This is a genomic window from Nocardia sp. CC227C (assembly GCF_030767025.1).
Taxonomy (GTDB): domain Bacteria; phylum Actinomycetota; class Actinomycetes; order Mycobacteriales; family Mycobacteriaceae; genus Nocardia.
The window spans coordinates 287,406-345,076 of sequence record NZ_JASITE010000001.1 but is presented as its reverse complement, the minus strand read 5'-3'; the positions used below and the strand labels follow the sequence as shown (position 1 = coordinate 345,076).

At 70.3% G+C, this 57,671-nt stretch carries 48 protein-coding genes (2 of these 48 cut by a window edge); 23 read left to right on the top strand and 25 right to left on the bottom strand.

The genetic code is table 11. From position 1 onward, the window contains the following. On the top strand, positions 1–131 hold the 3' end of the coding sequence (locus QMO76_RS01485; protein WP_306359303.1) for an aldehyde dehydrogenase. It extends 1,228 nt beyond the left edge of the window; the window shows 131 of its 1,359 coding nt (coding positions 1,229–1,359); its start codon lies off the left edge, out of view; the stop codon is at positions 129–131. A gap of 31 nt (positions 132–162) precedes the next feature. Then, positions 163–927 carry a 3-oxoacyl-ACP reductase gene (locus tag QMO76_RS01480; RefSeq protein ID WP_306359302.1) on the top strand — a complete coding sequence of 255 codons (765 nt, stop codon included), beginning with the start codon at positions 163–165 and terminating at the stop codon, positions 925–927. Here the strand turns inward: QMO76_RS01480 and QMO76_RS01475 are convergent, their stop codons facing one another. Beyond that, positions 928–1,776 carry a phytanoyl-CoA dioxygenase family protein gene (locus QMO76_RS01475; protein WP_306359301.1) on the bottom strand — a complete coding sequence of 283 codons (849 nt, stop codon included), beginning with the start codon at positions 1,774–1,776 and terminating at the stop codon, positions 928–930. A gap of 75 nt (positions 1,777–1,851) precedes the next feature. Between QMO76_RS01475 and QMO76_RS01470 the strand changes: the two genes are divergently transcribed. The 3 genes from QMO76_RS01470 to QMO76_RS01460 all read left to right on the top strand — a co-directional run bounded on the left by QMO76_RS01470 (position 1,852) and on the right by QMO76_RS01460 (position 4,324). After that, positions 1,852–2,430 carry a TetR/AcrR family transcriptional regulator gene (locus QMO76_RS01470; RefSeq protein WP_306359300.1) on the top strand — a complete coding sequence of 193 codons (579 nt, stop codon included), beginning with the start codon at positions 1,852–1,854 and terminating at the stop codon, positions 2,428–2,430. A gap of 172 nt (positions 2,431–2,602) precedes the next feature. Then, entirely contained in the window at positions 2,603–3,982 is a 1,380-nt protein-coding gene (locus QMO76_RS01465; RefSeq protein ID WP_306359299.1) for an FAD-dependent oxidoreductase, read from the top strand. A gap of 102 nt (positions 3,983–4,084) precedes the next feature. Then, positions 4,085–4,324: a hypothetical protein gene (locus tag QMO76_RS01460; RefSeq protein ID WP_306359298.1), complete on the top strand. Its 240-nt coding sequence runs from the start codon at positions 4,085–4,087 to the stop codon at positions 4,322–4,324. 221 nt (positions 4,325–4,545) lie between these two features. Here the strand turns inward: QMO76_RS01460 and soxR are convergent, their stop codons facing one another. Beyond that, the gene (soxR, locus tag QMO76_RS01455; protein ID WP_306359297.1) at positions 4,546–5,028 is read right to left on the bottom strand and encodes a redox-sensitive transcriptional activator SoxR; all 483 of its coding nucleotides are present in this window, start codon (positions 5,026–5,028) and stop codon (positions 4,546–4,548) included. Positions 5,029–5,077: 49 nt separating this feature from the next. Between soxR and QMO76_RS01450 the strand changes: the two genes are divergently transcribed. Further along, positions 5,078–6,508, top strand: coding sequence for an MFS transporter (locus QMO76_RS01450; protein ID WP_306359296.1), 1,431 nt, complete (start codon positions 5,078–5,080; stop codon positions 6,506–6,508). Positions 6,509–6,527: 19 nt separating this feature from the next. Here QMO76_RS01450 and QMO76_RS01445 read toward each other — a convergent pair whose 3' ends face one another. Together QMO76_RS01445 and QMO76_RS01440 are read right to left on the bottom strand one after the other, a co-directional pair. After that, positions 6,528–7,001, bottom strand: a complete 474-nt coding sequence (locus QMO76_RS01445) for a L,D-transpeptidase (protein ID WP_306359295.1) — start codon at positions 6,999–7,001, stop codon at positions 6,528–6,530. Between the two features lie 179 nt (positions 7,002–7,180). Next, on the bottom strand, positions 7,181–7,873 hold the full coding sequence (locus tag QMO76_RS01440; protein WP_306359294.1) for a TetR/AcrR family transcriptional regulator: 693 nt from the start codon (positions 7,871–7,873) through the stop codon (positions 7,181–7,183). 103 nt (positions 7,874–7,976) lie between these two features. Here QMO76_RS01440 and QMO76_RS01435 point away from each other — a divergent pair, with 103 nt between their 5' ends. Continuing rightward, positions 7,977–9,773: an ABC transporter ATP-binding protein gene (locus QMO76_RS01435; protein WP_306359293.1), complete on the top strand. Its 1,797-nt coding sequence runs from the start codon at positions 7,977–7,979 to the stop codon at positions 9,771–9,773. Next, the gene (locus QMO76_RS01430) at positions 9,770–11,485 is read left to right on the top strand and encodes an ABC transporter ATP-binding protein (RefSeq protein WP_306359292.1); all 1,716 of its coding nucleotides are present in this window, start codon (positions 9,770–9,772) and stop codon (positions 11,483–11,485) included. The genes QMO76_RS01435 and QMO76_RS01430 overlap by 4 nt, the downstream gene beginning before the upstream one ends. 10 nt (positions 11,486–11,495) lie before the next feature. On the opposite strand, the gene QMO76_RS01425 is transcribed toward QMO76_RS01430, so the two are convergent. Together QMO76_RS01425 and QMO76_RS01420 are read right to left on the bottom strand one after the other, a co-directional pair. After that, a complete protein-coding gene (locus QMO76_RS01425; RefSeq protein ID WP_306359291.1) occupies positions 11,496–11,984 on the bottom strand; it encodes a GbsR/MarR family transcriptional regulator in 489 nt (162 codons plus the stop codon). A 16-nt stretch (positions 11,985–12,000) separates the two neighbouring features. Further along, a complete protein-coding gene (locus QMO76_RS01420; RefSeq protein WP_306359290.1) occupies positions 12,001–12,522 on the bottom strand; it encodes a GbsR/MarR family transcriptional regulator in 522 nt (173 codons plus the stop codon). A 92-nt stretch (positions 12,523–12,614) separates the two neighbouring features. Here QMO76_RS01420 and QMO76_RS01415 point away from each other — a divergent pair, with 92 nt between their 5' ends. The 6 genes from QMO76_RS01415 to QMO76_RS01390 all read left to right on the top strand — a co-directional run bounded on the left by QMO76_RS01415 (position 12,615) and on the right by QMO76_RS01390 (position 20,051). Further along, a complete protein-coding gene (locus tag QMO76_RS01415; protein ID WP_306359289.1) occupies positions 12,615–13,538 on the top strand; it encodes an ABC transporter ATP-binding protein in 924 nt (307 codons plus the stop codon). Next, positions 13,535–15,187 carry an ABC transporter permease gene (locus QMO76_RS01410; protein WP_306359288.1) on the top strand — a complete coding sequence of 551 codons (1,653 nt, stop codon included), beginning with the start codon at positions 13,535–13,537 and terminating at the stop codon, positions 15,185–15,187. Before QMO76_RS01415 ends, QMO76_RS01410 begins: the two co-directional genes overlap by 4 nt. A 106-nt stretch (positions 15,188–15,293) precedes the next feature. Then, complete coding sequence (locus tag QMO76_RS01405) at positions 15,294–16,592, top strand: nodulation protein NfeD (RefSeq protein WP_306359287.1); 1,299 nt, start codon at positions 15,294–15,296, stop codon at positions 16,590–16,592. Further along, positions 16,589–17,389 (top strand): slipin family protein, encoded by an 801-nt coding sequence (locus QMO76_RS01400; protein WP_306359286.1) that lies wholly within the window; start codon positions 16,589–16,591, stop codon positions 17,387–17,389. Before QMO76_RS01405 ends, QMO76_RS01400 begins: the two co-directional genes overlap by 4 nt. Before the next feature lie 28 nt (positions 17,390–17,417). Further along, a complete protein-coding gene (locus tag QMO76_RS01395) occupies positions 17,418–18,392 on the top strand; it encodes a hypothetical protein (protein WP_306359285.1) in 975 nt (324 codons plus the stop codon). A gap of 114 nt (positions 18,393–18,506) precedes the next feature. Continuing rightward, a complete protein-coding gene (locus tag QMO76_RS01390; RefSeq protein WP_306359284.1) occupies positions 18,507–20,051 on the top strand; it encodes a sodium:alanine symporter family protein in 1,545 nt (514 codons plus the stop codon). A gap of 156 nt (positions 20,052–20,207) precedes the next feature. On the opposite strand, the gene nhaA is transcribed toward QMO76_RS01390, so the two are convergent. Next, positions 20,208–21,494 (bottom strand): Na+/H+ antiporter NhaA, encoded by a 1,287-nt coding sequence (nhaA, locus tag QMO76_RS01385; RefSeq protein ID WP_306359283.1) that lies wholly within the window; start codon positions 21,492–21,494, stop codon positions 20,208–20,210. A gap of 403 nt (positions 21,495–21,897) precedes the next feature. Between nhaA and QMO76_RS01380 the strand changes: the two genes are divergently transcribed. The 5 genes from QMO76_RS01380 (at position 21,898) to QMO76_RS01360 (ending at position 32,711) form a co-directional block, all read left to right on the top strand. Further along, positions 21,898–22,518, top strand: a complete 621-nt coding sequence (locus QMO76_RS01380; RefSeq protein WP_306359282.1) for a hypothetical protein — start codon at positions 21,898–21,900, stop codon at positions 22,516–22,518. Further along, positions 22,518–24,371 carry an SPFH domain-containing protein gene (locus tag QMO76_RS01375; RefSeq protein ID WP_306359281.1) on the top strand — a complete coding sequence of 618 codons (1,854 nt, stop codon included), beginning with the start codon at positions 22,518–22,520 and terminating at the stop codon, positions 24,369–24,371. The genes QMO76_RS01380 and QMO76_RS01375 overlap by 1 nt, the downstream gene beginning before the upstream one ends. Then, on the top strand, positions 24,368–29,848 hold the full coding sequence (locus QMO76_RS01370) for a DNA repair ATPase (RefSeq protein ID WP_306359280.1): 5,481 nt from the start codon (positions 24,368–24,370) through the stop codon (positions 29,846–29,848). The genes QMO76_RS01375 and QMO76_RS01370 overlap by 4 nt, the downstream gene beginning before the upstream one ends. Then, positions 29,845–30,378, top strand: a complete 534-nt coding sequence (locus tag QMO76_RS01365; RefSeq protein ID WP_306359279.1) for a hypothetical protein — start codon at positions 29,845–29,847, stop codon at positions 30,376–30,378. The genes QMO76_RS01370 and QMO76_RS01365 overlap by 4 nt, the downstream gene beginning before the upstream one ends. 227 nt (positions 30,379–30,605) lie before the next feature. Continuing rightward, positions 30,606–32,711 (top strand): acyltransferase family protein, encoded by a 2,106-nt coding sequence (locus tag QMO76_RS01360; protein ID WP_306359278.1) that lies wholly within the window; start codon positions 30,606–30,608, stop codon positions 32,709–32,711. Between the two features lie 232 nt (positions 32,712–32,943). On the opposite strand, the gene QMO76_RS01355 is transcribed toward QMO76_RS01360, so the two are convergent. Next, entirely contained in the window at positions 32,944–34,356 is a 1,413-nt protein-coding gene (locus QMO76_RS01355; protein WP_306359277.1) for a HAMP domain-containing sensor histidine kinase, read from the bottom strand. Further along, positions 34,353–35,081: a response regulator transcription factor gene (locus QMO76_RS01350; protein ID WP_306359276.1), complete on the bottom strand. Its 729-nt coding sequence runs from the start codon at positions 35,079–35,081 to the stop codon at positions 34,353–34,355. Before QMO76_RS01350 ends, QMO76_RS01355 begins: the two co-directional genes overlap by 4 nt. Before the next feature lie 468 nt (positions 35,082–35,549). On the opposite strand from QMO76_RS01350, the gene QMO76_RS01345 reads away from it, so the two are divergent. Further along, on the top strand, positions 35,550–35,750 hold the full coding sequence (locus QMO76_RS01345; protein ID WP_306359275.1) for a hypothetical protein: 201 nt from the start codon (positions 35,550–35,552) through the stop codon (positions 35,748–35,750). Between the two features lie 15 nt (positions 35,751–35,765). On the opposite strand, the gene QMO76_RS01340 is transcribed toward QMO76_RS01345, so the two are convergent. The 5 genes from QMO76_RS01340 to QMO76_RS01320 form a co-directional block, all read right to left on the bottom strand. Continuing rightward, complete coding sequence (locus QMO76_RS01340; protein ID WP_306359274.1) at positions 35,766–36,419, bottom strand: response regulator transcription factor; 654 nt, start codon at positions 36,417–36,419, stop codon at positions 35,766–35,768. After that, a complete protein-coding gene (locus QMO76_RS01335; protein WP_306359273.1) occupies positions 36,416–37,561 on the bottom strand; it encodes a sensor histidine kinase in 1,146 nt (381 codons plus the stop codon). The genes QMO76_RS01340 and QMO76_RS01335 overlap by 4 nt, the downstream gene beginning before the upstream one ends. 12 nt (positions 37,562–37,573) lie before the next feature. Further along, on the bottom strand, positions 37,574–38,347 hold the full coding sequence (locus QMO76_RS01330; RefSeq protein ID WP_306359272.1) for an ABC transporter permease: 774 nt from the start codon (positions 38,345–38,347) through the stop codon (positions 37,574–37,576). Between the two features lie 97 nt (positions 38,348–38,444). Next, the gene (locus tag QMO76_RS01325) at positions 38,445–39,353 is read right to left on the bottom strand and encodes an ATP-binding cassette domain-containing protein (protein ID WP_306359271.1); all 909 of its coding nucleotides are present in this window, start codon (positions 39,351–39,353) and stop codon (positions 38,445–38,447) included. 88 nt (positions 39,354–39,441) lie between these two features. Further along, the gene (locus tag QMO76_RS01320; RefSeq protein WP_372341866.1) at positions 39,442–40,422 is read right to left on the bottom strand and encodes a phosphatase PAP2 family protein; all 981 of its coding nucleotides are present in this window, start codon (positions 40,420–40,422) and stop codon (positions 39,442–39,444) included. Between the two features lie 551 nt (positions 40,423–40,973). Here QMO76_RS01320 and QMO76_RS01315 point away from each other — a divergent pair. Beyond that, positions 40,974–41,258 carry a hypothetical protein gene (locus tag QMO76_RS01315; RefSeq protein ID WP_306359270.1) on the top strand — a complete coding sequence of 95 codons (285 nt, stop codon included), beginning with the start codon at positions 40,974–40,976 and terminating at the stop codon, positions 41,256–41,258. 133 nt (positions 41,259–41,391) lie between these two features. Here QMO76_RS01315 and QMO76_RS01310 read toward each other — a convergent pair whose 3' ends face one another. The 10 genes from QMO76_RS01310 to QMO76_RS01265 form a co-directional block, all read right to left on the bottom strand. Then, the gene (locus QMO76_RS01310) at positions 41,392–41,526 is read right to left on the bottom strand and encodes a hypothetical protein (protein ID WP_306359269.1); all 135 of its coding nucleotides are present in this window, start codon (positions 41,524–41,526) and stop codon (positions 41,392–41,394) included. Between the two features lie 143 nt (positions 41,527–41,669). After that, positions 41,670–42,500 (bottom strand): xanthine dehydrogenase accessory protein XdhC, encoded by an 831-nt coding sequence (xdhC, locus tag QMO76_RS01305; RefSeq protein ID WP_306359268.1) that lies wholly within the window; start codon positions 42,498–42,500, stop codon positions 41,670–41,672. A gap of 1 nt (position 42,501) precedes the next feature. After that, positions 42,502–45,090, bottom strand: a complete 2,589-nt coding sequence (xdhB, locus tag QMO76_RS01300) for a xanthine dehydrogenase molybdopterin binding subunit (protein WP_306359267.1) — start codon at positions 45,088–45,090, stop codon at positions 42,502–42,504. Continuing rightward, the gene (locus QMO76_RS01295; protein WP_306359266.1) at positions 45,087–46,604 is read right to left on the bottom strand and encodes a xanthine dehydrogenase small subunit; all 1,518 of its coding nucleotides are present in this window, start codon (positions 46,602–46,604) and stop codon (positions 45,087–45,089) included. The genes xdhB and QMO76_RS01295 overlap by 4 nt, the downstream gene beginning before the upstream one ends. Positions 46,605–47,070: 466 nt before the next feature. After that, positions 47,071–47,706 (bottom strand): histidine phosphatase family protein, encoded by a 636-nt coding sequence (locus QMO76_RS01290; protein ID WP_306359265.1) that lies wholly within the window; start codon positions 47,704–47,706, stop codon positions 47,071–47,073. Next, positions 47,703–49,487, bottom strand: coding sequence for a carbamoyltransferase C-terminal domain-containing protein (locus QMO76_RS01285; RefSeq protein WP_306359264.1), 1,785 nt, complete (start codon positions 49,485–49,487; stop codon positions 47,703–47,705). The genes QMO76_RS01290 and QMO76_RS01285 overlap by 4 nt, the downstream gene beginning before the upstream one ends. A gap of 91 nt (positions 49,488–49,578) precedes the next feature. Further along, positions 49,579–50,691: an FAD-binding oxidoreductase gene (locus QMO76_RS01280; RefSeq protein WP_306359263.1), complete on the bottom strand. Its 1,113-nt coding sequence runs from the start codon at positions 50,689–50,691 to the stop codon at positions 49,579–49,581. Continuing rightward, positions 50,688–51,656 (bottom strand): hypothetical protein, encoded by a 969-nt coding sequence (locus tag QMO76_RS01275; RefSeq protein WP_306359262.1) that lies wholly within the window; start codon positions 51,654–51,656, stop codon positions 50,688–50,690. Before QMO76_RS01275 ends, QMO76_RS01280 begins: the two co-directional genes overlap by 4 nt. Positions 51,657–51,692: 36 nt before the next feature. After that, positions 51,693–52,193 (bottom strand): SRPBCC family protein, encoded by a 501-nt coding sequence (locus QMO76_RS01270; RefSeq protein WP_306359261.1) that lies wholly within the window; start codon positions 52,191–52,193, stop codon positions 51,693–51,695. A 279-nt stretch (positions 52,194–52,472) separates the two neighbouring features. After that, positions 52,473–52,976 carry a nucleoside deaminase gene (locus tag QMO76_RS01265; protein WP_306359260.1) on the bottom strand — a complete coding sequence of 168 codons (504 nt, stop codon included), beginning with the start codon at positions 52,974–52,976 and terminating at the stop codon, positions 52,473–52,475. A 476-nt stretch (positions 52,977–53,452) separates the two neighbouring features. Here QMO76_RS01265 and QMO76_RS01260 point away from each other — a divergent pair, with 476 nt between their 5' ends. Continuing rightward, complete coding sequence (locus tag QMO76_RS01260) at positions 53,453–54,661, top strand: AbrB family transcriptional regulator (protein WP_306359259.1); 1,209 nt, start codon at positions 53,453–53,455, stop codon at positions 54,659–54,661. A 165-nt stretch (positions 54,662–54,826) separates the two neighbouring features. Beyond that, positions 54,827–56,713, top strand: a complete 1,887-nt coding sequence (gene zomB, locus QMO76_RS01255; RefSeq protein ID WP_306359258.1) for a flagellar motor control protein ZomB — start codon at positions 54,827–54,829, stop codon at positions 56,711–56,713. A gap of 17 nt (positions 56,714–56,730) precedes the next feature. On the opposite strand, the gene QMO76_RS01250 is transcribed toward zomB, so the two are convergent. After that, positions 56,731–57,671, bottom strand: partial view of a LysR family transcriptional regulator gene (locus QMO76_RS01250; protein ID WP_306359257.1) — the 3' portion only. The gene runs 43 nt beyond the window's last position; only the last 941 of its 984 coding nucleotides appear in the window; its start codon lies off the right edge, out of view — the gene reads right to left on this strand; its stop codon occupies positions 56,731–56,733.

Below are 57,671 nucleotides of genomic sequence, written 5' to 3'. Positions count from 1 at the left end.
ACTCGCACTCCTCCGTGCGGTATTCGACGCCGTTCGGCGGATTCAAGCAGTCCGGGCTGGGCCGCGAACTCGGTCCGGACGCCGCCCGCGCCTTCACCGAGACCAAGAACGTCTTCATCGCCACCGAGTGACACCCCGTCACCCCATCCCAGAGGAGATGCGTTGCAGCGCTTACAGGATCGAGTAGCGGTCGTCACCGGCGGCGGCAGCGGAATCGGCCTCGCCACGGTCCGCCGCTTCGCACGCGAGGGCGCCAAGGTCGTCGTCGCCGATGTCGACCCCACCACCGGCGCGGCCGCGGCCGCCGAGGTGGACGGGCTGTACGTGAAGGTCGACGTCACCGACGAAGCCCAGGTCCGCGCCCTGTTCCAGACCGCGGTGGACACCTACGGCGGACTCGATATCGCCTTCAACAACGCGGGAATCTCACCGCCGGAGGACGATTCGATCCTCACCACGGATATGGACGCGTGGCGGCGGGTGCAGGAGGTCAATCTGACCTCGGTCTACCTGTGCAGCAAGTACGCCATCGAGCACATGCTCGAACGCGGGAAGGGGTCGGTCGTCAATACCGCCTCCTTCGTCGCGGTCATGGGCGCGGCCACCTCCCAGATCTCCTACACCGCCTCCAAGGGCGGCGTGCTGGCGATGAGCCGGGAACTCGGGGTGCAGTTCGCCCGCCGGGGCATTCGCGTCAACGCCCTGTGCCCCGGACCGGTCGACACGCCGCTGCTCCGGGAACTGTTCGCGAAGGATCCGGAGCGCGCCGCGCGCCGCCTGGTGCACATTCCGCTCGGCCGCTTCGCCGAACCGGAGGAGATCGCCGCCGCCGTGGCCTTTCTGGCCAGTGACGACTCCTCGTTCATCACGGCCTCGCAGTTCCTGGTCGACGGCGGCATCTCCGGGGCGTACGTGACCCCGCTGTAGCTAATCCGCCTGTTCCAGCAGGCGTTTGGGGTGCATGCCGTCCACCTGGCCGATGAAGGGCGGGTGGATGCTGTAGCCCAGCATGCGCCGGATGTCCTCGCTCACGGCGCGCACGATGTCGTGCGGCGTGGAGAGCGTGAACGCCTCCTGTGGACGCAGCCAGGGTTCGCAGTACTGGGCGGTGAGCGCGAGCCGCGGATCCGCCGCGGTGTTCGCGCCGCCGCCGTGCCACAGCGTGCCGAGGAAGAACACGCACGACCCGGCGGGCATGACCACCGGCACCCGGACATCGGTCTCGTCCGGCAGCCGGTCGCCCCAGCGGTGGCTGCCCGCGATGATGTCGGTCGCGCCGTTCACGGGTGTGAAATCGTCCACGGCCCAGATGGTCGCGGCGCTCAGCGCCGGGCGCGGGCGCGGCAGCGGGTAGAACCCGTCGTCGGTGTGCAGCATCTGGGCCGCCTCACCCGGGAGGATATTGATCGCCTGGAGCATGGACAGCAGATAGTTCGGCATGAGCAGCCGGTCCAGCAGGGCCAGCACGCGCGGGTGGGCGACCACGCGGTCGCAGCTGCGCGTCTTGTTCAGCAGGCTGTAGACCCGTTGGGTCGCATGCCCTTCGAAGTTGTTGCGGCCGGTGCGGGACAGCAGCGGGTCCACCGCACGCCGGATCTCGTCGAGTTCGTCCGGCGTGAGCAGATTCTCCAGGATCACGTAGCCGTCACGCTCCACGGCGGCCAGATCGGCCGCCACGATATCCGGATCGACCGCGCTGCCGCCGCTTTCGGTGCGGCGGTACTTTCCGGCCAGATCCCCGGCCAGGTCGACGACCGATGTCACTTCGGCGCTCACGACGCCCTCCGATCCCTAGCAAAACCGATACCGGGCGAAGCCGATAACATAACTGAATTCTGTTATTGTCCGACTGTGGCACGCGCACCCCTGGGACGTCAACAGCTCCTCGACGCCGCCCGCGCCGAACTGCTCGACGGCAACGGCACGGTCGACCTGCACGCCCTCAAACGCCGCTCCGGCCTCAGCACCGGCGCGCTCTACCACCACTTCGGCTCCAAAGCCGGTCTGCTGGTCGCCGTCTACGAGCGATTCCACGCCGGACTGGTGGCGGCCATCGCCGACGACACCCTCCCCACCGGCGTGCACTGGACCGACCGGGAACGCGCCCGCACCCGCAACTTCGTCGCCTACCACTTCGGCGACCCCCTGGCGGAACTGCTGCTCACCCGCATCGTGATGGAACCCGAGGTGGCCGAGCTGGAAGCGGGCGCGCTCACCCGCCTCACCGCCGCCGCGGGCCGCAATATCCGCCAGGGCCAGCACGACGGCGACATCGACCCCCGCATCGACCCCGAACTCGCCGGAGCCTGCATCATCGGCGCCCTGCGCTACGGCATCGCCGACCTGCTCCGCCGCGACCCCCGCCCCACCGTCGACGACGCCGCCGAACGGCTCTGGGGCGTCATCGCGGGTGCGGTCACCGTCCGCTGACCCGGCGGGCACGGAATTCCCATGGCGGTCCCGGCCGTTCCGCCGCGACCGCGGGAGGCCGGTCGCCCGGGGACCCCGGGTGGACCGCTCCCCCGGGTCGCGGGCGAGCCGGAGTGACACCGGCACCGTGGCGGGCGGTCGGGGTGCGGGGACATCTCGTACCGTGGGCCGTATGAGCGAGCGCGTGGTGATCATCGGCGGGGATGCGGCGGGGATGTCGGCGGCATCGCAGGCGCGCCGGTTGCGGCGGGTCGAGGAGCTCGAGGTCGTGGTGTTCGAACGGGGGCATTTCACCTCGTATTCGGCGTGCGGCATTCCCTACTGGGTGGGCGGCGACGTGACCGACCGCGACGAACTCATCGCGCGGACGCCCGCGGAGCATCGGGCGCGGGGTATCGATCTGCGGCTGCGCACCGAGGTGGTCGAACTCGACGTGCCGGGACGCCGGGTGCGGGCGCGCGAGCTGGACACCAGGGCCGAGAGCTGGTGGGACTACGACAAACTCGTGCTCGCCACCGGCGCGACGCCGATTCGGCCGCCGCTGCCCGGTATCGACGCGGCCGGGGTGCACGGTGTGCAGACCCTCGACGACGGGCAGGCGCTCATCGACACCCTGGAGGCCGTCGAGGGCAGGCGCGCGGTGGTGGTCGGCGCGGGCTATATCGGCGTCGAGATGGCGGAGGCGCTGATCAATCGCGGATTCGACGTCACCCTGGTGAACCGCGGCACGGAGCCGATGTCCACCCTCGACCCGGATATGGGCGTTCTCATCCGGAAAGCCATGGAGGGCATGGGCATTCGGGTCGTCGGCAATGCCGAGGTGACCGGAATCCGCACCGACGACGCGGGCCGGGCGCGCGCGGTCACCACCGCGGACGCCGAGTATCCGGCCGATGTGGTGGTGCTCGGCATCGGCGTGCGCCCCGCCACCGAACTAGCCCGCGCGGCGGGTCTGCCGCTGGGGCAGTCCGACGGCCTGCTCACCGATCTGGCCATGCGGGTACGCGGCCACGAGAATATCTGGGCCGGAGGCGATTGCGTGGAGGTGCTCGATCTCGTATCGGGTTCCGAACGCCATATTCCGCTCGGCACCCACGCCAACAAGCACGGGCAGATCATCGGGTCCGGCGTCGGTGGCGATTACGCCACCTTTCCCGGCGTGGTCGGCACGGCGGTCAGCAAGGTGTGCGATCTGGAGGTGGCGCGAACGGGCTTGCGCGAGAAGGACGCCCGCGCGGTCGGACTCCAATTCGTCACCGTCGTCATCGAATCCACCAGCCGCTCCGGCTATTTCCCCGGCGCCGCCCCCATGACGGTGAAGATGCTGGCCGAACGCCGCTCCGGACGCCTGCTCGGCGTGCAGATCGTCGGCCGCGAGGGTGCGGGCAAGCGCATCGATATCGCGGCGGTGGCGCTCACCGCCCGCATGACCGTGGCGCAGCTGGTCGCCCTCGATCTCGGGTACGCGCCGCCGTTCTCCCCGGTCTGGGATCCGGTGCTGGTGGCGGCGCGCAAGGCGGTGTCGGCGCTGCGGGATCGCGATAGAAACTGATCGGTCTGTTGAATTGGCTTTGTAACAATACCGTCAATCGAAACGCGACCGACCGGCCCGGCTCCACCGAATTCCCTTGAGCTGGTTGTAGCGTCGAAATCCATGACGGAGAAAAAGCACATCGGCCTGTTCGTCGGTGCGTCTGTTTGTGCCGCCTTGATCGCATTGAATCCCGCCGCCGCCTGGGCTTCCGGCGACGCCGGACCGGCTCCGGCCCCCGCGCCGGGCAACCATTCACCCGGCTCACCGGCCGGGGCCATACCAGAACGCCCCGTTCCGGCTCCCGAGCGCATCGTGCCCGCGAGCCCACCGGGGGTAGGCGGCTTCTGCCCGACGCTCTAGACCGCACCGAATCACTCACTCGCCCTCGGGTTGCCGCGGCAGACTCCGACCTCCGCGGCAACCCGAGCCGAATTCAGTTGAAACGAAACCGTTTCACCATTCATCGCCACCTGTCACGACGGTTGAGCCCGCGTGCGCCGCGAGCGGTGCGCGACTCCCGCCGCCCGGTCCGCATCCGCCCCGCCGGGGGCGGCGACCGGACGCCCGTCTACGTCCCCTGATCACCGGTCGTCGGCATCGAGCCCATCGTCGGCATCGGGATGCAGCAGCCGGTAGGGACCCGAGCCGCGCTCGGCCAGCGCGTCGCTCGGGTTGAGCACATAGCAGCGGCGCAGCGACAGGCAGCCGCAGCCGATACATCCGGTGAGCTCACGCTGGAGCTGCTCGATCTCCCGCCGCCGCGCCGCGAGATGGTCGCTCCAGCGCCTCGCGATCCGATCCCAGTCGCGTTTGCTCGGCATCCGGTCCTCGGGCAGGGCGGCGAACACCTCGGCGACCTCGGCCAGCGGAATCCCGAGCCGCTTGGCGAACAGCACCAGCGACAGCCGCCGCAGCACGTGGCGGCGGTAGCGGCGCTGGTTGCCGGAGGTGCGGGTCGAGGAGATCAGGCCCTGCTCCTCGTAGAAGCGCACGGCGGAGGTGGCGACCCCGGCGCGCCGGGCTAGTTCGCCGATGGTCAGCAGATCGGTCGGTGCCTGTCCCATACCCGCTCTCTTGACTTCAATAGAACTTGAAGTTCTAGCGTAGCGCGCTGTGACCGAAACACCATCGAAACCCCCAGTGACCAAGACGAATCCGGAGGGCGACGCATCCGACGCCGCGACCGGCGGCTGGTCCGAACTGTTCTCCGGCCGCTATCTCGCGAGCGTGCTCGTACTCGCGGGCGGCGTCGCGCTGTATGCGATGAACCTCTACTTCACCGCCGCGCTGATGCCGTCGATCGTGGCCGATATCGGCGGTGCGCGGTACTACGCGTGGGTGGCGACCGGCTTCCTCATGGCGGCGGTGGTCGCCGCCATGCTGGTCAGCCGCGTGCTCGGCCGATGGGGTGCGGCGACCGCCTACCTCGCCGGTTTCCTGGTCTTCTCCCTCGGGGCAGCGATCAATGCCCTGAGCCCGACCATGGAATTACTCGTCGTGGGCCGGGTGGTGCAGGGCCTCGGCGGCGGACTGCTCGCCGGACTCGGCTTCGCAGTGGTCAGAAGCACACTGCCGCAACGCCTCTGGGCACGCGGGGCCGGGCTGATCTCGGCCATGTGGGGAGTGGGGACGCTCATCGGGCCCGCGCTGGGCGGGCTGTTCGCCGAACTCGGGGCGTGGCGTTGGGCCTACGGGCTGCTGCTGGCGGTGGCGCTGCTGCTGGCCGCGCTCACCCGCCGTACGCTGCCGCGCACGGCCGAAGCCGCCGACCGCGGCGACGTTCCGGCGGCGGCACTGGTGACGCTGACCCTCGCGGCCAGCGCCTTCAGCCTGAGTTCGACGGTGCCCGCAGGCACTTCGACCACCATCGCACTCGTCGCGGGCGGGTTGCTGATCGCCGCGTTCCTGCTGATCGACGCCAGGAGCGCGGTGAGCGTGCTCCCCCGCGCCACCTATGCGCGCGGGAACTCGCTCAAATGGGTCTATCTGACCGTGGCGGCGCTGTGCGCGGGCGTGATGACCGAGAACTTCGTGCCGCTGTTCGGCCAGCGCCTCGGCGGCCTGTCCCCGCTCGTCGCCGGATTGCTCGGCGCGGCGCTGTCGGTCGGCTGGGTGGTGGCGCAGCTGTTCAGCGTCGGTCTCACCGCGCTCGCCGCACGCCGGGCGATCCGCATCGCACCGCTGCTGCTCACCGGCGGACTGCTCGCCTACGGACTGCTCCAGGCCGACGCCGCCCCCGGCGTCGTCGTCATCGCCTGGGCCGCGGTGCTCTTCGTCGCGGGCACGGGCATCGGCCTGGCCTTCCCGCACCTGAGCGTGGCCGCCATGAGCAGCACCGACGATCCGGCGGAGGGGGCGCAGGCCGCGGCTGCGCTCAACACCACGCAGCTCATCACCTATGCCGTCACCTCGGCCATCGCGGGCACGCTGATCCGGCTCGGGGACGCGTCGGTGCTGGACTCGGCCCGGCTCATGGCGCTGGGCATCGCCGTACTCACCGCGTTCGGGGCGGCGACGGCGGCCCTCGCCACCCGCGTTCGATAGGTCGGCGGCCGGTCGGGATCTAGACGACCACCTGCACCACGTCACCCGGCGACAGGTGATGGAAGGTCGTCTCCGCGCCCTCCGGCGTCATCCGGATGCACCCGTGCGACTGCTCCTCGATCGGGCCGATATGCGTCGCGATATCCCCGTTGAAGAACACCGCCCATTTCATCGGCACGTGGTGCAGGGTGCTCCAGTGGTCCTCCCGCTTGAAGGCGACCCGGAAGGTGCCCGGCGGCGTCTCGTATCCGGGCCGCCCGTGTGAGATGGGCGTCGGCCCGTAGGTCACCCGGCCGTCCGCCATCAGCCACGCCTCATTGGTGGACAGGCGCATGCACATGCGTGCCGAGGCGTCGCACGGGGCGACGACCGGCGCGGGCGGTGGTGGCGGGATGATCGCCGGAACCCCAGGGATATCCGGTCCGCCCGGCCACAGCGGTTCGGCCTGTGCGGGTGCGGCGACGACCAGTCCGGCCGCCGCGAGGCCAACCACGGCCGCGACTCTGCCGAACCACGAACGGCCTGTCCAGGAACGCTTCCTATCCATGACTCTTCCAGCCTCTCGCCTCGACCGGGCAGCCGAATCGCCGGTCGTCTGTATGGAAGGGCCCTGTGGGTATCGCCATATTCCGGAAGTCGATCAATGGTACTTTCCGGCGACCTTCTCCGCGATCATTCCGGACGCACCGCGGGCGGCAGCAGACCGGCCACGATGGCGGCCAGGCCGTGGCGGTGCGTATCGCGGACGGTCAGTTCGGCCCAGCGGTCGGCGACCGCGGCGACCGTGGGCAGCGCGCTCACGTCGAGGTCGGCCAGCGCATCCGCGCGGTCCAGCGCGGCGGCACGGTCCGATGCGGCGTTCCCGGCCCGTCGCCGCTCCCGGTTCGCCCGCATGACCAGATCGCCGACGATGTAGTACCAGAGGGTGCGGTAGACGTCGACCGCCTGCTCGGGAGTGTGGCCGCAGGCCACCGCCGCCGCCATCATGACCTCCACCATCGGCATGGCCGAGGGGACGACGAGCGGGTCGGCCGCGAGCACCTCCACGATCCAGGGGCGTTCGGCCAAACGCTCGTACAGCACCAGGGCCGCGGCCAGCAGCCGCTGCCGGGGATCGGCGGGCAGCTCCAGGCTCGGGATCTCCCGCGCGTGCGACTCCAGAACCAGCAGCAGCAGTTCGTCCTTGTCGCGCACGTGGTGATACAGCGCCATCGCGGTGCTGTCGAGTTCCTTGGCCAGCCGCCGCATGGACAACGCGTCCGGCCCGTCGTCGCGCAATACGCGCTCGGCGGCGGCGACGATCGATTCGCGGGACAGCCGCGCCGGTCGCCCCGCCCTGCCCCGTGGTGCTGATGCTCCGGACATCCGACCATCCTCCCTCACTCCCCGATGCGGTCCGCCCCGGGCGGTGGCTCGGCGCGCGGGCTCGAGGTACCTTTATTTTACGCGTATAGAAATGGATGGACCCATGAATCCCACCGCCCTCGCCGAGCCCGCGGACGGCCCGGCCGTGACGCACCTCGCGCGCCGCTACGGCCCCGGTTTCGCGGCCGTGGTCGCACTGCAGATCATCGGCGCGCTCGCGGGTCTCGCCCCGCTGCTCGCGGTCGTCGAACTCGGCCGCATGCTGCTGTCACCCGATCCGCTCGACCATCGGGAGGTCTGGATCGCGGTCGTCGCCGGTGCGGCCGGACTCTTCGTGCGCCTGCTGTGCACGGCCGCGGCCGCGGGCATCGGGCATCTGCTCGACGGCCGCATTCAGCTGTCGCTGCGACGGCGGTTGGCCGCGCACCTGGCAACGGTTCCGATCGGCTGGTTCTCCCGGCGGCGCACCGGCGAACTGGCCACCGTGGTCGGACCCGATGTGGGCGCCGTGCATCCGCTCGTCGCGCACTCCCCGGGCGAACTCGTCAACGCCTTCGTGGTGCCGCTGGTCGCGCTGGCCTACCTGTTCACCGTCGACTGGCGACTCACGCTCATCACCCTGATCCCGGTGGTGCTGGCGGTGGCCGCGGTCCCCCTCATGCTGACCCCGGCCCGACAGCGCGAACAGGAGGACCGCGACGCGGCCATGGGCCGCATCGCCGCCGCGGCGGTGGAATTCGTCCAGGGCATCGCGGTGGTGAAGGCATTCGGCGGCGGTCAACGCGCGCACCACGCCTTCCGCACGGCCACAGCGGAATTCGCCGACACCTTCCGCCGCTGGGTGCTCGGCCTGTCCGGGCCCGCCGCGGCGATGTCGGTCGCGCTGTCACCACCGTTCGTCCTGCTGGTGATCCTCATCGGCGGCGCCGCGCTGATCACCGACGGCTCGCTGGCACCGGCCGACCTGCTGCCCTTCCTGTTGCTCGGGTTGGGGCTGACCGCTCCGGTCGCCGCCCTCGGCCACGGCTTCGACGATCTGGTCGAGGCCCGTGCGGCACTCGGTCGTATCCGGAATGTGCTTGCGGTACCCGGCCTTTCGCAGCCCGACCAGCCGAAGCGGCCGCGGGGACACCGCATCGAACTGCGCGGCGTCCGCTTCGGCTACGACGGCGGCCACGAGGTGCTGCGCGGCATCGACCTGACGCTCGAGCCCGGCACCGTCACCGCCGTCGTCGGGCCGTCGGGCAGCGGAAAGTCCACGCTGGCACAGCTGTTGCCGCGCTTCTTCGACCCGACCCACGGCCGGATCCGGCTCGGGGGCGTCGATCTGCGCGATATCGACAGCCGCGATCTCCACGCCGCGGTCTCCTTCGTCTTCCAGGACGTCCGGCTGCTGCGCGCGTCGATCGCGGAGAACATCGCACTGGCGGTACCGCACGCCGACCGCGAGGCGGTGATGCGCGTCGCCCGACTGGCGAACATCCACGACCGGATTCTCGAACTGCCGCGCGGCTACGACGCGGTGGCCGGGGTGGACGTACGACTGTCGGGCGGTGAGGCGCAACGGATCTCGATCGCCCGCGCGCTGCTCGCCGACGCCCCGATCCTGGTGCTCGACGAGGCCACCGCCTTCGCCGACCCGCGCACCGAACGCGCCGTGCGCGACGCCCTGTCGACGCTGGCGGGCGACCGCACGATTCTCGTGATCGCACACCGGCTCGAGACCATCGCCGACGCCGACACGGTCGTCGTCCTCACCGACGGGAAGATCGTCGAATCCGGCGCGCCCGCCGAACTGCTGGCCCGCGCCGGCCATTTCGCCGCCCTCTGGCACGCCCACCGATCCGCCCGCACCGACGACGTCGACAGCGGCGTCACCCGAGGAGCAGACCACCCATGATCCGCATGCTGCTACGACTGCTGGGTCCCGACTACGCCGCGCCCATGCGGCGCACCGTGGCCCTCATGACCGCGACGGCCGTCGCCGAAGGGCTGTCCTACGCGCTGCTGGTGCCCGTGCTGCGCGCCCTGTTCGGGGACAGTCCCGGCGACGCCCGCCCCTGGCTGCTCGCCTTCGCGGGCGCGGTCGCGGGCTACGCCGTGCTGCGCTATCGCAGTGACCTGTCCGGCTTCCACGTCGGCATCGCATTGCTGCGCGGCGTCTATCACCGTTTCGGCGATCATCTGGCCCGACTGCCGCTGGGCTGGTTCGACTCCGGACGCGTCGGGCAGGTGTCGACGCTGGCCGGCGAGGGCATCCTCGGAGCCATGGGCGCGGCGGCACACCTGCTGTCCCCCTTCATCTCCGCATGCGTGACCCCGCTGACTATCCTGGCCGTTGTCCTCGTCGTCGATTGGCGGCTGGGTCTGGCCGCGCTGCTCGCGGTGCCGATCGTGGTGGCGCTGCAGCACTGGGCGGGACGCGCCACGGCCGCCGCCGACGCCGCACGGGCCGAACGCGGCAGCGAGGCCACCGGACGCGTCATCGAATACCTCCAGGCGCAGCCGGTGCTGCGCAGCGGCGGCCGGACCGCCGACCGCTTCGGCCTGCTCGACGACGCGCTGTCCGAACTCGAGCGGACTGCACGCCGCTCCACGCTCTCGGCACTGCCCGGCATCGTCGGCCTCACGGTCACGGTGCAGGCATTGTTCACCGCCCTGCTGGCGCTGGGCGCGTACCTGGCGCTGGGCGGGGCCATCGGCGCGGCCGAGCTGCTGGTGGTGCTGGTGCTCGCCGCCCGCTGCGCCGATCCGCTGCTGTCGCTGGCGGAGATCGGCGGCACGACGCGTGCGACCCGGGCGGAGCTCGCTCGCCTCGACGCGGTGCTGCGCACCCCGCCGCTGCCGCAGCCGCGACAGCCGATCGAGCCGGTGCGCGGGGATCTGGACCTCGCCGCCGTCACCCTGCGCCAGCAGGGTCGCACCGTGATCGACGAGCTGACGCTGTCGGTGCCCGAGGGCAGCCGCCTCGCCGTCGTCGGGCCGTCGGGTGCGGGCAAGACCACCCTGCTCCAGTTGCTGGCGCGCTTCCACGACGTGGACGCGGGCGCGGTACGCCTCGGCGGCGTCGACGTGCGCGACATCGCCACCGAGACGCTGATGGAGCGCATCGCCATCGTCTTCCAGGAGGTGTACCTCTTCGACGGCACCATCGAGGAGAACATCCGGCTCGGCCGCCCCGACGCCGAGCCGGAGCGGGTCCGGGCGGCGGCCACCGCCGCCCGCTTGGACGAGGTCGTCGCCCGACTGCCCCGGGGGTGGGACACCCCGGTCGGCGAGGGCGGCGCACTGCTGTCCGGCGGTGAGCGCCAACGGGTCTCGATAGCGCGAGCGTTGCTGAAGGACTCCCCCGTGGTGCTGCTGGACGAGGTCACCTCCGCACTGGACCCGCTCAACGAGGCGGCCGTACACGCAGCCCTCGAGCGCCTCACCGCGGGGCGCACCGTGGTGCAGGTCGCCCACCGGCCGCGCACCGTGCGAAGCGCCGACCGCATCGCCTTCCTCGACAAGGGTCGGGTCGTCGAGCAGGGCACCCATGACGAACTGCTGCGGCGCGGCGGCCGCTATGCCGAATTCTGGCGGCTCGCACTGGTTCCCGCCGCGGGCGAGTGAGCGGTCGGCGTCAGGACTCCCCGGCCCGGCGGGCGTGCCAGCGGTCGAAGAGCACCGGGAGTTCGGCGGCGAAGAAGTCGAAGAAGTCGCGCATCTCGGCGAGCCGGCGCCCCACCGGGGTGTCCTCGCCGAGGAGTTCGACACCCTCCCCGGCGGTTTCGGACCACATCTTCATCATGCGGTCGCGTTTGAGGAAGCTCGCGTACCACAGATCGTCGCGCAGCCGGTACGAGTCGCGGCGCTCGCCGGGCACGCGTTCCTTGGTGATCAGCCCGACCTGGTCGAGGTAGGCGACCGCGCCGGATACCGCCGCGGGACTGATCGACAGCGCCTGGGTGAGCTCCCGGGCCGACATCCGGCCCTCCTCGGTCATCGTGAGCGCCGCGAACACTCGTGCGGGCATCCGGGGCCAGCCCATCTCGGTGAGCCCCAGCGCCAACTTCTCGACGAAACGCGCGGTGGCGTCTCCTCGGTCGGACGCGGCCGAATTCGCCGACACCAACACTCCTCTCGGATCAGCCGACCGGATCGGCGGACGCGGACTCGTCCCCGAACAGCTCCCGGCGGCGCTGCTGCCATCGTCGCATCGTCCGCGGCAGTTCGGCGCGCATGAACCGGTAGTACTCCAGCGTTTCGCGCACCCGGCGGCCGCCGGGGCGGGCATGGTCGAGCAGTTCGACCCCCTCGCAGAGGAAGTGCACCGAGCGATCCAGGGCCTCCTGCCGCTGCATGGTGATGGCGTACCAGACGTCGTCGTCGTAGACGCGGTAGGTGTCGTGCCTGGCTCCGGGTTCGCGCTCGCGGCCCAGCAGTCCGATCCGCACCAGATGGCGGACCGCCCCCGAGATGGCGGCCGGGCTCACCCGCAGCCCCCGGGCCAGCTCCTGCGCGGTGTAGCGCTCGGCGTCATCGGCGAGGACGAAGGCGAAGACCCGCGCCGAGGTGCGCGGCATGCCGGATTCGGTGAGCAACAGCGCGAACTGTTCCACGAACCGCAGGACGGCCTCCTCCTGCTGATCCTCCTGCGCTGCCGACACCCGTTCAACCTCCCATTCCCGTTATCGATGAGTAGCTACATCATAGCTTTTAGAACATTCACAAATTTATGAAATCTATGTACGCTGCTCGCATGGACAACGCCATCGCCATCACCGGACTGCACAAGTCCTTCGGCCCCACCCAGGCACTCGACGGCCTCGATCTCCAGGTCGCCCGGGGCGAGGTGCACGGCTTCCTGGGCCCGAACGGCGCGGGAAAGACGACCACCATCCGAGTGCTGCTCGGCCTGCTCCGAGCCGACCGGGGTGAGGTGAACCTGCTCGGCGGCGACCCCTGGAACGACGCGGTGGATCTGCACCGGCGACTCGCCTACGTCCCCGGCGACGTGGAACTGTGGCCCAACCTCACCGGCGGTGAGGCCATCGACCTGTTCGGCCGCCTGCGCGGCGGACTCGACGAGCCGCTGCGCGACGAACTCATCGAACGCTTCGATCTCGACCCGACCAAGAAGGGGCGCACCTACTCCAAGGGCAACCGGCAGAAGGTCGCGCTCATCGCCGCACTGGCCTCCAACGTGGAACTGTTCCTGCTCGACGAACCCACCGCCGGCCTCGACCCGCTGATGGAGGTCGTCTTCCAGGACGTGGTGCACGAGGTGAAGAACGCCGGTGCGACCGTCCTGCTGTCGAGTCACATTCTGGCCCAGGTGGAGAAGCTCGCCGACCGGGTGAGCATCATCCGGCGGGGACGGGTCGTGCAATCCGGAACCCTCACCGAGATGCGGCATCTCACCCGCACCTCGGTCGAGGCCGTGACGCACCGCCCGGTCACGGGACTGGCGGAGCTGGACGGCGTCCACCACGTCACCACCGAGGACGGCCGCCTCCGCTTCGATGTCGACGGCGCGGCGCTCGACGCGGCCATCGCCCGGGTCAGCGCCGCCGGCATCCGCTCGCTGACCAGCCATCCGCCCACCCTGGAGGAACTCATGCTGCGGCACTACGGCGACGAGCTCGCCGCCGGCGGCAACGGCCAGGGAGTGAGCGCGCGATGACCACCCGCACCGCTACCGCCGCGCCCGCCCGGCCCGCCGCGGGGCGCGGCACCGCCTTCACCGGAACCGGCACCCTGCTGCGCTTCATGCTGCGCCGCGACCGCGTCAAACTGCCCGCCTGGGTCATCGGCATCGCCTTCATGGGGCTGTACTACGCGACCGCGCTGCCGCAGGTGTACAAGACCGAGGAGGATCTGCGGGCGGTCAGCCGGTTCGCCGAGGGCACCATGGGTGCGCTCATCTCGGGCCCCGGCTACGGATTGGCCGACCCCACCGTCGAATCCGTCATCGTCGCCGTCTACGGGCTGTACTTCCTGCTGCTGGCCGCGCTGATGAACATCCTGCTCATCGCCCGGCACACCCGGGTGGAGGAGCAGACCGGCCGGGCCGAGCTGATCCGCGCGAATGTGGTGGGACGGCACGCGCAGCTGACCGCCGCGCTGCTGCTGGCAGTGGCCGCGAACGCGGTGCTGTCCCTGCTGGTCGCGGGCAGCTTCGCGGTCGCCGATCTGGATACGAGCGATGCGCTGCTGTTCGGCGCGAGCGTCGGGGCCGCGGGCCTGGTCTTCGCCGGGATCACCACGGTGACCGTGCAGATCACCGAATACTCGCGCGCCGCATCGGGTGCGGCCGGTGCCGTGCTCGGTGTGGCGTATGTGGTGCGCGCGGCCGGGGACACGATCCGGGAGGGCGGCAGCGCGCTGTCCTGGTTCTCCCCGCTGGCCTGGTCGCAGCAGACCCGCCCCTACGTGGACCCGCGCTGGTGGCCGCTGGCGCTGTCGGTCGGTATCGCCCTCGCGGCGGCGGCGTTCGGCTACGCGCTGTCGGGACGCCGCGATCTGAACGCCGGTCTGGTAGCGCCGCGCCGCGGCAGCCGGGAGGCCGCCGCCTGGCTCGATTCCCCCGTAGCCCTCGCCCTCCGGCTCCAACGGGCGAGTCTCATCGGCTGGTCGCTGGCGCTGGCGGCGAGCGGCCTGCTCTACGGCGCGCTCACCAGCACCCTGGTCGACGCCTTCGAGGATCTGCCCGACGATGTCGTCGATGTCATGGGTGGTGATCCGAGCCGCATGCTGGACGGCTACCTCAGCACCATGGCCGTCTTCGACGCCCTGCTGGTGGCGATCTTCGTGATCCTCGGCGTGCAGTCGCTGCGCGGCGAGGAGACCAAGGGCCACGCCGAACCCGTACTGGCCACCGGCACCAGCCGCTGGGCGCTGTTCGGCGGCTGGATCGGGGTGCTGGCGGCCGGGGCGGCGGCACTGCTGCTGGTGGCGGGTGCGGCGCTGGGGCTGTCGGCGGCCGTCTCCATCGGGGACGGCTCCTACTTCGGCAAGGTGATCGCGGCGCACCTGGCGTACCTGCCCGCCGTCCTGGTGGTGCTGGCGGTCGCGGCGCTGCTGTTCGGCGTCGCACCGCAGGCGGTCGGCGCGGCCTGGGCGCTGTTCGGCTTCGCGATGATCCTCGCCTTCTTCGGATCCATCATGGACCTGCCGGGGTGGGTGATGGATCTGTCCCCGTTCGAGCACACCGCCGCGCTGCCGCTGGAACCGATGAACTGGCCCCCGCTGTTCGTCCTCACCGCCGTCGCCCTCGCGCTGATCGGGGCGGGCGGCGCGGCCTTCCGGCGGCGTGACCTCGACATGAAGTAGGACCGGCTCGAGCGGACCCGGCACGGATCGACGATCCGGAGGTTTGCGCCCGCCCGAGCGTGACACTCCAAGAACAGTGAACACCGGTCCGCACCGGAGCGCGATCGTGCCCGCACTGCTGTTGCTGCTGGCGGGCGCGGTCGCTCTCGCCTCCACACTGCTGGGCGGCACCGCGCACGGTCAGCAGCCGGACAGCGGTGTGCTCACGACCACGGTGGACGGGCCCATCACGGCCATCGTCGCCGATCATCTGCGCGACGGCATACAGCGCGCCGAACGGGAGAACCGCCGCGCCTTCCTGGTCGAGCTGGACACCCCCGGCGGACTGGACACCGCCATGCGGAAGATCGTGCGGGAATTCCTCGACGCGCAGGTTCCGGTCGTGGTGTACGTCGCGCCGTCGGGGGCGCGAGCGGCCTCGGCCGGATCCATCATCACCTCCGCCGCCCACGTCGCCGCCATGGCACCGGGCACCACCATCGGCGCTGCCACCCCGGTGGACGCGGCCAGCGGCGAGGAGGCCGGGGGCAAGGTCGTCGAGGACGCCGCCGCCTATGCGGTGTCGATCGCCGAACAGCGGGGCCGCGATACCGAATTCGCCGAGGACACCGTCCGGGAGGGCCGCGCGGTCACCGATCGCGAGGCGGTGGAGATCGGCGCGGTGGACCTGGTGGCGGCCGACCGCTCCACCCTGCTGACCGAGATCGACGGCCGCACCGTGCGACTCGCCGACGGCACCGAGGCCACCCTGCGGACCGCCGACGCCCCCGTGGACGAGTACCGCATGGGCGCGTTGGCCCAGCTGCGGCAGACCCTGGCCAGCCCCACCCTGGCCTTTCTGCTGCTCTCCCTCGGCAGCCTCGCCATCCTGTACGAATTGGCAAGCCCCGGAGCGGGTCTCGGTGGCGTGCTGGGCGCGGTGATGCTGGCGCTCGCCTTCGTCTCGCTCGCCGTGCTGCCGGTGAACATCGCGGGCCTGCTGCTGCTGGGCCTGGCCGTGGCGCTGTTCGTGGCCGAGCTGTTCAGCCCCGGCATCGGGGTCTTCGCCGCCGGCGGGGCCATCGCTCTCGCGGCATCCGGGCTGATGCTGTTCGACGAGCCGTTCGACGTCGACCCGCGCGTGCTGTGGCCGACGGCCGTGGTCGTCGGGCTGGGCGCGGTACTGGCCGGACGGCTCGCCCTGCGCGCCCGGCGCGCCCCCATCGTCTCCGGCAGCCAGACGCTGATCGGGCAGGAGACCACCGTCGAGGAGGCCGAAGGCGAGCGCGGACGCGCCCGGCTGGAGGGCTCGTGGTGGAACGTGCGCAGCGACGGACCGCCGCTGCGCGCCGGGCAGCGGGTGCGGGTGGTGGACCTGCGCGAGCTGACCCTCGTCGTCGAACCCCTCACACCGGAGAAGAAGTGAGTCAAGTGATACTCGGACTGATAGCCGCCGTGGTGGTCGTGCTGATGATTCTGGCCGCCGCCATCCGCATCGTGAACGAATACGAACGCGGCGTGATCTTCCGGCTCGGCCGGGTGATCGGTGCCAAGGGACCCGGGCTGTTCTTCATCATCCCGATCGTGGACCGCATGGTGAAGGTCTCGCTGCGCACGGTCACCATGGACATTCCGCCGCAGGACGTCATCACCAAGGACAATGTGACGGTCACCGTCAACGCCGTCACCTACTTCCGGGTGGTGGATCCGGTGCGATCGGTGGTGGCCGTGGAGGACCACGTCCTGGCCACCTCGCAATTCGCCCAGACCACCCTGCGCAGCATCCTCGGCCAGACCGATCTCGACGATCTGCTGATCAACCGCGACGAGGTGAACTCCCAGCTGCAGAAGATCATCGACGAGGTCACCAACCCGTGGGGCGTCAAGGTGGACCACGTGGAGGTCAAGGATGTGGAGCTGCCCCAGACCATGCGCCGCGCCATGGCCCGGCAGGCCGAATCCGAGCGCGAGCGTCGTGCCAAGGTGATCCACGCCAAGGGCGAGCAGGAGGCCGCGGAGACCCTGGGCCAGGCCGCCGAGGTGATGGAGCGCCGCCCGGCGGCCATGCAGCTGCGCGTGCTGTCCACCATGGCCGACATCTCGGCGGACCGCAGCTCCACGCTGATCTTCCCGCTACCCATGGAGTTCGTGAAGCTGGCCGATGCGCTGCGCCCGCTCGCCGAGGCCGCGGCGACGCGGATGGAGGAGCCGCCACAGCGATGATCATCGACTGCGTTATCGTCGTCGCAGCATGTCGATACGTCGCTTTCTCCCCCGGGCAACATCGGAGTTGCCGCCCGCCGGTGGCCCGGCACGCGCCGGTGCGCCGGTCCCGGCGTCGTCACGGCCGTTGCGCTGCGCGGCGGCGATGGCGGTGTTACTGGGACTGGTGGCGTGCTCGGCCCGCGACGAGACCCCGATGCACCAGGGTGCCGCGCTCGCCCACCCCACGGCCGTGACGGCCGCGGAGTACGAATTCCCACTGGCCTGGGCTGGTGACTACACCTTCCGCTGGAGCACCGCGGGCGATATCGACGTCGGCGCGCCGGAGGCGGCCGTGGTGCGCGCGTTCGCGGAGAGCACGCAGTTGTCACTCTCGGTGGGCGCGCGACTGGCGTATCCCGGTTACGCGGAGGTCATTCCCAACGGCGAGTGGCTGCGCATCCCGGATGGCGGCGCGTACCCGCCGGGGGCGGCCGAGGGGGACTGGCAACTGCGCTGGGCGGGCACCTTTCTCGGCCGGATCCTGCGCATCCAGCCGGATGCCGCCGGTTTCACCGCCATGTACTGCCTGGACGACGTGGACGTGGCCGAGTCCTACGATGCCGGGGCCACCTACACCTGGCGGCAGGATCAGCCCGGGAAGCCGCCCCGCGGCCTGCCCGTGTGGCTGACCGTGCGCTCGACCGCCGCCCCCGTGGATGCCGCGCCCTCCGATGCCGCCCCCACCGCGGCCACGGGGGTGGACGCCCGGACCACCGAATTCGGCCATCGGCGCGCGCCGAACTACAACGTCTTCGAGGGCTGGACGATCACCGACGTGGCGGCCTCCCGGCCCCGCGATCCGGAGGCCGCCGCCCTCGCCGCGGCGTGCGCGGCCTGGGTGCTGGACAATCCGCACATCAACCCGGCCTATCGCACCGAGACGCCCAGCCGGGTACCGGCCGACCACCTGCCCGAGGCGGCTCCGCCGCTGCCGGGCTGGGGAGTCCGGATCGCCGAGTAGCCCAACGGTGGCGTTCATCTTCTAACACCGGCGTGACGGCCAATTAACAGCCGGTTGATGCCTGTTGTGCGAGTATTGCCCTCCATATCGACACCTCGCCCGGGAGAACGCGCTTTGGCTGACTTTCTGAATACCATCAACGGATACATCTGGAGCAACTGGCTGGTCTACCTGTGTCTGGCGGCAGGTGTGTACTTCTCCATCCGATCCAGATTCGTCCAGGTGCGCCAGGTGCCGGAAATGGTCCGGCTGATGCTCAGGGGCGAGAAATCGCCGTCGGGCGTCTCCTCGTTCCAGGCGCTGGCCATGTCACTGTCGGGCCGCGTCGGCACCGGCAATATCGCGGGCGTCGCCACCGCCATCGCGTTCGGCGGACCCGGCGCGCTGTTCTGGATGTGGACGGTGGCCTTCCTCGGGGCGTCGACCTCCTTCGTGGAATGCACCCTGGGCCAGATCTACAAGACTCGCGACCAGTTGACCGGTGAGTACCGCGGCGGCCCCGCCTACTACCTGAGCAAGGCGATGGCGCACACCCGCGCCGCCCCGGCGTTCAAGATCTACGGCTTCGTCTTCGCCGCGGTGACCGTGCTCGCGTGCGGTCTGCTGCTACCCAGCGTGCAGTCCAACTCCATGGCCTCGGCCATGAACCAGGCGTGGGACGTACCGACCTGGGTGGTGGCCGTTGGCGCGGTCATCCTGCTGGCCTTCGTGATCATCGGCGGCGTGAAGCGCATCGCCGCCTTCGCGGCGGTCGTGGTGCCGTTCATGGCCATCGCCTACATCCTGGTCGCGCTGGTCATCGTCGCGTTCAACGCCTCGGAGATCCCGAACGTCATCAGCACCATCTTCGCCAGCGCGTTCGGCGCGGACGCGGCCTTCGGCGCGATTCTCGGCGCGGCGGTGATGTGGGGCGTCAAGCGCGGCGTCTACTCCAACGAGGCCGGGCAGGGCACCGGCCCGCACGCCGCCGCGGCGGCGGAGGTCTCGCACCCGGCCAAGCAGGGCCTCGTCCAGGCGTTCGCGGTCTACATCGACACCCTGTTCATCTGCACCGCGACCGGATTCCTGCTGCTGTCGACCGGCGCGTACCGGGTATTCGAGGGTGAGAGCTCCGACGGACCGGTGCTGGCCGACGGCGGCGCACTGCCGTCGGACGTCGTGGTCGGCCCCGCCTTCGCCCAGACCGCTGTGGACACCCTGTGGAGCGGCGTGGGAGCCAGCTTCGTCGCCATCTCACTGGCCTTCTTCTGCCTGACCACGATCATCGCCTACTACTACATGGCAGAGACCAATCTGCGTTTCCTGATGGGCAAGTACGCGCCGATCCCGGTTCCGCTGATCCGCGGCACCCTCGGCTCGAACGTGACCCTGCTGCTGCAGGCGCTGATCCTGGTCTCGGTCACCATCGGCGCGGTCGCCACCGCCTCCGACGCGTGGACCCTCGGCGATATCGGCGTCGGCCTGATGGCCTGGCTCAATATCGTCGGCATCCTGATCCTGCAGCAACCGGCCTACAAGGCGCTGCGCGACTTCGAACGCCAGAAGAAGGCCGGACTCGACCCGACCTTCGATCCGCTCGCCCTCGGCATCCCGGGTGCCACCTTCTGGGAGACCTACGACCCGAAGTCCCGGGACAAGTTGACCAAGACCCCGGCGTAGCCCGGGTCCACGCGCGGCCGGATGCGGCCCGCTCGAGCCACGCCGTCCCGAGGGCGGCCTCCGGACGGCTCGAGCGGGCCGTACGCGTCCGGTGCCACGGCACTCGTGCCGGGGCGGGCATCCTGAGCGCCCCCGCGCGCCAGCGGGTGCGTCGGTTCACTCCCGCTGGTTGCGCTGGTAGATGTCGGGGATGCCGTCGGCGTCCTCGTCGATGTTCTCGGCCTCGTACAGGCGGCGGTAGATCCCGTTGCGGCGTTTGACCAGGACGGCGGCCACGACCGCGGCGATGAGGGAACCGACCAGGACCGCCGCCTTGATGTGGTCCGAATCGGCGGGGAAGGACAGTTCGCCGATGAGCAGGCTGACGGTGAACCCGATTCCGGCCAGTGCGGAGAGGGCGACGACATCGGCCCATTGCAGTTCCGGGTTCAGTTGCGCGCGAGTGAATTTCACCGCCAACCAGGTGCCGCCGAAGATGCCGATGATCTTGCCGAGGACCAGGCCGAGCACCACGCCGAGCGACTCGGGCCGGGTGAACACCTCGCCCAGCGCGGAGGCCGACAGCGTCACCCCGGCGGCGAAGAGCGCGAACAGGGGGGCCGCGATACCGGCCGAGATGGGGCGCAGCAGGTGCGCGGCGTGGGCGGCGGGCGTCTCCGACTCGTCCTTGTCCGGGGTGGCGCGCAACAGCAGCCCCATGCACACCCCGGCCACCGTGGCGTGCACTCCGCCCACATAGGTCAGCGCCCAGACGGTGATGCCGAGCGGCACGTACCACCACCATCCCCGCACCCGGAAACGTTGCAGCGCGGCGAATACCGCGAGGCCGACGACGGCTCCGCCGAGGGCGAGGAGTTTCAGGTCGTCGGCGAAGGCGACCGCGATGACGGCGATGGCGCCGAGGTCGTCCACGACGGCGAGCGTCAGCAGGAAAGCGCGCAGTGCGGCGGGCAGGTGGGTGTTCAGGACGGCGAGGACAGCCAGCGCGAAGGCGATGTCGGTGGCCATGGGCACCGCCCAGCCCGCGGTGTCACCGCCGCTGCTCCCGGTGACGGCCAGATACACCGCGGCGGGCAGAACCATGCCGCACAGCGCCGCGACCACCGGTAGCGACGCGGTTGCCGGAGTCCGAAGCTCGCCGATGACGAGCTCACGTTTCAATTCGATTCCGGCGACCAGGAAGAAGATCGTCAGCAGCCCGTCCGCGGTCCAGTGGGCGACCGAGAGATCCAGCCCGAGCGCGCCGATCCCGAAGTGGAAGTCACTGATCCGCGTATACCACTCGGCCCACGGGGAATTGGCCCAGGCCAGTGCGAGCACGGCGGCCGCCAGCAACAGCAAGCCGCCGACGGTCTCCGTGCGCAATGCCGTCGCCAGCGCCGATCGCTCGGACCAGGACAGCAATCCGAGAAACACCCTGCGCTCGCGCGGGGCGGCAGCCATGAACAACCTCCGGGGGCTTCGACGTGAGGGCACGTTGCCCCTGACCGCCGACCAGACTTCCCGGCACACCCCGCGTTCGTTGACGCGTTATTAACACCCTAACGGCCACCGCCCGGATTGTCTTCTTCGTGGTGGGAAACCCCGCCCGCCACCGGCCCGATACCACCCCCGACATGCACGTCGAGCAAGTTTGCCATATGGTTGCCGCACACCGGTCGGCCACCGCGGGGCTATTCAGCTTGCCCCGGGGGGATCTTTACGGCATCCTTACACCCAAGGGGAGCCGGGAAGCCTGGTCGGCACGTGATTCACACGTTCGTGAATTGCGGTGGAACGATCAAGGAGCTTTTCGTGCAACATATTTCGTCGACGCGCGCCCTCTTCCGCCCGGCATTCGCCGGGCATGCGTGAATTCCTCACGGCGACACTGACTTTTCCCACCGTTGTCTTCAGCTTCGCGCTGATCGTCGTCGTCGCGTACTGGCTTGCCGTCCTGGCCGGTGGGGCCGATCTGGAGCTGTTCGACACCGATTCCGACACCGGCGGTTCCGCCATCGGTGACCGGTGGGGTCTGAGCGGTGTGCCGGTATCGATCATCGTATCCATCCTCATCGCGCTGGCCTGGTTCCTGTGCCTGGCCGGGGCGACCCTGACCCGAGAGCTGAATCTCACCGGCTTCCTCGGCTTCTGTGCCGGTGTCGCCGTACTCGTGGTGGCCGTTCCGGTGTCCGTCCTGGGCACCCGGGCCATCGTGGTACCGCTGCGCCGCCTGTTCGGGGCCACCGCGGAGCCCAGCAGGAATGACCTCGTCGGCCGGGTGTGCGTCATCCGCACCGGCCGCGTCGGTCCGGATTTCGGTCAGGCGGAACTGACTTCGCCCGACGGCTCGTCGGCGATCATCCAGGTCCGCCAAAGCGCCGAACATGCCGCCGAAACACCACTCGCACACGGTGTTTCCGCAATCGTCTACGACTACGACTCGGCCACCGAGACCTTCTGGGTGGCCCCACTGGAGGGGATCTGATGTCTACCATCGCAATCGGCCTGGGAGTCCTGGTGGCTCTCGCACTCGTGATCGGCATTGCCGCGCTGCTCATCGTGAGCAGCCTGTTCAAGAAGGTGGAACAGGGCCGCGCCCTGATCATCTCGAAGATGCGCCGGGTGGACGTCACCTTCACCGGCGCGGTGGTGCTGCCGGTGCTGCACAAGGCCGAGTACATGGATATCTCGGTGAAGACCATCGAGATCGACCGGGTCGGCCGCGACGGGCTGATCTGCCGCGACAATATCCGCGCCGATATCCGCATCACCTTCTTCGTGCGGGTGAACAAGACGGTCGAGGACGTGATCAAGGTCGCGCAGGCCATCGGCACCGCCCGCGCCAGCGACCAGTCCACGCTGCAGGAGCTGTTCGCCGCCAAGTTCTCCGAGGCGCTCAAGACGGTGGGCAAGCACCTCGACTTCGTCGACCTCTACACCAAGCGCGACGAGTTCCGCGACCGCATCATCGCGGTGATCGGCACCGATCTCAATGGCTACAGCCTCGAGGACGCCGCCATCGACTACCTGGAGCAGACCCCGCTCGCCCAGCTCGACTCCCAGAACATCCTGGACGCGCAGGGTATTCGCAAGATCACCGAACTGACCGCGGTGGAACACGTGCGCACCAACGAGTTCCGGCGCAACGAGGAGAAGGAGATCACCCGCCAGAACGTGCAGGCGCGCGAGGCGGTGCTGGAGCTGGAGCGCCAGCAGGCCGACGCCGAGATCCGCCAGCAGCGCGAGGTGGAGACCATGCGCGCCCGCGAGGAGGCCGAGATCGCCCGGGTCCAGGCCGAGGAGCGGCTGCGCTCGCAGACCGCGCACCTGCGCACCGAGGAGGCCCTCGGCATCCAGCAGGAGAACATGGGCCGCGAGATCGCGGTCGCCGAGAAGAACCGCGAACGCGTGATCGCCGTGGAGGCCGAACGCATCGAGAAGGACCGGCTGCTCGAGGTCACCGCCCGCGACCGCGAGGTCTCGCTGGCGCGGATCGCCGCCGACCGCGAGGTGGAGACGGACAAGCGCACCGTCGCCGAGGTGGTGCGCGAGCGCATCGCGGTGGACAAGACCGTGGCCGAACAGCAGGAGCAGATCAACCGGCTGCGCGCGGTGGAGGCGGCCGAACGCGACCGCCAGGCCATTGTCATCCGCGCCGAGGCCGAGGCGCAGGAGCACCTGGTCAAGGACATCAAGGCGGCCGAGGCCGCGGAGGCCGCGGCCAAGTTCAAGGCCAAGGAGTCGCTGACGCTGGCCGAGGCCGAGCAGCAGGCGTCGGAACTGCGGGCGCGCGCCAAGATCCGCCTCGCCGAGGCGCAGCAGGCCGAGGCGGCCGCCTACGGGCTGGGGCAGGCACAGGTCAAGGAGCGCGAGGCCGACGCCATCGAGAAGGTGGGCCGCGCCGAGGCGGTCGCGCTGCGGGAGAAGGCGCTGGTGGAAGCCGAGGCGCTGCGCGAGAAGCTCAAGGGCGAGGCCGAGGGCCTGCAGGAGAAGGCCGCGGCCATGGCGGCGCTGGACGACGCCACCCGCGAGCACGAGGAATACCGGCTGCGGCTGGAGATGGAGAAGGACATCGAGCTGGCCAAGCTCACCGCGCACCGCGAGGTCGCCCAGGCACAGGCCACGGTGCTCGCCACCGGCCTGGAACAGGCGAATATCGACATCGTCGGCGGCGACTCGATCTTCCTGGACCGCCTGGTGGGCTCCATCGGCCTCGGTAAGGGCCTCGATCAGCTGATCGGCAACTCCGAGGTCGGCAAGACCGCCGCGACCGCGCTCATCGGCCGTCTGGCCGGGGTCAACGGTCACGGCTCCGACGACGTCCCGCAGAGCAAGTGAGCGGGGCGGCAGCACCGGACACCGGTCGCCGGATCGGAGGGGAATCCGGCGACCGGGGTCCGGTCGGACTCGAGACGGGCACGTACGAGATCCTGCGCGCCCGCCTGCGTGAACACGCCGCCGAGCTGGCGCGGCGCGCGGAACTGCTCAATCAGCGTCGGATCGCGGCCTTCGGCGGCTCCGAGCTGACGCTGCTCGGCACCGAGCGCATCCGCACGGACAACAACTGCGTGCCCCGCGACGTGGTGGCGCTGCCGGACGGGCGCATGGTGTTCGGCTACAACGTGTTCGTCGGCATGCGGCCGGAGACCACGGTCGCGGACGTCTTCGCCGTGCACCGCTTCCGTGCCGAGAGCACGACACCGGACGGCGCGGAGCCGGGGGCCGCGCCGTTCGGCTTCGAATCCGCCGATGCCACCGGACTTTTCGACGATCCACGATTCCTTCGCGATTTCGCCGAGCTGTACCGCTACTACAGCCAGACCCGGTTGCTGCAACTGCGCCGTGTGGAAGGCCGCCTGCTGGCGGTTTTCCAGACCGGACAGCGCACCGACGACATCCGGGTGCTGCGCTGGCAGTTGGACACCGACGGATCGCTGCGCTACCTGGACAATCGCGGGGAACGCGACCATGTTTTCCCGCCGTCGCACGACTTCGAGTGGATCGAGACCACCCGCGACGACCAGGTGCACGGTCGGCACCCGCACCTGTCGATTCTCGGCGAGGTGTTCGTGGAGACGCTCGGCGGCACCCTCACCATCAAGGTCGAGGACAATACCGAGACCGGCGCGGGCATCTACAGCGAGCCGGTCGACGAGCCGCTCCAGAGCCTGGCCGACGCCGATGTGCACTATGCGCGGCTGGGGCCGCTGATCCTGCTGCGGATTCGGCCGTACAACGAAACCGACTGGCGGCACCTGGTTTTCAACACCCGCACCAAGGACGTGGTGCGGCTGGACGGGATCGGGCAGTCGTGCCGTCGACTGCCCGATGATCAGGGCATCATCTTCCCCGGCGGCTACTACCTTGCCACCGGCGTGCACAAGCGGTTCGACACCGACACCGTGGAATTGGAGTACGAGCGCACCGTCCGGGCGGGCAACGGCGAGGACGTGCTGTACGTCTTCCATGCCCGCGCGGCGGGCCGCACGCTGCTGCTGCCCTACAACCTGGTGCGCACCGAGGTAGCCAATCCCACGGTCTGCCATGGGTATTCCCTGTTCGAGGACGGCACCATGGTGGTGCTGCGGGCCATGTCGGAGGAGCCGACCCGGGTGCATCCGCTCCAGGTGTGGCGCACCCCGTTCGTCTCCGACGTGTACGCGGCAGCGCAGCCGGTGGGCGCCGGTCCGCTGCACCGGGTCGGCAATGCCGAACTGGTGCGCGGTATCTCGGAATGCCTCGCCGTGCGCCGCATGGTGGATGAGATGCGGCCCGCCACCGCCGTTTTCGAGGCCGTGATCGCGGCGTGCACCCGCGCCGTCGACCTGTACCACTGGCTGGGCGAACCGGAGCTGGACGATCCGGCCGCCGCGCTGTCCGAGGTGCGCGCCACCGCCGAACAGGTGCTCGACGAGTACGACAAGGTCACCGCGCTCACCGCGCAGGCGAGCGCGGCCGTGGACGGTGCGGCCGACGAGGCGGCCTCGCTGATGCGCCGGGCCCGCGCCGCCGCGCACCGCACCGCCGAGGACTGGGTGCGGATGCTGGCGGAGCTGCGGCGCGCACAGGGGCATCTGGTGACGGTGCGCGAGCTGCGCTACGTCGATACCGAGCGGATCGACGCGCTGGACGGCGAGCTCGCCGCCGCGCTCACCGACACCGGTCATCGGGCCGTCGAATTCCTCTCCGGCGACGACGCTTTCGCGGGCTATCGCACCGAGCTCGACGAGCTGCTGGCGCAGGCCGAGACCATCGCCTCCGCCGCGGCGGCCGAACCGCTGCGGCAGCGGTTGAGCGAGCAGACCGACGCCCTGCGCATCGTCACCGATGTGGTCGGATCGCTCGACATCACCGATGCCACGGTGCGCACCACCATTCTCACGCGCATCGGCGAGGTGCTGGCCGGGGTCAACCGGGTGCGGGCCACGCTGGACACCCGGCGCGCGGAGCTGGCCGCGGTGGAGGGCCGGGCCGCCTTCGCCGCCGAATTCGCGCTGCTCGGGCAGTCGGTGAGCGGGGGGCTCGCGGTCTGCGACTCCCCCGAGGCGTGCGACGACCAGCTGGCGAAGCTGCTGCTGGCCATCGAGAATCTGGAGGCCCGCTTCGGCGAGTTCGACGATTTCGCCGACCAGCTCGCCGCCAAGCGCGAGGACGTGTACGAGGCGTTCGCGGCGCGCAAGCAGGCGCTGCTGGACGATCGGGCCCGGCGCGGCGAACGTCTCGCCGACTCGGCGCAGCGCATCCTGTCCGGGGTGGGCCGCCGCGCCGCCGCCCTGGGTTCCCAGGACGAGGTGAACACCTATTTCGCCTCCGATCCCATGGTGGCGCGGCTGCGCTCGGCCGTGGCCGAGCTGCGCGCCCTCGGCGATCAGGTGCGCGCCGAGGAGTTCGAGGGCAGGCTGCGCGCGGCCCGGCAGGAGGCCGGGCGCGCGCTGCGGGACCGCACCGATCTCTACGCCGACGGCGGGGAGACGCTGCGCCTGGGCCGCCACCGCTTCGCGGTCGACACCCGGCCGGTGGAGCTGACCATGGTTCCGCACGAGGGGGCGCTGTGGTACGCCATCACCGGCACCGACTATCGGGCGCCGGTGCGCGAGCGCGGCTTCGAGGCGACGCGGCCGTACTGGTCGCAGCTGCTGGTGTCGGAGACCGCCGAGGTGTACCGGGGCGAGTACCTGGCCGTGTCGATCCTCGCCGCGGCCGAGCACGACGGCGGCCTCGACGCCCTGCACGCGGCGGCCGCCGCCGGTGAACTCGCCGGACCGGTCGGCAGAGCCGCCGCCGACCGCTACGACGAGGGCTACGAGCGCGGTGTGCACGACCACGACGCCGCCGCGATTCTCGATGCGGCCCTGCGCTTGTCGGCGGGGGCAGGACTGCTGCGGTATCCGCCCGCCGAACGCGCGGCGGCCCAGCTGTGGTGGCGCTTCGCCCTGTCCCCGGAGCAGGCCGCGTACTGGCGTACCCGGACCGGGTCGCTGGCCCGTGCCCGCGCCGTCTTCGGCCGCACCACCGATGTGGACGAGGTGTGCGCCGAATTGTCCTCCGGGATAACGGGGTTCGCCGACGACATCGGACTCGACCCGGTGGACGCGCAACTCGCCGGGGAGTACCTGTTCGAGGAATTGGCGACGCCCACTCCGGGTTTCGTCACCTCCGCCGGAGCCCGGCGACTGCTGGACCGCTTCCATCGCGCCCTCGACGCTGCCTCCGCGACCGGTCGCGCCGAGTTCGAGGCAGACCTGCGCGCCCTCGCCGACACCGACCACCATTCTCGCTCGGCCACCGGCCCCTCCTATGCGGTTGGCGGCCATTTGTCCTCGGTCACCGACGACGCGCGTTCGCATGACGGCCGCACACGGACGATCGAGAACCACCCGGGATCGAATGACGACTGTTCCGGAACGGACGACCACCCCGGAACGAGTGACGGCCACTCGAGCATGGACAGCGGCCACTCGCGAACGGACACCAGCCACTCACGAATGAACGACAGCCACTCGCGAACGGCCGGGGGGCACTCGAACTCGACCGACGCCCGCTCGCGCGCGATCGCCGACAGGGTGCGATCGACCGACGGCCGCTCCCGATCGGTGCGTGCGCGGTCGACCGCACCGAACGCGCAGCCGGTGCGAACGCCGTCCGGGACATCCTCCGCGCCCGTCGAGTCGCAGGCCGCGGTGGTCGGCACGCCCGGTATCACGGCGCGCTACCAACTGATACGCGCATGGCTCACCGCCTATCTGGACCGCGACGCCACCGATCCGGCCGAGCGCGCCGACCTGCCCGAGGCGGTGGCGATCGAACTGTGCGGCGCCGCGCTGCCCCGCTACGAGTCCGCCGCCGCGCTCACCGCCACCGTCACCGGTCTGCTGGGCACCCATCCCCGGATCACGGGGCGGGAGTTGAGCTTCCGGCTCGATGAGCTGCTGGCCCGGTGCGGCCGGTTCCAGCGGGAACGAGTGCCCGGCTTCCGGGCCTATCTGCGTCGCCGCACCGAACTGGTCGCCGCCGAACGCGAGCGGCTGCGGATGGCGGAGTACCGTCCGCGCGCCCTGAGCGGTTTCGTGCGCAACCGCCTGATCGACGAGGTGTATCTGCCGCTGATCGGCGACAACCTGGCCAAGCAGATCGGCGTGGCCGGGGATGCCGAACGTGTCGACCGCTCCGGTCTGCTGCTGCTCATCTCACCGCCGGGCTACGGCAAGACCACCCTCATGGAATACGTGGCCGCCCGGCTGGGCCTGGTGCTGGTGAAGGTGAACGGTCCCGCACTCGGCCACGAGGTGACCTCGATCGATCCCGAGCAGGCGCCGCACGCCACCGCCCGCCAGGAGCTCGAGAAGATCAATTTCGCGCTGGAGCTCGGCAACAACGTGCTGCTGTATCTCGACGACATCCAGCACACCTCGCCGGAACTGCTGCAGAAGTTCATCTCGCTGTGCGACGGCCAGCGGCGCATGGAGGGCGTGTGGGAGGGCCGCACCCGTACCTACGATCTGCGGGGCAAGCGGTTCGCGGTGTGCATGGCCGGAAACCCGTACACCGAGCAGGGCAAGCGATTCCGGATCCCGGATATGCTCGCCAACCGCGCCGACGTGTGGAATCTCGGCGATGTACTCTCCGGCCGTGACGAGCAGTTCGCGCTCAGCTACCTGGAGAACGCGCTCACCTCGAATTCCGTTCTCGCCCCGCTGTCCTCGCGCGATCGCGGCGATCTGGAGATCCTGGTCCGGCTGGCGCGCGGCGACCGCACCGCCAGCGCCGACGGCCTCACCCATCCGTACCAGGCGGCGGAACTGGCGGAGGTCACCGCGGTGCTGGGCAAACTGCTGCGCGTGCAGGAGGTGGTGCTGGCCGTCAACCGCGCCTACATCGCCTCGGCCGCCACCGCGGACGCCGCCCGCACCGAACCGCCGTTCCAGCTCCAGGGTTCGTATCGCAATATGAACGCCCTCGCCGAACGCGTGGTCCCGGTCATGAACGACAGCGAACTCGAGGCCCTCATCGACGACCACTACCTCGGCGAGGCCCAGACCCTGGCCGCCGCCACCGAGGCCAACCTGCTCAAACTGGCCGAAGTGCGCGGCACGCTGACCCCGGACCAGGCCCGCCGCTGGACCGAGGTCAAGTCCGCCTATCTGCGCGAACAGGCTCTCGGCGGGGCCGAGGACGATCCGCTCGTCCGCGCCATCGGCGCGCTGGGGCTGCTCGGCGACCGCATCGGAGGCATCGAATCCGCCCTGCGCGCACTAGAATCGGCCGATTCCGGCCGACACCACCGACCGGTGGCGTACGAGGAGGGGCAGCGATGAGCTACGAGGCCCGATTCGGATTCGACCTGCGCTCGACGGGCATCCTCGGCATCTGCGCGCTGTTCGTGGTCATCGCGCTGGTCGTCCCGGATATGTCGGTGGCGCTCCAGGTGATCACGATCGTGTTCTTCGGTGGCGGCGGTGTGTTCATGGCGGCGGGCATGGCCTCGCGCGAACTGGCGCTGCGCGTGGACGACGACGGCATCACCCTCGGCGGTCCGCCCTTGCGCCGCAAGGACACCACGGTGTCCGTGCCGTGGTCGGACATCGCCGCCGTCGTCCTGTTCCGGCAGCGGGTGTCGCACGGGGCGTCGATGCGCTACATCGGCGTGCGGCGCCACGAGGGGCTGCCGCCGCTGCCGCGAGCGCAGGGCATGGCCGCGAAGGCGGCCCCTCGCCTGATTCCGCACATCCCACCGGATGTGATCGCCGCGAGCCGCCCGATCTCCGGCTGGCGGCTCGACGAGGACCGGCTCGCGGCCGCGGTCCGGCAGCACGCACCACACGTCCCGATCGTGGACGCCGGCTGACCTGTCCCCCTGACTCACTCGACGCATCCGTGCGGCGGTCCGACAGAAAAAGATGCCGCACCAAAACCGGTTGCGCAAGTCGAAATCCCGTGAGCCGGGCGGCGACCCCGCGCGTTTGCCAGCGGTGCGATCACTCGGGCATCTTAATGGGCGGTGCGCCGCGAGATCAGGTCGGCAACCCCCGGCTTGCAGCTCTGGTCGGGGCCGCTACGTAGTGGGGAGTTCTCGTGTACACGCGCACCCCGGGACCGGCCGCGCCCGTCGCGGTGGCGCCCCGGAATCCGCTGCCCGCCATCGCCTCCCGACCGAGCTACCGCGACGATCTCGACGGGCTGCGCGGTATCGCGATCGCGCTGGTGGTGGCCTTCCACGTGTGGATGGGGCGGGTGTCCGGCGGTGTGGACATCTTCCTGGTGCTGTCCGGCTTCTTCTTCACCGGAATGCTGTTGCGCCGCACCGACACCACGGGCGGCCCAGGCATCGGGGCGACGCTGCGGCGCACCGCCCGCCGCCTGCTGCCCGCCCTGCTGGTGGTGCTGGCCGCCGTCGCCGTCGCCACGGTCGTCGCGACGCCGTACACCCGCTGGAACGACATCTCCGCGCAACTGCTGGCCTCGGGCTTCTACTTCCAGAACTGGTATCTGGCCACCGCCGAGCTGGACTACGCCGCCGCGGACCCCTCGATCAGCCCGTTGCAGCACCTGTGGTCCATGGCCGTGCAAGGCCAGTTCTACCTGGCGATCCTGGCCGTCGTCGCGCTCTGGGCGGCGGTGCGGCCCCGCCCGGACCGGCGGCGCGCCACCCTGCTGCTGATGCTGCTGCTCGGCGCGGCCGCCTCGTTCCGCTACGCCGCCGATTCGCCGCAGCAGCAGGCGTGGATCTACTACGACAGCGCCGCCCGCGCCTGGGAACTGCTGGCGGGCGCGGCGCTGGCCGTGGTCACGCCGTGGCTGACCATTCCGCACCGGATCCGCTGGCTCGCGGGCGCCGTCGGCCTGGTCATGGTGCTGTGCTGCGGCCTGCTGTTCGACGGCGCCACCGCGTTCCCGGGTCCGGCGGCCCTGTTCCCCGTCGCCGCGGCCGTACTGCTCATCCTGTCCGGACTCCATGTCCCGGCGACCGAACGCCCGTGGGCGAACCGGGTACTGGCGAGCCGGCCGTGCACCGAGCTCGGCGCGATCGCCTACCCGCTCTATTTGTGGCACTGGCCCATCCTCATCTTCTACCTGGCCGAAACCGGCCGGGAGCACGCCGGATTCGCCGACGGGCTGGCGGTGATCGCGATATCGCTGGCGCTCGCCTGGGTGACCACCCGCGTGATCGAGACACCGCTGCGTCATCGCCCCGGCCCGTCGGACACCGTTTCCGGGGTGGCCACGTGGATTCGACGCGGCACCGGCACCGTGGTCGCGGCGCTGGGCACCAGCGTGCTGGCCGCCGCGCTGGGCTGGCAGGTGGTGTCGGCCGCGAATCCGCCGCAGCCGCCGAAACCGTTCGAATTCCCCACCGCGTATCCGGGCGCGGATGCCCTGGTCCGGGGCATCGACCCGCCGCCGCACCCCATCCGCCCCTCGATCCTGCGGGGCAATGCCGACTCACCGCCGCCGACCCGGGACGGCTGCATCACCCCGGACCGGGAGGTGCGCTCCTGCGTCTACGGCGACGCCACCGCCGGGCGGGTCATCGCGGTGGTCGGCGGCTCGCATTCCGAGCACTGGATTCCGGCACTCCAGATCCTGTCCCGCGATTACGGTTTCCGCATCGTCACCTATCTGAAGGAGCGCTGCCCGCTCACGCTCTCCGACCATCCCTCCTATGCCGAGGCCCCGTTCCCGGAGTGCCGGGAGTGGTCGGAGGAGGTGCTCGACCGGCTCGCCGTGGAGCGCCCGGACTGGGTATTCACCATTTCCACGCGCAGTCGGGCGGAGGGGGCGGGGGACGAGGTGCCGCCGGAGTTCCTGGACGTGTGGTCGGCGCTGTCCGAGCGCGGCCTGCGGGTGCTCGCGCTGCGCGACACCCCGCGTCTGCGCCACGGCGACGTCTACTACCGGGCCGTCGACTGCCTGGCCCGGCGCGGCACCACACCGGACAGCTGCGGGATGGACCGCGCCGCGGCGCTGTCCGCACGGGACCCCGCCGAGGAACCGGCGGCGAGCTATCCGAACATCTTCCCGATGGATCTCAGCGACGCCGTATGCCGTTCGGACCGTTGCCGTGTCGCGGAGGGCAATGTGCTCATCTACCGCGACGAACACCACCTCACCGCCAGCTACGTCCGCACCCTCGCCCCGGAGCTGGGACGGCAGCTCGCCGCGATCACCGAGTGGTGGTAGGCGGCGCGCACCGGGACAGCAGTGTGGGCCGGGGTACTGCGGCGGGCCGGAGTATTGCGGCGGGTTGACGACGGATTTGCGATCCGGGCACGGCTTCCCGACTTTCGCTCCCGGCCACCGGCTTCCGCGCTGCCGGTGCGGTACCGTCGCAGCGGCGGCGGCGCTCCGCTGTCAGGGCAGCTCCCTCGCGAACCTACAGGGCCACCGGGTCGCCGCCGCCCCCGGTTCGCCGTCAGCGGGTCGGCGTCGGCTCCCGCTCGGATTCCAGCAGCTCGGCGTCCACCCGCGGCAGCCGCACCACGAACCGCGCTCCGCCGCCGGGGCGATCCTCGCAGTACACCCGGCCCCCGTGCGCCGCAACGGTTTCCGACACCAGGGCGAGGCCGATACCGGTTCCGACCGCCGCGCCGCGTTCGATCCGGATGGTGGCGAAGCGCTCGAAGATCCGGCGGCGATCGGCGACCGGCACTCCGGGACCGGCGTCATCGACCGTGATCACCGCGTCGGCGCCGTCCCGGCGCACGGTGACCGCGACCGGCCCCCCACCGTGGCGCGAGGCGTTCTCCAGCAGGTTGGCCACGGTGCGCTCGAGTTCGAGCCGTCGGCCCTCGATGGTGGAATCGGTGACGACCGTGAGCAGTTCGGGCGGGTAGTGCCGTTCGGCGAGGGAATGGGTGAGCAGTTCGCCGAGCGAGAGCAGTTCGACGTCGCCGCGGTGCACCCCGGCGTCCACGCGCGCCAGTTCCAGCATGTCGTCCAGCATCCGGCGCATATGGCTGAGTTCGTCGCTGGTCAACCGCAGCGCCCGCCGCATCCGCTCCGGCAGCTGATCCTCGTACTTGTTCATGACGCCGACGCTGGTGACCAGTGTGGTGAGCGGGGTGCGCAGTTCGTGGCTGACGTCGCCGACCAGGCGGCGCTCCCGTTCGATGCGCTGCTGTAGCGAATCGACCATGGTGTTGAAGGCGTCGACGGTATCGGACAGATCGCGGTCGGCCGTGCGCGGCAGCCGGGTGTCGAGTTCGCCCGAGGCGATCCGCGAAGCCGTGACGGCCAGTTGGTGCAGCGGTTTGAGCACCCGCCGACTCGCCCACACGCCGAGCACCGCACCGACCGAGGAGGCGACGATGGCGCAGGCGATCAGCAGATTCCGCAGCATGCGCAGGGTGGAGTCCAGCTCGGCGATGGGTGTGAACTCGTAGAACATGTCCCCACGCGCGTTCAGCGGAAGGCCAACGCGCAGATAGGGTTTGCCCGCCACCATCACCCGCTGCGTACTCTCCTCCGAACCGGTGGCGATATCCGATGACAGCAGCGCGGAGGTCGCCAGGGCGGAGTCGCTGTCGATCCAGGTGTCACCCCAGCGCACCAGCATCACCGTGCCGTCGGGGGGTTCGATGGCCACCAGATCGGCCTCGGTGGGCCGCTCCGCGGCGACATTCTGGCGCAGCATCCCGATATGGGCGTCGGTGAGGCGTTCGGCCGAACGCTCGCGCTGTCCCTCCATATAGCCGCGGCCGACGGTGAACACCGAGACCGCCAGCACCAGCGACACCAGGCTGGCGCTCAGGGCGAAGGCGAGCACCGCGCGGCTGTACACGCTGCGCGCGGGCCGCCATCGGGTGGCGCCGGCGTCCGCGGTCACCGCTGCACGTCTAGTCGGTATCCGAGCCCGCGTACCGTCACCACGATCCGCGGGGCGGAGGGATCCCTCTCGATCTTGGTACGCAACCTGCGCATATGCACGTCCACTATCCTTTGGTCACCGAAAAACCCGCGGTCCCATACCCTTTCGAGCAGGACATCGCGGCTGAGCACCCGGCCCGGCGTTTCCGCCAATTCGCAGAGTAGCCGGTACTCGGTGAGCGTCAGATGCACCTCCTCGTCACCGCGCAGCAGGCGGCCGCTGTCCTGCGACAGCACCAGCGGCGGGTTCGCATCGGCGTCCAGCACCACCTCGGGGCGGCCGTCGGGGTCCGGGGCGGCGTCGCGCCCCTGCGCCAGCCGCGCCCGGCGGCGCAGCGCCCGCATGCGCGCGGTGATCTCCTTGATCTCGAACGGTTTGGTCACGAAATCGTCCGCCCCGGCCTCCAGCGCGGCCACCACATCGTGGGTGTCGTCGCGCGCGCTCACCACGATGATGGGCACATCGTGATCGCGGCGCACCTCACGAATGCAGGTGAATCCGTCCATCGCGCCCAGCATCAGATCCACGATCATGACGTCGGGAACCCCGCGGCTGCGCACCTGCGCGAGCGCCACCTCGGCACCGCCCGCCTCCGAGACCTCGTACCCCTCGTCCTCCATGGCCAGCCGCAGCGCCTCCCGGACCCGGTCGTCGTCCTCCACGATCAGCAGGTTCGCGCCCATCAGTCCATCCCTCGCACCGCCGTCGGAACCAGTCACGCTCTGTCGCCTCCGAATCGCGGAGCGGACGACCCAGCAGCTTTGAATACCCGACCACTCTGTCGGGAAAACCTTCCGTCGTTGCCGCACATGCCGCCGACGGTTCCCTACCGGGGTAACGCGTCGCAAGGCGGAGCAGTTCCGACCCGCCAATCTTCAAACAACCGCAAACCAGTTTCCGGTGTCGCCGCAAAGTGGGCAACCCACCATCGACTGGGTGACGCAGAGTCGACTGTCCCGGCGTTCCTACCGCCGCATCGGCGATCCGGCGCTGTGGGAGCGCGGCATCCGCGCACACCATCGGTCATCGGAACCGCCGGAAGGCCGGCGGCAACCGTGCCGCCGTGCCATACGGCGCTGCACTGACGACAACGGCGTCGCTCACCATGCCGTCACCACGCGTACGGATTCCATCGACCACCGGCTGTTCCGGTGACCGACCCCACCGCCTCGCACGATGTCCACGTGCGCCTGCGCTTCCCCGAAGGCGGCGCCGTGGTCGAGTACCGGGCCGCCGAGCCCGTGGCCCGCAAGCTCGCCCACGACCTTGGTCGGCACGGCGTGATCGTCACCATCGACAACGATGTGCATCCCCAGCTCAGCGACCTGCCGACCACCGATCTCTGGGGGTAGTCCGGCCGATCCGGCTCAGTCGGGCCGCACCAGACGGGTTTCGTAGGCGTAGATCGCGGCCTGGGTGCGATCGCGCAGGTGCAGCTTGTCCAGGATGCGCGCCACGTGCGTCTTCACCGTCTGCTCCGAGATCACCAGGGCACGCGCGATCTCGGCATTGGACGCTCCCCGCGCGATGCACACCAGCACCTCGGTCTCGCGGGCGGTGAGTTCGGCGGGCGCCGGACCCGGGCGGGTGTCGGCGGTGCGGGCGAATCGTTCCACCAGCCGGCGGGTCACGGTGGGGGCGAGCATGGCCTCGCCGCGGGCGACGGCGCGCACCGCCTCGCCCAGAATGTGCGCCGAGGCGTCCTTGAGCAGGAATCCGCTCGCCCCCGCCCGCAGCGCGGTGTAGACGTATTCGTCGAGGTCGAAGGTCGTCAGCACGATGACGCGGGTGCCGTGCTCGGCCGCGACGATGCGGCGGGTGGCCTCCAGCCCGTCGACACCGGGCATGCGGACGTCCATCAGGACGACATCGGGGCGCAGCCGCCGCGTCTGCGCCACCGCGGCGATCCCGTCGGCGGCATGGCCGACGACGGCGATATCCGGCTGCGCGTCGAGCAGCACGGTCAGGCCCTCGCGCACCAACTCCTGGTCATCGGCGACCAGCACGCGGATGGCCGTCACGACTCGTCCCGGATCGGCAGTTCCGCGCGCACCCGGAAGCGGCCGTCGGCGGGCGCGGCCGTGAGGGTGCCGCCGTAGGCCGCGACCCGCTCCCGCATACCGGTCAGCCCGTGCCCGGCCCGGACGCCGACGGCTCCGTCGGGTAGCGGATTGTCGACGTCGATGCGCACCCGGCCGGCGGCGCAGTCGACACGCACCCGCACCGCCGCGCCGGGCGCGTGCCGGACGGCATTGCTCAGCGCTTCCTGGACGATGCGGTACGCCGAGAGTCCGACGCCCGCCGGAATCGCGGTGAGATCGCCGTCGGTATCGAGTTCGACGCGGATGCCGGTGCCGCGCACCGAGTCGACCAGCTGCGGCAGATCGGTCACGGTCGGCTGCGGCGCCGCGCCGGTGTCGCCGGAGCGCAGCAGATCCAGAATGCGGCGCATCTCGCCGAGCGCGGTGACGGCGCTGTCCCGTATGGCGGCGAAAGTCCGTGGTGCGGTGTCGGATGCGCGGAACTGCGCGGCCTCCGCCTGAATGGCGATGACCGACATGTGGTGCGCCACCACATCGTGCAGTTCGCGGGCGATCCGGGTCCGCTCCTCCAGCAGCGCGGTGCGTTCCCGCTGCCGCCGGGCCGCCTCCTGCTCGTCGCGCAGTCCGCGCCGGGCCGCCGCCAGGGCGCGCAGCGCCGCACCGGCCACCAGGATCAGGGCCGCCAGCGCCGCCACCTCGAGCAGCTCCGACAGCGCACGCGGCGGTCGCAGTAGCGCGGCGAGCAACGCACCGGTGGCCACGGTGCCCGCCCAGTAGGCCCCGGCCTGCCGGGCGGGCACGCTCAGCGCGAGGACGGCCAACACCAGCAGGTGACTGTTGATCATGGCGTCCACCCACAGCCCGGTGTCCACCCACAGCGACGCCACCACGACCGCGATGGCCGACGCCGCCCAGGCGGGCAGCGGCAGCCGGGGTGCGAGCGCCACCGCGAGGCCCTGGATCAGGGCGAGCCCGACGGCGCGGCGGTCGGTCAACCCGGTATCCGATTGCAGGGTGTGCAGCACGACCGCGAACACCAGCGCCGCGAGCACCAGCAGGGCGGCCGACAGCGCCTGGACCCACCGGAAGCGGCCGAGCGGTGCCGAGATCAGCTCGAGCATGGTTCCACGATCTCAGATATCGGCGCGGTTCAGGGTGCGCCTGGCCATTCCGAGCGCGGCCACCGCCCCCACCGCCACCAGCGCCAGGCGCGGCCAGCCGCCCAGCGATCCCATGAGTTCCGCAGCCCCGTCGGAACTCTGCGACAGCTTCGCCACCACCGCGCTGGGCGCGACGACGGTCACCCACTTGTGCAGTTCCCCCAGCGCCTGGGCGGCGGTGACCTGGGGCAGCACCACATGCGCGGTGATCACGGCCACCGCACCGGCCGAACTCCGCACCGCGACTCCGACGGCGAGACCGAGCACGGCGACGGCCGGGAAACAGCAGTAGATGCCGATCATCCCCGGAAATGGTTGTCCCGCAGCGTATGTCCCGCCGTCGATGACCGCGCCGCCGATCAGCCAGGCGGTCGTCACCGCGAGTACGCCGACCGCCGTCGACACCGCGACCACCAGCAGGGCCTTCGCGGCCAGCAGCAGATCGCGCCACGGGGTGGCGGTCAGGACCGGCCGGATGGTCCCCGATCCGAATTCGGTGGTGACGACCAGCGCGGCCCAGGCTCCGATCACCGCCAGCGCCAACGAGGTTCCGGTCAGCGCGCCGCCGAGTACGGTGTCGTCCGGCTCCAGGCTGCCGGTCAGCCCGACCACGCCGGCCATGACCGGCGGGACGGACAGCGCGAGCAGCGGCAGCAGCCACAGGCTGCGCGCGGACCGCGTCTTGATCACCTCGGACCGCAGCTGATCGCGCAGCAGGGGCGCGAGCGGTGCTGAAACGACGGTCACCTGCGGACCCTCCTCTCCGGGGGCGCCGACACGGTGTCCGCGAGCAGGACGCCCGCGGCCGGGGCGGCCGCGATGGGAAGCGGGGTGGCGGTGCGTGTCATGCGATCTCCCGGACTGCCCGCTGCCCGTACTGCCGGTGTGCGGCAACCAGATCCGTGTACACGTCCTCGACCGACGCGCGCACCGGGGTCAGCTCGTCGAGCACGATGCCGCGATCGGCCGCCACCCGCCCGATCTGGCGCGGCGCCAGCCCGCGCACGGTCGCGACCTCACCCCGCAGTTCGACCGGCCCGTCCAGGGCGGCGGTGAGCGCCGCCAGGTCGGCGCTGCGCACCCGGACCACGGATTCGGTGCCGCGGGAGACGAATTCGCCGATCGGCTCATCCGCGAGCAGCCGCCCCGCCACGATCACCAGCAGGTGGTCGGCCACCAGTTCCAGCTCGCTCATCAGGTGGCTGGACAGCAGCACGGTCCGGCCCTCGTCGGCCATGCCGCGCAGCAGCCGCCGAATCCACCGGATCCCCTCCGTATCCAGCCCGTTCATCGGCTCGTCCAGAATCAGCACCCCGGGATCGCCCAGCAGCGCCGCCGCGATTCCCAGCCGCTGCCGCATGCCCAGCGAGAAGTCGCCGACCCGGCGACCGGCGACATCGGCCAGCCCCACCAGTCCGAGCACCTCATCGACCCGCTCCGCCCGAATCCCGGTGCAGGCGGCCAACATCGACAGATGCGCCGCGGCGGTGCGCCCCGCCAACACGTCCCCCGCGTCCAGCAGCGCGCCCACGGTGAACAGCGGCCGCCGCAATGCGCGATACCGCCGCCCGCACACCGTCACCACGCCCCGGCTGGGCGTGTCGAGGCCGAGCGTGAGCCGCAGCGTCGTCGACTTCCCCGAGCCGTTGGGTCCCAGGAACCCGGTCACCCGCCCCGGTCGCACCACGAACGTGGCGTCCGCGACCGCGCGCGTCCGCCCGTAGTACTTCGTCAGTCCCCGCGCCTCGATCATGCTTCGACGCTAGGCGCGCACCCTGTGCGACCACATCCCTCCCGCGGGCGGTTTCGCCCGTCCCCCGCGCGAGGGATGCGGATACGCCCTAGTGGCGCACGAGTTCGGGAGTCTCGGCGGCCGGTTCGCGCCGGCGCAGTCGAGTGCGGCGCTCCCAGAGTCCGGCCAGCAGGGCGGTGAGGCCGACGTAGGCGAAGCCGAGCAGAACGTCGACGACATAGTGCTCGCCGCCGTAGACCAGGGTGAAGGACATGGCCGCGGGGAAGATCGCGAGGGGGACGCGCAACCACCACGAGGTCAGCAGCGGCCACAGCGTCACGGTCACCAGCACGGCGAAGGCGGTGTGCAGCGAGGGCAGCGCGGCGACGTAGTTGCCGTGCTGTTCGAGCCAGCCGGCGCTGGTGTCCGACGGCACCAGTCCGAGGCCGAAGCCGGAGATGCGGCGGACCTCCTCGGCGATGGCGCCTTCGCGGCTGGCGTACCAGGGCGGGGCGGCGGGCACCAGGATGTAGGTCAGCAGCGCCAGGTAGGACAGGAGGAGGATGCGGCGCATGTACCGTGCCCACAGCGGTCGCGAGTACACGTAGAAGATGGCGGCCACCGCCCACGGCACGATGAAATGCGTGGTGTAGACGACGCCGATGATCGGCGTCCACCACGGTTCGCCGTCGGAGGCCAGCTGCTCCTGCAACCAGACCGTCGGCAGCACTCCCCCGAACAGTGCCCGCTCCGCCGCGACCAGTTCCCCCATCCGCAGCGGCATGCCGAGCGTATCGGCGAGATCGCGGGTGACGTCGTACACCACCAGCGCGCCGATCAGGGGCAGCCAGTCCACCAGCACCCGCAGGTGGTCACGCACCGGCCGGTCGATGGTGAACGCCACCACCCCGGTCAGAATCCAGGCCGCTTCCACCAGCCGCCCGGACGGCAGTCCCCCGGTCAGCACCGTGACGGCCAAGGCCGCCAGGTACGTGTACCGCACCACGGCCCGCAAGGTGGGCCGCCCCGGTGGAGCGCCGGGAGCGTCGTCGGCTGTCGTCTGAGAGGATTCGGTCCACAACCCCGCCATTCACACAGTGTTCCACGACGGTTCATCACGCCGTCACGCGAACCACCCCCGACGCGATCGCGGGCCCGTGGGCAGGGCCGGACCTCCGTCGCCGGCGATGCGTGCGCCAACGGTTCACGACCTGTCCGACACCATTGATTAAATCGCATCGAAACGCGGCTAATTAATGCATCCGAAACCCTGAAACTATTGCCCTACAAGGAAACTCAGGCGTGACAAAGAGTTACCATCTGGAAATATCCCATTGATTAGGCTGCTATCCGGCGACAGGGGATATCCCTTTCGCACAGCGGAGATCGAAGGAGAGAACAATGGGATTGCTCGCCGGTCTGATAGACATCGTTGGTAGCCTGCTGCATTTGCTGCTCGGCGGCCTGTGAGGCAGCGCGGGCCCGCACCCCGCGCTGACCGAGTCCGATAGGACGTGACTGCCCGCCCCGTGTCGGATGCGGGGCACGGGGCGGGCAGATCGCATCTCCCCCTGGACATTTCGGCCCTGTCCGAACAGATCGCTATTGACTGCACGACCGGTACGCAGCAGGCTGAGCATCATGCTGCCCCGCCTGACCATCGGTTGTCTGTCCGCCGCGCTGCTGCTCGCCCTGACCGGTTGCGGCAAGGAGGAACTCGGCGACCGGAGTGGCCCGCCGGACGCCATCCACGATGTGGACTACGTCGAGATCTTCCGCAATACCGACAGCTTCCCGAATATCGCGCGCGTATGCGTGCGCGGCATAGCCTTCGCAGCGACTTCCACCGGCCGCGGCGAGAACGCCGCCGGCGCGGGCCCGGTCATCCGAGTCACCGAATGGGACGACTTCTGCGCCGGAAAATAGCCGCGAACGCGGACGGCGACCGTACGTTCAGCGGACCGCCGCACCGTCGGAAGCCCACCCCTGGCCTACGAGTTGGGTCGCGCACCTCTCCGACCTGTGCGTGTCATAACCCGGCGCACCGCAGGTCGACCACTCACATACCGGTATCGGTCGCCGCGCCGATCAGTCCGTCCAGCGCCACCAATGACGACGCCGGGTCACTGTAGGTCAATTCCGGGCATTGTTCGGACCATGCCACGAACGCCGCCTGTTCCGGCGACCAGCGCACTTGGATGGTAGGCAGCAGTATTCGCGATCGCTCCGCGTCTTGCACCGAGTCCCCCTTTCCGGATCGGCTTCCCCTGCGAGTCGTCCCGGCGCCCTGAGACCATTCCTACGGTACGCGTCAAAACTGTTGTTTCGCAGATCTTTTCACATTCCCGCCGGGTGACTGTCGGTGCGGGCGATCCCTGCGAAGGCGCGCAGCAGATCCGCCGCCACGCTCACCGCGATGACGGCCGGCTCCTTGCCGGTGATCTCGGGCAGGCCGATGGGGGTGGTGATCCGGTCGATGGCGGCGGCGTCGTGACCGCCCTCGGTGGCCAGACGCTGCCGGAACCGCGCCCATTTGGCCGACGATCCGATCAATCCGATCGAACCGAGTTCGGGCAGGCGCAGGGCGGCGTCGCAGAGGGCGGCGTCCTCGGCGTGGTCGTGGGTCATGATCAGGATGTGGGCCCCCGGCGGCAGCTCCGCGAGCACCTCCTCCGGCAGCAGCGGCGTGTGGTGCACGTGCACCTGCGCCACCGCGTCCGCGAGCACCCCGAGCCGATCCTCGGCGAGCTGGTCGGGGCGGGTGTCGATGAGGTGCAGGTCGAGTTCGTGGCGGGCCAGGATGCGAGCCAGCTCCCACCCGACGTGCCCGACACCGAAGATCGCCACCACCGGGACCACCGGCAGCGGTTCGAGCAGCACGGTGACGGTGCCGCCGCAGCACTGCACCCCGTGCCGGTTGGTGACCTTGTCGTTGAGGGCGAACTCCATCAGCTCCGGCTCCGCACCGGGCGCTAGCAGTTCGCGGGCCCGGTCGATGGCGACGGCCTCGATATTGCCACCGCCGATCGAGCCCCAGCTCTCGGTCCGCCCCACCACGAGTTTGGCCCCGGCCTTGCGGGGTGCGTGGCCGCGCACGGCCGCGACGGTCACCAGCACGCCGGGTTCCCGGCGGGCTCGCAACCGCGCGACCGCGGCGACCCAGGTCATCTCAGGCACCGCTGAGCGCGCCCGCATCGGAATCCGCCGAATTCCCGTCGGCGCCGGGGCCGCCCTCGCCCACCGCGACCCGATCGGTGCCGCGCGGACCGTCCGCGGGCTGTCCATCGCCGCCGCGGCCCGCGCCGTTGCGACTCCGGCCGCCATTCCCGTTGCGCTGGTGCCCATCTCCGGACGGACGCGACTCGGCCCCCGCACCGCCAACGGCACGCGCCAGCCCATCGGCGGACGAGCCGCCCTCATCCGCCTGCCCGGTTCCTGCCCGCGCGGCCTGCACGGCCCAGTACACCGCCTCCGGCGTCGCGGGCGAGGCCAGGTCGACGCTCACTCCGCCCGGCCCGAAAGCCGCGGCGGCCTGCCGCAGCGCCTCACGCACCGAGAACGCCAGCATCAGCGGCGGCTCACCGACCGCCTTGGAGCCGTATACCGCCCCCTCTTCGGTGGCATCGCGCAGCAGCCTGACATTGAACTCCTCGGGCATCTCGGAGAAGCTGGGCAGCTTGTAGGTGCTCGCCGCCTGGGTGAGCAGCCGTCCGCGACCCGGCCCGTCACCGGTGTCCCACCGTAGGTCCTCCAGGGTCAGCCAGCCCGCGCCCTGTACGAATCCGCCCTCGACCTGGCCGATGTCGATGAGCGGCGAGAGGCTGTCGCCCACGTCGTGCACGATGTCCACGCGCCGGATGCGGTACGCGCCGGTGAACCCGTCCACCTCCACCTCGGTCGCGGCCGCGCCGTAGGCGAAGTATTTGAACGGCGAGCCGTGGAAGGTCTTGGCGTCCCAGTGCAATCCCTCGGTGCGGTAGAAGCCGGAGGCCGACAGCTGCACCCGCTGCATGTAGGCGGTGCGCACCAGGGTGTCCCAGTCCAGCTCCCGGTCGCTGCCCAGGGCGCGCGCCACGCCGTCGACGATGCGCACGTCCGACGCGTTCACCCCCAGCTGCGACCCGGCCACCCGCTCCAGCCGCGACCGCAGCTGCTCGCAGGCGTTCTTGATCGCGCCGCCGTTGAGGTCGGCCCCGGCGCTGGCGGCGGTGGCGGAGGTGTTGGGCACCTTGTCGGTGCGGGTGGGGGCCAACCGCACCTTGTGCAGCGGAATGCCGAGGGTGGTCGCGGCGACCTGCATCATCTTGGTGTGCAGGCCCTGGCCCATCTCGGTGCCGCCGTGGTTGATCAGGACCGAGCCGTCCTTGTAGATCAGCACCAGCGAGCCGCCCTGGTTGAAGGCGGTCAGGTTGAACGAGATGCCGAACTTGATATTGGTGAGCGCCAAGGCGCGCTTGGTGTTCGGATGCGCGGCGTTGAACTCCGCGATCTCGCGCCGCCGTCGCTCCCAGTCGGCGGTGTCGCGCACCTCGTGCCAGATCCTGCCGATGCGATCGGTCTGCCCGACCGGCTGCCCGTACGGCGTGGTCTGACCCGGCCGGTAGAAGTTGCGTTCGCGCAGGTCCGCCGGATCCAGTCCGAGCAGGGGTGCGCACCGGCCCAGGATGTCCTCCATCACCAGCATGCCCTGCGGACCGCCGAAGCCGCGGAAAGCGGTGTTGGACACCGTATTCGACTTGGCGATGCGCCCGGCGACCTGCGCGTGCGGAATCCAGTACGTGTTGTCGATATGGCAGAGCGCGCGGGCCAGCACCGGTTCGGACAGGTCCAGACTCCAGCCGCCGTCCGCGGTGAGGGTGGCGTCCAGTGCCTGGATGTGGCCGTCGGCGTCGAAGCCGATCCGCCAGGAGGCGTGGAATCCGTGCCGCTTACCCGACATGGTCAGGTCCTGAGTCCGGTTGAGCCGCAATCGAACCGGGCGACCGGTCAGCTTCGCGCCGAGTGCGGCCACCGCCGCGAACCCGTGCGGCTGCATCTCCTTGCCGCCGAAACCGCCGCCCATGCGCAGGCACTGCACGGTCACCTCGTGGCTGTGCAGGCCGAGCACGTGCGCCACGATCTCCTGAGTTTCGGACGGGTGCTGGGTGCTGCTCTGGATGAACACCTGCCCGGCCTCGTCGACCTGGGCCAAGGCGCAGTGCGTCTCCAGGTAGAAGTGCTCCTGGCCCTTGAACTCGAATTCACCGGTGAAGACGTGCGCCGACGCGGCGAAGCCCGCCTCGATATCGCCGCGGATCATGGTGGGCCGCGCCCCGTGGAAGCTCTCGGCCTCGATCGCCTCCCGCAGCGTGACGATGGCGGGCAGGTCGTCGAGTTCCACCTCGACGGCCGCCGCGCCCGCGCGGGCCGCCTCCAGGGTCTCCCCCAGCACCCACGCCACCGCGTGGCCGTGGAACATGACCTCCTCGGGGAACAGCGGCTCGTCGTGCTTCATCCCGGCATCGTTGACGCCGGGCACGTCGGCGATGGTGAGCACGCGCACCACACCGGGCACCGCCAGCGCGGGCTCGGTGCGCAGGGCGGTGATGCGGCCGTGCGCCTTCATCACCTGCACCGGATAGGCGTGCAGGACGTCCTTGGTGCGGTACACCAGATCATCGGTGTACAGCGCGGTCCCGGTGACGTGCAGCGATGCGCTCTCGTGCGGCAGCGGCACGCCCACGACGGGCTTCTCGGGGCGTTCGGACAGATGGCTCATGACAGCACCGCCTCGGTGGTTTGCGCGTACAGCTTCCGCAGGCTCTGGCCGAGCATCGCGGCGCGGTACTCGGCACTGGCGCGGTGATCGCTCATGGGTGTGCCCTCGGCCTGGAGCAGGCGGGCGGCCCGCTCCACGGTGTCGGTCGACCAGGGCTGCCCGATCAGGGCCGCCTCGGTGTCGCGGGCGCGGATCGGGGTGGCGGCAACGCCGCCCAGGCCGATGCGCGCCGCGCGGACCGTCCCGTCCTCGATGTCGAGCGCGAAAGCGACCGCCACGCTGGAGATGTCGTCGAACCGACGCTTGGCGATCTTGTGGAATGCGGCGACCGGAGCCAGCGGCAGCGGGATGCGCACGGCCCGGATGAGTTCGTCCGGTCGCCGCAGGCTCTGCCGGTATCCGGTGAAGTAGTCGGCCAGGTCGACCTCCCGCTCCCCGTCGGCGGAGGCGAGCAGCACCGACGCGCCGAGCGCCAGCAGGGCGGGCGGGCTGTCGCCGATGGGGGAACCGGTGCCCAGATTGCCGCCGAGGGTGGCATTGTTGCGGATGAGCCGGGAGGCGAACTGCGGGAACAGCTCCGACAGCAACGGCACCCCACCGTCCAGGCGGCGTTCGATCTCGGTGAGCGGCACCGCCGCCCCGATCTCGATGTGCCCGGGTGCGATGCGCAGCTCCCGCAATTCGGGGAGGCGGTCGATGGCGATGGCGTACTCCGCGCGCCGCGCCCGGATATTCACCTCCACGCCCCAGTCGGTGCTACCGGCGACCAGGACCGCGTCGGGCCGCTCCCGCAGCAGTGCCACCGCGTCGGCCAGGCTCGCCGGTCGGCGGAAGGTGCGTCCGTCCCGGGTGTACTCGGTGGCGACCGGGGCGGGCGCGGCCTGTTCCCGGCGGCGCGCGAACGGATCGTCGGCATCCGGTGCGCCGAGCGCGTACGCGGCGTCGCGGATGGGCCGGTATCCGGTGCAGCGGCAGAGGTTTCCGCTCAGCGCGTGCAGATCGAAACCATTGGGGCCGTGCTCACCGTCGTGCGAGTGCGGTGGTGCGGCGGCGGAATCCGCGACGGCGGCCGAATCGACGACGGCCGAATCCTCGCCGACGGCGGACGGGCAGCGGCCGGGACGGTAATACTCCGAGGCCATGCTGCAGATGAATCCGGGCGTGCAGTAACCGCACTGCGAGCCGCCCCGCACCGCCATCTCCCGCTGCACCGGGTGCAGCTCGGTCGGCGCTCCGGTCGCGTCGAGGGTGCCGAGCCCCTCGGCGGTGACGATCTCCTGACCGTCCAGGGCGGCGACCGGGACCAGGCAGGCATTGACCGCGACCCAGTCGGTGGGCTGTTCGACGCCGGGTCGGGCCACCATAATCGAACACGCGCCGCATTCGCCCTCGGCGCAGCCTTCCTTGCTCCCGGTGAAGCCGCGCTCACGCAGGAAATCCAGAACCGTCGTATGGGGTGCGGCCGGGGAAATCGGCGTGGACTTCCCGTTGACCGTGATCCGCGCCTCTACCATGGCACTACCTCATTTCGGTGCATGGTCGATATGAATATCCTAGTCGCCATTTCAGGAGCTTTCTGTTTCGGTGACGCCGCTCGCGAACCCGGAGCGCGAATCCACACGCGGCGACCCGCCGCGGGCGATGACAGAAGATCGGAAAGAAGCCGGGGCCACATGCGGGCACGCCGGAAAGCGGGCTGCTCAGCAGCCGTGCGCGACGCGACCCGGGACCCAGACGGTCCGGTGAGCGAGGCGGCGCAGATCGGAGATGGTGGACATCCGACGTCGCCTCCTTTCACTGCTCACGAGTCGGTGCGCTTGAAACTACGTTGCGCCGGGCCTCCGGGTCAAGCCGATCGAGTAAGGCCCGTCACAGTCTGTAGGAATCTCCGACAGACCCGCCGCCGATGTCCGTCCGCGTCGATGGATCGCACAAATGGATATGGCGACAATGTTTCTCACGGTAAACTCGTCGTTGCGTTCACCGGAGGTGGGATGTGTCGTTCAGCAATTGCACCGACGCATTCCCGTTCCGGTAATAGGCCACCGCCGACAGCGACGCCGCCGCGAGTTCCATGCGGAACAGCGACGCGGGCGGCGCGCCCAGCGCCAGCCGGATCAGGGTGCGCAGCGGCGCGACGTGCGACACGACCAGGACGGTCCGCCCCGGGTACCGGGCGAGCAGCGTGTCGCGTGCCGAGCGGACCCGCTCGGCCACCGCGGCCAGGGTCTCGCCCGTACGGCCCGGTACCGCCGTCGGCGAGGCCAGCCACGCCGCCAGCTCGTCGGGATGCTTCGCGCGCACCTCGGCGAGGGTCAACCCCTCCCAAGCCCCGAAATCCGCCTCCCGCAGCTCCGGCTCGACCAGCACTCGCCGGTCCAGCCGCCGCGCCAGCACCTCGGCGGTCTCCAGGCAGCGCCGCAGCGGTGAGGACACCACCGCGTGCACGGGCTCGCGCGCCGCGAGCGACCGGGCGACGGCCTCGGCCTGCCGCCGCCCGGCATCCGACAGCGCCGGATCGGCGCCGCTGCCCGAGAAGCGCCGCTGCGGTGTCAGCGCCGTCTCGCCGTGCCGGAGCAGCAGCAGGGTGGTGGCCGCACCGGATTCGACGCTCATACCTTCGTGACGAGGTGGTTGCCGAGCACCAGGTAGTCGATCTCCGTGCCCAGGAAGCAGTTCAGCGCGTCGGCCGGAGAGCAGACGATCGGCTCACCCGCCACATTGAACGACGTGTTGATCAGGCACGGCACGTCGGTCAGGGCGGTGAACCGGCGCAGCAGCGCCGCCAGTCGCGGCGTATCGCGCTCGGTGATGGTCTGCACCCGCGAGGTGCCGTCCACATGGGTCGCCCCGGGGATCAGGTCGCGGAACTCCGGTCGCACGCCGAAGACGAAAGTCATGTAGGGCGAACGGGTCTTGCGCCCCATCTCGAAGATCGCGGGCGCGTCCGACTCCAGCACGATCGGCGCGAACGGCCGGAACGGTTCGCGATGTTTGACCCGGGTGTTGATGACGTCCTTGATATCCGGGAACCGCGGATTGGCGAGGATGCTGCGATGCCCCAGGGCGCGCGGGCCGTGTTCGAGCCTGCCCTCGAACCAGCCGATGACGACCTTCTCGGTGAGCAGCTTCGCCACCTGGTCGACGATCTCCCCGTCGTCGAGGCGGGTCCAGGTCACCCGGTCGCCGAACTCCCGCAGCGCCGATTCGATCGCCCCGTCACCGAATTCCGGTCCCAGATACGGGGTTACGGATGGCGCGGCGCGCCCGGCGCCCGGCGCACCGTGCCGGAGCCAGGTGTGCACGGCGGCCCCGATGACGACGCCGGTATCGCTGGCGCCGAAGCTCACGGCCATATCGGTGAATCGCGAACCCTCGAACAGCGGCGTGTTGTTGAGGCAGTTCAATGCCACGCCGCCCTCGAACAGCAGGTGGTCCAGGTCGGTCTTGGCCTCCAGCGCGCGCACCTGATGGGCGGTGACGACGCCCAGCATCTCCTGCGCGGCGGCGGCCACCCGGGCCTGGTATTCGAGGGTGTCCTCGAAGGGACCGAAGTACTGCTCGAACAGCGGATCGAGGCCGCGCGGATTATCCGTCTCGAGCGGCCGGGCGAAGGTGTAGCGCCCGTCGGCGTGCAATGCGACGAATTCGGTGAGAAATGGATTCGGCACCGGGGGCCGGGCATAGCCGGACAGGCCCATCACCTTGTATTCGTCATTGTTGGGCACGAATCCGAGGAAGCGCGTTATCGCGCTGAACAGAATGCCCATCGAATACTCCGCGCCGATCGCGGTCTCGTCGAAGAGGTGGACGCGGCCACCGCGGATCTCCCCCATCAGCGTCGACAGCACTTCGGCGCGGCCGTCGCTGATGAGGAAGGCGGTATCGCGCATACCCGCCACGTAGTACCCGGTCATGGCGTGCGCGAGGTGGTGCGGGACGAAGACCAGCTGTTCCGGTGCGGGGGTGTAGCCGGTGCGGGCGGCGAAATCCGCGGCGACCGCCTCGTGGCTGACGACCTCGGTGTACAGCGCGCCGATATCGGCCAGCAGGTCCAGTTTCGCCGTCGGTGTCAGCGGCGCGGCCACGATGCCCGACAGCATCTCGTCGAGGACCCGCGGCGAGAAGTCGAACGGTACCGCGATCCGGTCGACATCGGCGAACCGCACGCCCGCCTGTTCCAGGCACCAGGTCACCGCGTTGATCGGGAAGTCGGTGGTCTTCTTCTCCCGGTTGAACCGTTCTTCCTCGACGGCCGCGACCACCTCGCCGTCCACCAGCAGGGCGGCGCCGGCATCGTGGCCGAGCAGATAGTGCTTATCGGTGCCGACCGCGCCGAAACGCTCGGCGAAGACCTCCGAGACGCGGGTGAATCCATTGCACCCCAAGACAATCATGGCAGCTACCTTCTGTGCTGTTCGGTCGCGGCGGGCCGCGACGGCTGTCGTGCCGCGGGAGGCGGCGACCCGGCCGCGGGTGTGCGGCGGTTCAACCAGCGGAGTGAACGCCGCGGGCAGCGGCGAACGCGGCCGGGTCGGTCCAGGGCTCTTCGCCGAGTACGAGATCGCGGACGATCTCCGCGGCGGCGGGTGCCTGGCACAGGCCCTGGCCGGAGAAACCGGCCGCGTAGACGACGGGGCGGGCGGGCTCGCGGTCGGTACGGGTCATACCGATGCAGGCCATACCGTCCGGGCTGACATCGAGATCGCCGCTCCACCCCGGTTCCAGGCGGTTCCCGGCGAGTGCGGGGAAGGTGGCGGCGAGTCGGCGGGCCACCCGGTCCAGCCACCGCTCCCGGGTCTCGCCCGGCTCGGGGCGGCCCATGCCGACGAGTACGCGGTCGCCCCACCCGCGGATGCGCAGGCCGGACGGGTGCAAGGTCATGGGCAGCGTGGTGATTCCGGCGGATGCGGCGGTGAGCAGCAGTTCGACCGGATAGGTGGTCACCGGCAACGACACCCCGGCCATGGCGGCGACCGGGCCCGCCCAGGGGCCCGCCGCGCAGACCAGGGTGTCGGCGCGGATGCTGCCCGCGGGCGTATGCACCCGGCCGTCGGGATCGATGCCGGTGACCGGGGTATCCGTACGCAGCAGTGCGCCCGCCCGCTCGGCGGCCCCGGCGTAGCCGCGCACGATGGCCGCCGGATCGCAGGCATAGGCGTCGGGTGACCAGGCGGCGGCCAGCACGGTGCGCGGATCGACGAGCGGATTGAGTCGCGCCGCCTCGGCCGCGGTCACGAGTTCGACGCGTACCCCGGCGGCCCGCTGTGCGGCGTGCGTACGGCGGAAGTCCGCCACCTGGTCAGCCTCGGTGAACAGCACCAGGAACCCGGTCTGCCGCAGGCCGAGGTCGGTTCCGGTGCGCGCGGCGAACTCGTGGTAGGCCACCAGGCTGCGCACGGCCATACCGCTGATCAGGTCATTGCCGGGGAAATAGGTCCGCAGCACGCCCGCCGTGCTCCCCGACGCACCCGATCCGAGCGCGCCGCGTTCCAGCAGCACGGTTCCGACACCTGCCGCAGCGAGCCGGTCCGCCGCGGCGACGCCGACGACGCCGCCGCCGATGACGAGCACATCGGCGCGCTCGGGCAGCCCGCTCACGACTGCCGACCCGCCGGGGCGGGGCGCAGCTGCCGCAGGTGGTCTCCCGTATCCCAGGGGTACAGGTGCAGATTCCAGCCGCCCAGGCAGTTGACGTAGAGGGCCATCTGACTCGCCACCGCCAGGAAGTCGTCGCGGTCGAGCCGGTCCAGGCAGGCCAGGAAGCGCTGGGTGAAATCCCACAGCCGCTCCAGCCCGCAGTAGCCCAGGAATTCGGCCGGGACGCCGATCAGCAGGCGCGCCATTTGGCGCAGCGACTCCATCGGCATGCCCTGCACCGCGCCGCGGACCAGCCCGCCGTAGCTGGCGTACCCCAGCGGCCGGGTCTCGCCATTGACGAAAAGGACGGTGGGCAGCACAGTTTCGAAGCTTCCGGCGCCGGACGGAATCAAGCCTCGGTGCAGGTCGGCCAGTTCCGGCGGCGCGGTCAGCCACGCCTGCTCGGTGGCGGCGTGCACGTCGTGGATGAGGCGGTTCGCCTCGGGGTCGACGGCGGTCAGATGCGGAATGCGGTGGCCGCCCGGCGTTCCCGCCCGGCGGACCTCCACCGTAATGGTCTGCTTGGTCGCGTAGACCGCCTCCCAGATTGCCTGTCCGGCGGCGGCCAGCGCGGGCATGTCCGCCGCCCGGACCCGGCCCACCGGGGTGGCGGGCATGGGTTCGGTGAGCGCGCCGTACTTGATGCCCAGATGTTGTAGGGCGGAACAGAATACGGTGCCGTCCGGGGCCTCGCGCCGATCCCCGATCCGGGTGGACGCGGGCAGATGCAGCAGCGCGGGCACGGGGGCCACGTGGTACAGGTGCTCGCCCGCCACCAGCGCGTGTCCCTGCAGGCTCCGATAGGGCAGCGCCTCCCACAGCGCGGCGGCCAATTCCGGATTGCGGCCGTCGAGTTCCGCGGTGACGGTGATGCCCAGTGCGGGCCAGGCGATGTCGATGTGCCGACCGGACGGCGTCTCAGTCACAGGTTTTCCCTTCGATCTGTCGCGTTGTCGCCGCTGCTAGTTCCGCGCGGAATGGTCCGCGAACCGGCCCGCGGAATGGTCCGCGAAATGGTCACGGATGGAATCGGTCTGCTTCGCCATCATGGCGATGATCGTCTCGACGACCTCGGTGTCGGCGTCCTCGGCGATGGTCAGCTCGCGGGTCCAGTCGAAGAAGCAGCGGTTCGGGTCATCGGTGATCGGACGGACGCGAATGGTCGCGAGATAGCGCTCCACGCCCATGGTCGGTTCGATGGACCGGTAGGTCTGCGAGCGCCGGACCTCGTCGCGTCCGGCGACCTCCTGCTGCACCAGGCCGCCGCTGAAGGCCAGCGTGAAGTTGTACAGCGACGGAACCCGTTCGGGCCCACCGTCTCCGACCCAGTGCACGTTCTCGGCCGCGGCACCGGACACGATCGACACCATTCGCAGCGCATCGCGCACCACGGCCCAGACGGTATCGGGATCGGCATCGACGACCGTCGAGTGGTACATCGTGTGCCGGCGCTGGATCGCCACGAGAACTCCTTGTCCCGCAAGGGGATTCCTTGCTTGAAGCTACAACCTGTGGGAGCCAGTACACCGCCGGGCGGTCGGCGGCGGACAGGGACGGAAGGCACGAAGAAGATCACGGGCCGAGACGGGCATTTCGTAGAGTCCTACAACCGCGATGAACTCGCATTCTCCTGCGCCAGAATATTCTTCGACGGCCTCGCGAACCGGTCCGGATACGGCGAAGGCGGCGGACGACCCGAGGTCGTCCGCCGCCCGGCGGTCGCTATATGTCGGTGACCGGTATCAGTAATCGATCCGGTCCGCCTTGGCCAGCCACGCGTCGAACGGCGCCGTCCGATTCGGCAGGTCCAACTGCTCGATCCGGGTCGGCCACATCGACTCCGGCTTCTTCTCGAACAGGTCGTAGAACTTGCGGTCGTCGAAACCGGCCAGCGCCGCGTCGTGCCGATCGGCGGAGTAGACGATTCGGTCCACCCGCGCCCACAGCGCCGACGACAGGCACATCGGGCACGGCTCACACGAGGTGACCAGCACGCAGCCCTCCAGCGAGAAGGTCCCCAGCTCCCGGCAGGCCGCCCGCATGGCGGTCACCTCGCCGTGCGCCGTCGGATCCAATGTCGAGGTGACCTGGTTGTGCCCGACGGCGACCACCTCCCCGCCCTTGGCGATCAGCGCACCGAACGGACCGCCACCGTTCGCCACGCTGCTGGTGGCCAACCTGATCGCCTCATCCATCCAGGCGCGTTCCAGCTCCTGGACGCTCTGCTCTCGGATCTGTGCGGTCACGGTTACTCCTCGCTGTTGCAAACTCGTCAATGGAGTACACAGCACACCGTCTGCGATCAGCTAGAGACGGAAGACCGAAGACCACGGCGGTCGCGGACCGGCAGTTCGTAGAGTTCTACAAGAGGCGATTCACCGGTGACATCCCCCGGAAACATCCGGACGGGGGCCGGATCGGGCCCGCCGCGCAGCCGACAAGCCTCCCCCATCAGGCTAATGTTCAGCTACCTTTATTGCGGGCCATTTTCGTTTCATTCACCCAATTCGACAAATCGGACGTTTAATTCGTTCTCAACGAGATCAAACGCAAATAGCACCGTTCACCCCATTTCACTTGGACAGAAACTCCTGTTCGGTAGTACCGTTTCCGCGTACTCGGCGAAATTCGCCGACCTCCGAATAAACAGCGGGTGAACGGTTTTCAACGAAGCGAACAGTATCACCGCTATTCCCTGGGAACAGGTTGGGCGGATTCCGTTATGAAATTCTCCGGCATCAGCACAATGGCGCGGCGCGGCGCGGAAGAACGTCCGTCACGAACGGCCGGATTCGACGCGGTCCGCCGCGCACACGGCCATGCCCTCGTCTGGGCGGCACTGCTCGCCGTGCTGCTCGCCCTCGCCGAACTCTTGGAACGGGTGAGCTTCCCGGCCGCCCAGATGGTCCTCGGACTGACCGCGGGTGCGGGGCTGGCGCTCACCGGGCGACTGCCCCGACCGCTCCCCCGGCAGGTGTTCGTCGGCGTGCAGGCACTGATGGGCGTGCTCATGGGCAGCTATCTGGAGCTGCCGCTGCTGTCGGCCATCGGCACCGCCATGCTGCCGGTGCTCGGTGTCACCGCGGCGACGCTGGTGGTGAGCGTGCTGGTCGCGCTGCTCTTCGCGCGCTGCACCGGGGTCGCGCTGCCCACCGCCGTGCTGGGCCTGCTCGCCGGCGGGTCGGCCGCGGTGGTGTCCTGCGCCGACGAACTCGACGCCGACCCCCGGCAGGTGGCGTTCATGCAGTACCTGCGCGTCATGCTGGTCGCGGTCAGCGCACCACTGGTGACCGCGCTGCTCAGCGGTGACGACACCGGCGAGCGGACCGCCAGGCTCGCGAGCCGGGTCACCAATGCCGAACTGCCGCACTGGATGATCGTCGGCCGCGGCGATCAGATCGCCGGACTCTGCACCGCCGTACTGCTCAGCATCATCGGCATCCATCTGGGGCGGCGGCTGCGCATCCCGAGCCCGAGCCTGATCGGCCCCATGCTGCTCACGGCGGCGCTCACCGCACTGGGCCACAGCCACGGCTACGCCCCCACCAACCTGCTGCGCGAACTGCTGTTCATCCTCATCGGCCTCGAGGTCGGCGCCCGCTTCACCCGCGCGGTCGTCACCGAGATGGCCCGCATGATCCCCGGCATCCTGCTCGCCGTCACCGCCCTCTCCGCCGCCGTCACCGCCCTGGCCTCCCTGCTCTCGCGCTGCGTCGACCTGAGGCTGTCCGACCTCTACCTCGCCACCACCCCGGGCGGCATCAACGCCGTCCTCGCCACCGGCGAGGGCATGGGAGCCAATATGCCCCTGATCACCAGCGTGCAGACGATCCGCCTGCTGATCATGGTCGCCCTGGTCCCCCTCATCGCACGCTTCCTCCGCCGCGACGCCGACCCGCGCGGCGACATCCGCTGCGGACAACCGGGGTGAGCCCGCCGGGCGCGTTGCCCCCGGTATTCGGGGATCGGCACCGGGAGGGGCGACACGATATGGTTCGTCCGTACCATAAAGGAGAGATTCATGCGTGTCCTGCCACGGCGGACGTCATCACGCGGCAGGTGTGCATCCCGACCCTCACACCGCGTGCGGTAGCCGGTGACGATCACCCTCGCACCCGCGGTCGCGGACCGCGGCGAGTCCCGCCCTGCCCGCACACCGCCGCCCACGTACCGCCTGCTGCTCAGCAGCGGAATTGCCGTCACCACCGCACTTTTCGTGATCGGTGGCTGGCAGCGGCGCTGGATCGCCGACGACGGGCTGACCGTGCTGCGCACGGTCCGCAATCTGCTCGCCGGCAACGGCCCGGTCTTCAACGCCGGTGAGCGCGTCGAGGTCAACACCAGTACGGCCTGGACCTATCTCATCGGATTCTTCGGCTGGCTGACGCAGGTGCGGCTGGAGTACGTGGTGCTCGGCCTCGCGCTGCTGCTGTCGGCGCTGGCGATGGTGTTCGCGATGCTGGGCGCGGCGCGGTTGTGGGGCGGCGCTTCCCGGCTGCTGCTGCCCGCGGGCGCCGTCGTCTACATCGCGGTGCCACCGGCCCGTGACTACGCCACCTCCGGCCTGGAGTCCGGCCTCGTCATCTGCTGGCTGGCGCTGCTGTGGTGGTTGATGATTCGCTGGTCGCTGGCCGACAAGTCCTCCCCGGCAATGGTTTTCGCGATCTCGTTCCTCGCGGGACTGGGGCCCCTGGTGCGCCCGGAGCTGGCGGTGGTCGGCGGGCTGGCACTGCTCGTCATCTGGTTCGCTACCCCGCCTGCATTCCGGTTGCGGCCGTGGGTGTTCCGTGTGCTGGTCGGCGTGGTGGCGGGCCTGGTGCCGCTGTCCTACCAGATCTGGCGCATGGGCTATTACGGCCTGCCGTACCCGAACACGGCCGTCGCCAAGGACGCGGGCGGGGCGAAATGGCGGCAGGGCCTGGACTACCTGTGGAATCTGGTCGGGCCGTACTGGTTGTGGGTGCCCTTGGCGGTGCTGGGTGCGGCGGCGGTGCTGGTGGCGCGGTCGGGTCGCACCGAGGCCCGCGCCGCCGCGAAACCCGCTGCGCGCGAACGCGTGCGCCGATACCGGGCTCGGCTGCGCTCCCCCGCCGCCGTGGTCGCCCTCATGATGGGCAGCGGAATTCTGTTGCTCGCCTATCAGGTCCGCGTCGGCGGCGACTTCATGCACGGGCGCACGCTGCTGCCGCCGCTGTTCTGCCTGCTGCTGCCCGTCATGATGTTGCCGCTCGAATCCGCGGCCGCGGGAACCGCACCCCGCCGCGCCTCCCCGGCCCTGTCGGCGGCCCTCGCCGTCACCGTCGGCTGGGGGCTGTGGGCGGCCGAGGTCACCGCCATCGACTCCGGCTCCCGGATCACCGCCTCCGGCATCGCGGACGAGCGGCTGTACTACGTCCAGGCCACCGGCCACGACCATCCGATCCGGGCCGAGGACTATCTGGACTACCCGCGCATCCGCGCCATGATCCGCGATATCGCCGCCAGTCCGGACGGCGGCCTGCTCATCAATACGCCGTCCTTCCGGGACTGGTACGTCGTCCCGCCGCCGCCCCCGATCCGCGACGCCGGGCACACCGTGTTCTACATGAACCTCGGCATGATCAGCATGAACATGCCCCTCCACGTCCGTGTCATCGACCCGATGGGTCTGGCCTATCCGCTCGCCGCCCACACGGTCCGATTTCCCGACGCCCGCATCGGCCACGACAAGAACCTCGACGCGGACTGGGCGGTCGTGGACGCCGGCATGGCGGGCCGGCACCCCGACCTGCCCGCATTCATCGACGAAGGCTGGGTGGCCCGTATCGCCCCCGCCCTGAACTGCCCCGAGACCCGCGATCTGCTGGCCGCCACCCGCGCCCCGCTCACCCTCGACAGATTCCTGCGCAATATCCAGCGTTCACCGCACTACGCCGCCTACCGCATCGACCGGGTTCCGGAGCACGAGATAGCGCGATGCGGCCCCACCGCCGCCGAGGGGTGACGCGTACGCCGGGCCACTCAGCCGACTCGGAGTCCCTTGCCGTTGGCTCCGGGTGGGGGTGGGGGTGCGGGCTCCGCGTCGGGTGGGGTGCTGTCCGCGCCCAGGCCCTTTTCGGCCGCGGCGGTGCGGATCGCGTCCACGACGAGGAGCAGGGCGGCGCGGCGGGCGGTGTTGGTGCGGTAGGCGAGTGAGACCGTTCGGGTGAGGGCGTCGCCGAGGGCGACGATGTCCACGCCCGGTGGGCGCAGGGCCAGGCCCAGGTCGGAGACGAGTGTGACGCCGAGTCCGGCCGCGACCATCGCCAGGGCGGTCGCCTGTTCCTCCACTTCGTGGTCGATCCGGGGCACGACCCCGGCGGCCTGGAATGCCAGCCGGGCGGCGTGGCCGAAGTTCGAGCGGGCGGGCGCGAGAATCCACGGGTGTTCGGCCAGTTCGGCCAGGGTGACGCTGGCCGACGGCACCGCGCCCGCGGGGACGGCCGCGTAGAGCCGCTCGACCGCGATGACCGTGCGTTGCAATCCGCTGTCCCAGGTCGTCGGGTAGTTCGAGTAGTCGATGACGAACGACAGGTCGAGCGCGCCGTCGCGGACCGCCGCGGCGGTCGCCTCGGGGGCGAGTTCTCGGGTTCGCACCAGAATGCCGGGGTGGGTGCGGGCCAGCGCCGTCAGCGCGTCGGGGAGCAGTCCGGCCGCGACCGATGCCCACACTCCGGCGGTGAGCTTGGCCGTCACCGATTCACCGGCCTCCTCGAGCGCCTGGGTCGCGCGCTCGACCGAGGTGAGGATCTCCTCGGCGTGCTCGGCGAGCACCACCCCGAGGTCGGTGAGTTGCACGCGCCGCCCCCGTCGCTCGAACAGCCGGGTGCCCACGTCGCGTTCCAGCTGCGCGAGCTGCTGGGATACCGCCGACGCGGTGTAGTGCAGGGCGGCCGCTGCCGCGGTGATCGTGCCGCGGCGAT

Coding starts and splice junctions, on each gene's coding strand:
- QMO76_RS01290 (WP_306359265.1), bottom strand. CDS start 47,706: ATGAGCGTCGAATCCGGTGCGGCCACCACCCTGCTGCTGCTCCGGCAC.
- xdhC (WP_306359268.1), bottom strand. CDS start 42,500: ATGACCTGGGTCGCCGCGGTCGCGCGGTTGCGAGCCCGCCGGGAACCC.
- QMO76_RS01415 (WP_306359289.1), top strand. CDS start 12,615: ATGGACAACGCCATCGCCATCACCGGACTGCACAAGTCCTTCGGCCCC.
- QMO76_RS01260 (WP_306359259.1), top strand. CDS start 53,453: ATGAAATTCTCCGGCATCAGCACAATGGCGCGGCGCGGCGCGGAAGAA.
- xdhB (WP_306359267.1), bottom strand. CDS start 45,090: ATGAGCCATCTGTCCGAACGCCCCGAGAAGCCCGTCGTGGGCGTGCCG.
- QMO76_RS01320 (WP_372341866.1), bottom strand. CDS start 40,422: ATGGCGGGGTTGTGGACCGAATCCTCTCAGACGACAGCCGACGACGCT.
- QMO76_RS01395 (WP_306359285.1), top strand. CDS start 17,418: ATGTCGATACGTCGCTTTCTCCCCCGGGCAACATCGGAGTTGCCGCCC.
- QMO76_RS01460 (WP_306359298.1), top strand. CDS start 4,085: ATGACGGAGAAAAAGCACATCGGCCTGTTCGTCGGTGCGTCTGTTTGT.
- QMO76_RS01325 (WP_306359271.1), bottom strand. CDS start 39,353: ATGATCGAGGCGCGGGGACTGACGAAGTACTACGGGCGGACGCGCGCG.
- QMO76_RS01350 (WP_306359276.1), bottom strand. CDS start 35,081: ATGGGCGCGAACCTGCTGATCGTGGAGGACGACGACCGGGTCCGGGAG.
- QMO76_RS01295 (WP_306359266.1), bottom strand. CDS start 46,604: ATGGTAGAGGCGCGGATCACGGTCAACGGGAAGTCCACGCCGATTTCC.
- QMO76_RS01465 (WP_306359299.1), top strand. CDS start 2,603: ATGAGCGAGCGCGTGGTGATCATCGGCGGGGATGCGGCGGGGATGTCG.
- soxR (WP_306359297.1), bottom strand. CDS start 5,028: ATGGGACAGGCACCGACCGATCTGCTGACCATCGGCGAACTAGCCCGG.
- QMO76_RS01365 (WP_306359279.1), top strand. CDS start 29,845: ATGAGCTACGAGGCCCGATTCGGATTCGACCTGCGCTCGACGGGCATC.
- QMO76_RS01315 (WP_306359270.1), top strand. CDS start 40,974: ATGCTGCCCCGCCTGACCATCGGTTGTCTGTCCGCCGCGCTGCTGCTC.
- QMO76_RS01285 (WP_306359264.1), bottom strand. CDS start 49,487: ATGATTGTCTTGGGGTGCAATGGATTCACCCGCGTCTCGGAGGTCTTC.
- QMO76_RS01380 (WP_306359282.1), top strand. CDS start 21,898: ATGCGTGAATTCCTCACGGCGACACTGACTTTTCCCACCGTTGTCTTC.
- nhaA (WP_306359283.1), bottom strand. CDS start 21,494: ATGGCTGCCGCCCCGCGCGAGCGCAGGGTGTTTCTCGGATTGCTGTCC.
- QMO76_RS01375 (WP_306359281.1), top strand. CDS start 22,518: ATGTCTACCATCGCAATCGGCCTGGGAGTCCTGGTGGCTCTCGCACTC.
- QMO76_RS01410 (WP_306359288.1), top strand. CDS start 13,535: ATGACCACCCGCACCGCTACCGCCGCGCCCGCCCGGCCCGCCGCGGGG.
- QMO76_RS01335 (WP_306359273.1), bottom strand. CDS start 37,561: ATGCTCGAGCTGATCTCGGCACCGCTCGGCCGCTTCCGGTGGGTCCAG.
- QMO76_RS01435 (WP_306359293.1), top strand. CDS start 7,977: ATGAATCCCACCGCCCTCGCCGAGCCCGCGGACGGCCCGGCCGTGACG.
- QMO76_RS01430 (WP_306359292.1), top strand. CDS start 9,770: ATGATCCGCATGCTGCTACGACTGCTGGGTCCCGACTACGCCGCGCCC.
- QMO76_RS01440 (WP_306359294.1), bottom strand. CDS start 7,873: ATGTCCGGAGCATCAGCACCACGGGGCAGGGCGGGGCGACCGGCGCGG.